The following is a 55,448-nucleotide window of genomic DNA, read 5'->3' on the forward strand; positions in this document are numbered from 1 at the left end:
ACGTCGTCGAGTGCCGCTTCGCCAAGCTCAAGCAATGGCGCGCACTGGCCTGCCGCTACGACAAGCTCGCCCTGACCTACCGCGCCGCCGTCGTCCTCCACGCAGTGATCGCCTGGACCCAACTTTTGTCAGACACGCCCTAGGGAAATACCACCCCCAGTGCGCATCTGCCTAGGGAAATGCGCCACCCCTTCCGCATCTGCCTAGGGAAATGCGCACCCCCTCCCGCACGTGCCGAGGCAGATGCGGAAGGGGGGTGGCGAGGTGGGGTGGGTCAGCTCGGCTGGTGTGGCGCGACGACGACCTCGATGCGCTGCAGCTCCTTGACCTCGGTGTAGCCGGTCGTGGCCATGGCCCGGCGCAGCGCACCGATGAGGTTGGTCGTGCCGTCGGCCACCTTGCTCGGGCCGAAGAGCACCTCCTGCAGCGGCGCGACAGAGCCGACTTCGACGCGCGCCCCACGAGGCAGCTCGGGGTGGTGCGCCTCGGCGCCCCAGTGGAAGCCGCGACCGGGTGCGTCGGCCGCGCGGGCCAGCGCCGCACCCAGCATCACGGCGTCGGCGCCGCAGGCCACCGCCTTGACGATGTCGCCACTCGTCCCGAGGCCACCGTCGGCGATGACGTGGACGTAGCGGCCACCGGACTCGTCGAGGTAGTCGCGGCGGGCGGCAGCGACGTCGGCCACGGCGCTGGCCATCGGCGCGTGGATCCCCAGCGCCTGGCGGGTCGTGTGGGCCGCTCCCCCGCCGAAGCCGACGAGGACACCCGCCGCACCGGTCCGCATGAGGTGCAGGGCGGCGGTGTAGCTCGCCGCGCCACCGACGATGACCGGCACGTCGAGCTCGTAGATGAATCGCTTGAGGTTGAGCGGCTCGGACCGGCTGCTCACGTGCTCGGCGGAGACCGTCGTGCCGCGGATGACGAAGAGGTCCACCCCCGCGTCGACGACGGTCTTCCAGTGCTGCTGCGTGTTTTGCGGGCTGAGCGCACCGGCGACCGTGACGCCGGCCGACCGCAGCTCGCGCAGCCGCTCGCTGATCAGGTCGGGCTGGATCGGGGCCGCGTAGATCTCCTGCATCCGCGCCGTCGCGAGGGCCGGGTCGAGCGAGGCGATCTCCGCGAGCAGCGGCTCGGGGTCGGAGTAGCGCGTCCACAGGCCCTCGAGGTCGAGGACCGGCAGACCGCCGGCCTCGCCGAAGGCGACGGCCGTCGCCGGCGACATCACCGAGTCCATCGGGGCCGCGATGACCGGCATCTCGAAGTGGTAGGCGTCGATCTGCCAGTCGAGCGACACCTCCTCGGGATCGCGCGTGCGTCGACTCGGCAGCACCGCGATGTCGTCGAAGGAGTAGGCCCTGCGGCCACGCTTGCCCCGGCCGATCTCAATCTCGTTCACCCGCCCAGCCTAAAGGGCTTGGCCCCTCGTGGGTGACGGCGCATACTTGCATGGCCGACGCACGTATCTCTCCCGCCGGCCAGGGTGGCGACGAGGCCGCCGCCTCCCCCCTTCGCACCCCTGACAGGAGACCCCTGTGTCTGCACCTGCGCACGATCCCACGCTGCCCACGGAGTATCCGGACAAGATCGACGCGGCCGTCCTCAAGATCGCCGGCGTCGTCGTCCTCGGCTCGATCATGTCGATCCTCGACATCACGGTCGTCAACGTCGCGCTCCCGCACTTCCAGACCGACCTGGCCACGGGCCCCGAGCCGCTGCACTACTCGACCGTCGCCTGGACCGTCACCGCCTACACGCTGGCCTTGGCCACCGTCATCCCGCTGACCGGCTGGGCCGCTGACCGCTTCGGCACCAAGCGGCTCTACCTCGCCGCGATCGCCTTCTTCGTCGCCGGCTCCGTCCTGTGCGCCTTCGCGTCCTCCATCGAGATGCTCATCGGCGCCCGCGTCGTCCAGGGCCTCGGCGGCGGCATGCTCATGCCGCTCGGCATGACGATCATGACGCGCGCGGCCGGCCCGGACCGCATCGGTCGCCTCATGGCGATCCTCGGCATCCCGATGCTCCTCGGCCCGATCGGTGGCCCGATCCTCGGTGGCTGGCTCATCGACAACGCCCACTGGCTGGGCCGCCCGAGCTGGACCTGGATCTTCCTCATCAACCTGCCCCTCGGCATCGTCGCCCTCGTCTACGCCGCGCTCGTCCTGCCCAAGGACCACACCGAGCCCACCGAGTCGCTCGACATCATCGGCCTGCTCCTCATGTCGCCCGGCCTGGCGCTCTTCCTCTACGGCGTCTCGTCGATCCCCGAGGAGGGCACGGTCAACTCGCCCAAGGTCTACGGCACCGCCCTGGCCGGGCTCGTCCTCATCCTCGCCTTCGGCTGGTGGTCGATGCGCCCGAAGCACCCGCTGCTCGACCTGCGTCTGCTCGGCAACCGGCAGTTCTCGATCGCCGCGCTGACGATGTTCCTCTTCGCCGCGGCCTTCTTCGGCGGCCTGCTCCTCATGCCGACCTACTTCCAGCAGGTGCGGGGCGAGACGACGACCATGGCGGGCGTCCTGATGATCCCGCAGGGCCTCGGCGCCCTGGTCACCATGCCGATCGCCGGCATGCTGGTCGACAAGTACCCCGTCGGCCGGATCGTCCCCGTCGGCATCGCCCTGATCACCGGCGGCATGTTCGCCTTCACCCAGCTCTCCGCGGACTCGAGCTACTGGGGCTTCGTCATCCCGGCGCTCTTCGTCATGGGTCTGGGCATGGGCGCAACGATGATGCCGCTCATGACGAGCTCGCTCAAGGCGCTCACCGCCCACCAGGTGGCCCGCGGCTCGACGCTGCTCAACATCACCCAGCAGGTCGCGAGCTCCTTCGGCGTGGCCATCGCATCGGTCGTCCTGACCCGTGGCTTCGAGGACCGTCCCCTCATCGGTCAGGCGCAGGCCTTCGGCGAGGAGAGCGCCGAGGTCACCGACCCGGGCGCGATGCAGCAGCTCCTCGCGAAGTTCCCCGAGGTCGCCCAGGTCATGGCGCAGTACGCGAGCGACCCGCAGGCCGGTGCCGCCGCGCTCGTGCACGCAGTGCGCGTCGACATGGCCGAGGCCTTCGCCGCGACCTACTGGGTCTCGGCCTTCATGTGCCTCGCGACCCTCGTCGTCGCGGCCTTCCTCCCGCGCAAGCACGAGGAGAGCCACATGCTCGACGAGGAGCCCGGCGAGGCCGCTCCGGTGCTCATGCACTGACTCCACCCGACCAAGGAGGGGGGCCACGCGCGGAATCCTGCGTGGTCCCCCTTCGTTGTCCGTGGCGAGTACATCCCCGACCGAAGGACCGCCCCATGGCCAAGTTCAAGAACGCCGCTGTCGTCCTGACCGCCACCGAGACCGCGCGCCAGTGGGCGCGCAACAACCCCGACAAGGCGGGCGACTACATCGACAAGGCGACCGGCTTCGTCGACCGGCGCACCAAGGGCAAGTACCACAAGCAGCTGAGCGGGCTCTCCCGGACGGTGAAGAAGAACGTCACCGGCGTGGACACCGTGCGCGGGTCGGCGGTGCACGACGCCCCGCCGGCGCCGAAGGGTGACACGCCCTTCCCCGACCTGCGGATGTGAGCCGGCGCCCGCCCCGCTAGACCTCCGTGGCCTCGAGGACCCGCAGCACGTTGCCGTGCGCGAGGGCCTCGAGGTCGCTGCGGCTCCAGCCCCGCTCCCCCAGCGCGCCGAGCAGCCGCGGGTAGCTCGCGACGTCCTCGAGCCCGACCGGCGTCTCGTCGACGCCGTCGTAGTCCGCGCCGATGCCGACGTGCTCGATGCCGACGACCTCACGCAGGTGCTCGAAGTGCGCGACGACGTGGTCGAGCGTCGCCACCGGGTCGGGCACGACGCAGGTGCGTCCGAGGACCTCGTCGGCCCGGGCCGGGTTGACGAACTTCGGCACGACGTTGGCCATGACGATCCCGCCGTTGCCCGGGATGCGCTCGAGGACGTCATCCGGGACATTGCGCGGGTGGTCGCACACCGCTCGCGCGCCGGAGTGGCTGAACATCACGGGTAGACGCGTCGCGTCGAGGGCGTCGTGCATCGTCTCCGCGCTCACGTGCGACAGGTCGACGACGACCCCGAGGTCGTTCATCCGGGCGACGACCTCACGACCGAAGTCGGTCAGTCCGCCGTGCACGCGCTCGTCGGTCGCCGAGTCGGCCCAGGGCGTGTTGTCGTTGTGCGTGAGCGTCATGTAGCGGGCACCCCGGTCGGCGAAGCCCTCGAGGGTCTCGAGCGACTCGTTGATGCTGTGGCCGCCCTCCATCCCGACGAGCGCGGCGTGCCGGCCCTGCGCCCACGCCGCGTGCACGTCGGCCGCGGTCCGCGCCGAGACCATCTCCTCGTAGCGGGCGCACATGGCCGCGACGAAGTCGATCTGCTCGTGCGTCGCGGCGACGGCCGCCTCGCCCTGGAGCTCGCAGGGCACCCACACCGACCACAGCTGGGCGGCCAGGCCCCCTGCGCGCATCCGCGGCAGGTCCGTGTGCAGGTGCGGCTGCGGCTGGGCGATGTCGCAGGCGTCGAGGTCGTAGCCGGCCACCTCGCGGTGGTGCCACGGCAGGTCGTTGTGGCCGTCGAGGACGCGGATCGGGTCGCTGCTCGTCGTCATCGCTCCAGTCAACCACCGACGCAGAGGGCTATCCCCACCCCTCCCGGGCGGCCGGCTCCGCGGGCATGCTGGTGCCATGCACCCCGGAGCGCACAACGCCATCACCGACGTCCCGGGCATCCGGGTCGGCCATGCCACCCGTGACGAGCCCGGCTGGCTCACCGGGACGAGCGTCGTCGTGCCGCCCGTCGGCACGACCGGTGGGGTGGACGTGCGCGGCGGCGGCCCCGGCACCCGCGAGACCGACCTGCTCGACCCCCTCAACCTCGTCGACGCCGTCGACGCCGTCGTCCTGTCGGGCGGCAGCGCCTACGGCCTGTCCGCCGCGGACGGCGTCGTCGCGGCGCTCGCCGACGAGGGGCGTGGCTGGCCGGCCGGCCCAGGAGCCGGTGAGGTCGTGCCGATCGTCCCGGCCGCGATCCTCTTCGACCTCGGGCGGGCCGGGTCGTGGCGTCACCACCCCGGCCCGGACGAGGGCCGGGCCGCCTACCTCGCGGCGAGCGACGGCCCGGTGGACGAAGGGGGTGTCGGCGCCGGGACCGGAGCCCGCGCCGGCGGGCTGCGCGGCGGCATCGGGTCGGCGAGCGCCGTGCTCCCTTCGGGGGTGACGGTGGGCGCCCTCGTCGCGGTCAACGCGGTCGGCTCGCCGCTCTCCCCCGACGGTCGGCTGCTCGCCGAGCGCCTGCTGGTACCGGGTGAGGTCGACGTGCCCGAGCCCGATCCCGTTGCGGTGCAGGCCCACTGGGAGCGTCAGGCCGCCGAGGCGCAGGCGCTGCGGGCCGGGACGGCGACGACCCTGGCCGTGGTGGCCACGGATGCCGCGCTCGACAAGGCGGGCTGCGCGAAGCTCGCGGGTGTCGCGCACGACGGCTTCGCCCGGGCGCTCTCGCCGGTGCACACCGGGTTCGACGGCGACACGGTCTTCGCCCTGTCGACACCCGGCGGGCCGGCCGTGGACCCCTTCGCCTTCGTGGAGCTGCAGACCGCTGCCGCCGACTGCGTCAGCCGCGCCATCGTCCGGGCGGTCCTCGCGGCCGAGTCGGTCGACCGTAGGGCCACCGGTGGGGCCGAGATGCGCTCGTACCGTGCGGCGGTCAGTCGAAGGGAGTGATGTCGACGGGGGTGTCGGAGCCGTCGCTGCTGCTCGTGCGATCGGGGACGTGGTGCCGCATCTCGCGCTTGGCCACCCAGCCGCACAGGACGGCGAGCGGGAAGCTGATGAGCGCGACACCGAGGAACTCGTCACGCATGATCAGGCCGGTCAGGGCGACGAGCACGAGCACGACGGCGAGGACGAAGGCCGTCATCCCGTGCAGGCCGGCCAGGTCGCTGCGGGTCTCGCGGGTGCGCAGCCACCGGTGCCGCAGCAGGTGGTGCACCCACAGCAGCACCCAGCCGATCGGCAGCAGCGCCATCGGCAGCAGCCCCCACTCCGAGGCGACGGAGTCCTGCAGCTCGGCGAAGACGATCACCGCGACGAGCAGCAGCGGCAGCCAGCCGACGAGGCAGACCATGCCGGCCAGCTCGAGCCAGCGAAGGGGGGCCGACCACCGGCCGTCGGGTCCCACCGACGGCCCCGCCGGCTCGACCGCGGCTGCGGTCTCCCGCGCGGCCTGCCGCTGCGGTCGCTCACGTGCCCGCTCTTGCGCGACGACCGGCTCGTCGGCCGCGGCCCGGTCGTCGGCATCGCGGTCGTCGGCATCTGTCTGCGGGGCGGCGACTCCCCGGTCGACGGCACCGACCAGCGCCGCGAAGCGCTCGCGCTCCTCGGCCGGCGACCACCGGTCGATGCGCAGCTCGTTGCCGGCCGCGTCGACGTGGACCTGCTCGGAGGCCAGCTCCTGCCAGGTCTGACGCAGCATCGGCACGAGGAGCGCTCCGGTGCACAGGAGCCACCAGACGCCGACCGTCGGCGGGTGGAGCGGCGGGTCGGTGCGGCCCTCGACGACCATCCGGGTGAGCATCGACAGCGCGGCGGCCAGCACGAGCATGAGCACGAGGCTCACGACGAGACCGGCCACCTGGGAGATCCACCACAGGAGACTGCCCGGCGGCCCACCGATGCCCTTCGCGCGCTTCGACTCCGGCCCGGCCACGGTCAGCGGACGCTGTAATTGGGTGCCTCGACGATCGCCTCGATGTCGTGCGGGTGGCTCTCCTTGAGGGAGGCGGAGGTGATCCGGACGAACTTCCCCTTCGCCTGCAGCTCGGGGATCGTGCCCGCGCCGACGTAGAACATCGACTGCCGCAGCCCGCCGACCATCTGGTGGGCGACCTGGGCGAGGGTGCCGCGGTAGGCGACGCGCCCTTCGATGCCCTCGGGGACGAGCTGGTCGTCACTCGTCACCTCGGCCTGGAAGTAGCGGTCCTTGCTGAAGGACTTCTTGCCGCGGCTGCTCATGGCGCCGAGGCTGCCCATGCCGCGGTAGGCCTTGAACTGCTTGCCGCTGACGAAGATCAGCTCGCCCGGGCTCTCCTCGCAGCCGGCGAGGAGCGAGCCGACCATGACGCTGTCGGCACCGGCGACGAGCGCCTTGGCGATGTCACCCGAGTGCTGCAGGCCGCCGTCGGCGATGACCGGGACGCCGGCCGGGCGCGCGGCGAGGGAGGCGTCGTGGACCGCGGTGATCTGCGGGGCACCGACCCCGGTGACGATGCGGGTCGTGCAGATCGAGCCCGGCCCGACGCCCACCTTGATCGCGTCGACGCCGGTGTCGATGAAGGCCTGCGCTCCCTCGCGGGTGGCGACGTTGCCGCCGATGATCTGGACGTGGCGGGTCGCCGGGTCCTTCTTGAGCCGTTCGCACATCTCGAGCAGCAGGCGGACGTGCCCGTGAGCCGTGTCGGCGACGAGGACGTCGACGCCGGCGTCGATGAGGGTCGTCGCCCGCTCCCAGGCGTCGCCGAAGTAGCCGATGGCCGCGCCGACGAGCAGGCGGCCCTGCGCGTCCTTGCTCGCATTGGGGAACTGCTCGCTCTTGACGAAGTCCTTGACCGTGATCAGCCCGGCCAGCTTGCCCGCGTCGTCGACGATCGGCAGCCGCTCGCGCTTGTGCTGGCGCAGCAGCAGGGTCGCGTCCTCGTGCGAGATGCCGACCGGGGCGGTGATGAGGGGCATCGGGGTCATCACGTCGCGCACGAGGGTCGTCGACCACTCGGCCACGGGCGTGAAGCGCAGGTCGCGGTTGGTGATGATGCCGATGAGCACGTTGTCACCGTCGACGACGGGCAGACCCGAGACGCGGTACTCGCCGCACCGCTGGTCGAGGTCGTCGAGGGTGGCCTCGGGGCCGATGACGACGGGGTTGGTGATCATGCCGGTCTGGGTCCGCTTGACGAGGTCGACCTGGTAGGCCTGGTCCTCGATGGAGAGGTTGCGGTGGAGCACCCCGATGCCACCCTGGCGCGCCATGGCGATGGCCATCCGCGACTCGGTCACGGTGTCCATGGCCGCCGAGATGAGGGGCGTGCGGATGGAGATCTCGCGCGTCAGGCGCGTCGTCGTGTCCAGGTCCCCGGGCGCCAACTCGCTGTAGCCGGGCAGCAGGAGGACGTCGTCGTAGGTCAGCCCCAGCTTGGCGAAGGGGTCCGGGACACCGGCCCCGGAGTCGTCACGGGTGGTCGGGTCACCGAAATCCATCTCTCTATCCTAAGCCACCTCGAGGGCGTCGCTGACCTGACCATTTCCTGACCAAAGGCCGCATTTCCGGGGGGAATCCATACCCTGCAGACGACCTGCGTTGGCCTCGATCTCCTTAGGTTGTCCCTCAGGAACGCGGAGGCGACGGGGTCCCTCCACACGGCTTCTCTGGAGGGACAGACATGGGACACGACGGCACCGCACCCGGACCGGTGGCAGACCTGTGGGAGTGGCAGTTCGAGGGAGCCTGCCGCGAGACCGGCAGCGAGTCCTTCTACCACCCCGACGGCGAGCGTGGCGCCGCCCGCCGTCTGCGTGACGCCGCCGCCAAGGAGATCTGCTCCTCCTGCCCCGTCATCGCCGCCTGCCGCGCGCACGCGCTGGCCATCCGCGAGCCCTTCGGGGTCTGGGGCGGCATGACCGAGGACGAGCGTCAGGTCGTCCTCGCCGGGCGGGACATCTCCCGCGCCGGCCTCGCGGGCTGAACGCTCCCCCTTCGCCGCCTAGTCTGGTGGCGTGAGCTCTCCCGCACCGGTCCACATCCGCGACGAGTCGATCCGCCTCGGCCAGCTGCTCAAGCTGGCCGGCCTGGTGGAGGACGGCGTCATGGCCCGTGAGGTCATCGCCGCCGGTCAGGTGAGCGTCGACGGCGCCCCCGAGACCCGCCGCGGCGCCCAGATCCGCGCCGGCAGCGTCGTCGAGCTGGGCGGTCAGCAGATCGAGGTCGTCACCGGCGAGGCGGAGATCGACGTCCCCTGGTGACCACGGTCCCTGCCCTTCGAGAAGCTCGCCCGCTGCGCGGACTCGCTCCTCAGGACCCGGAGGTCGCGCAGCGACCGTCTCCACCATCCACGGCCCCTGCCCTTCGAGACGCTCGCCCGCTGCGCGGACTCGCTCCTCAGGACCCGGAGGTCGCGCAGCCACCGTCTCCACCACCCACGGCCCCTGAGGAGGTCGCGCAGCGACCGTCTCGAAGGGTCAGCCCTCCGCGAGCATCCAGGTGAGCGCCTCGTCGACGTGCACGGCCGTGGTGTCGTGCAGCGGCACCGGGCAGTCGTCCTCCTCGAGCAGCAGCCCGAGCTCGGTGCCCGCGAGCACGACGCCCTCGGCGCCCCGATCGGCCATGCCCTGCATGATCCGCCGCAGCTCCTTGCGCGAGCTGTCCTTGATGATGCCGGGGACGAGCTCCTCGTAGATCATCCGGTCGACCTCCGGTCGGTCGGCCGGGTCCGGCAGGACGACGTCGATCCCGCGCCGCTCGAAGGGGGTCGTGTAGAAGTCGCCACCCATCGTCGTCGCCGTCGCGAGCAGACCGACCCGGCGCTGGTGGGCGCCGGCCACCCGCTCGGCCGTGGCCTCGGCGATGTGGAAGAAGGGGATGTCCAGGTCCGCCGAGATGCGGTCGGCGACCGCGTGCATCGTGTTGGCGGCCAGGAGGATGCCCTCGGCGCCACCAGCGCGCAGGCTCCGAGCGGCCTCGACGAGGATGTCGGCCATCGCGTCCCAGTCGCCGGACTCGTCGGCGTCGTCGACGGCCTGGAAGTCGACGCTGTGGATGAGCACCCGGGCGCTGTGCAGGCCCCCGAGCCGGGCCTCGACCCCTTCGTTGAGACGGCGGTAGTACTCCGCCGTTGCCGACCAGCCCATTCCACCGAGGACACCCAGGAGACGCATGACCACACCCTAGCCAGCGGCCCTGCGCCCGTGGGCCCGTGGTTCCGCATGGCGGGCGCGTGCGAGGTCACATCGGGGGCGGGCATACCCTGCCGGCGTGAAGGTTCTGCTGCTGGAAAACATCCACGAGGCCGCCCGTGAGGCGCTCACCGACGCCGGCTTCGAGGTCGAGACCCGCTCCGGTGCGCTCGACGAGACCGAGCTGATCGCCGCGCTCGAGGGTGTCGACATGGTCGGCATCCGCTCCAAGACCAAGGTCACCCGGGCGGTCATCGAGGCCCGGCCCGAGCTCAAGGCCATCGGCGCCTTCTGCATCGGCACCAACCAGATCGACCTCGACGCCGCCGCCCAGGCCGGCACGGTCGTCTTCAACGCCCCCTTTTCCAACACCCGCAGCGTCGTGGAGCTCGCGCTCGGCGAGATCATCTCGCTGGCCCGCCGCCTGACGGACAAGAACGCCGCGCTCCACGCCGGCGTCTGGGACAAGTCGGCGAAGGGCGCGCACGAGGTCCGCGGACGCACCCTCGGCATCATCGGCTACGGCAACATCGGCGCCCAGCTGTCGGTCGTCGCCGAGGCCTTCGGCATGCACGTGTCCTTCTACGACCTCGAGGACAAGCTCCCGCTCGGCAATGCCAAGAAGTGCGACACCCTCGACGAGCTGCTCGAGACCTGCGAGACGATCACCCTCCACGTCGACGGCCGCGCGGGCAATGCGGGCAACTTCGGCGCCCAGCAGTTCGCCAAGATGCGCCCGCGCAGCCTCTTCCTCAACCTCTCGCGCGGCTTCGTCGTCGACCTCGAGGCGCTGCGCGACAACCTCCTGTCGGGGCACATCGCCGGCGCGGCCGTCGACGTCTTCCCGAGCGAGCCCAAGAAGGCGGGCGACCCCTTCGACAACTGCCTGCAGGGCATCCCCAACGTCATCCTCACCCCTCACGTCGGCGGGTCCACCGAGGAGGCCCAGCTCGACATCGGGCGCTACGTCTCCGGCAAGCTGCGCGACTGGGCGAGCACCGGTGCGACGACCATGTCGGTCAACGTCCCGGCGGTCGCGGCACCCGTCGCCGACGGCGGCACCCGCATCCTCCACCTGCACAAGAACGTCCCCGGCGTCCTCGCCCGGGTCAACACGATCCTCTCCGAGGGCGACGTCAACATCGACAGCCAGCAGCTGAGCACCAAGGGCGAGTACGGCTACGCCGTCACCGACCTGGCGAGCGGTCTGCCCGCCGACACCGAGCAGCGCCTGCGCGACCTGCCCGAGACCGTCGAGGTCCGGGTCATCGTCACGGCCTGACCTCTCCACCTTCGCGCGCAGGGGGTCACTCCCGATCGCGGATCCGTCGAGCACCGGTGGCGCTGGGCAGCGCACGGCCCCCGACCCAGGAGGCCAGGCCGACCACGGCCAGCAGGGCCACCCAGGTCCCGGCGAGCCGAGCCCACTCGACCCGGCCCAGGAGTGCGGCATTGCCGGTGAGCGTCACCGAGAGCACCGGGACCGCCGCGCCGAGGAGCAGCGCCACAGTCGTCATGATGGCGGCTGGCGTGGCCGTCTCGACGACCAGTGCCGTGCGGATGACGCGACGTGGGACCCCCAGTGCCACCTGCCGGGCCAGGTCGGCGCCTCGCAGCGAGACCTGCTCGGCGACGGCGACGAGCAGACCGATCGCGGCGAGCCCGCCGGCCACCACGGCCAGCACCTGCGCGGCGACGACGGGCAGCGAGTAGTAGAGCAGGTCGAGCGTGGGCACGCCGTGGACGATGGACCCGCCATCGGTCCGCTGCGCCAGGTACTCGGACTCGATGACACCCTGCAGCGGGACGGCCAGTCCGGTGACGAAGCCGATGAGGACGAGGGAGACGGCCGACCGGGAGGCCAGACCCGGCTGCGCCTGCATCCGGCGCCCCGCGAGGAGCCCACGGCCCCACCCCGACGGACCAGGGCGGCTCGATCCCGAGGACTGACCCTCAGCGCCAGCCGACCTGCCGGGTGGCCCCTCCTGCAGTCGCGGTCCCGGGGGGATGACCCGAGGCCGCGCAAGGGGCACTCCATGGATAGGTGGCATGCGATCTGTGGCGCGTCAGCGCGACGGCTGCGATTCGCGGCAGCCTCGCTGGGGCCGTCTTTCACAGCGATCAGGGTCGGTCGGTGGCTCCTAGGTCGCATCTACACCACGGAGCATGACGAATGGGGTGGCGCACCAACCGGTGCGCCACCCCATTCGGGTCAGGACGTCAGTGCGAGTGGCCGTGGCCCTCGTCCTCGTCCTCCTTCTTGTCCACGACGAGCGTGTCGGTGGTGAGCACCATCGACGCGATCGAGGCGGCGTTGACGAGCGCGGAGCGGGTGACCTTGACCGGGTCGATGACGCCCTGGCCGATGAGGTCGCCGTACTCACCGGTCGCGGCGTTGAGGCCTTGGCCGGGGGTCAGCTCCTGCACCTTGGCGACGGCGACGTAGCCCTCGAGGCCCGCGTTCTCGGCGATCCAGCGCAGCGGCTCGACACCGGCGGTCCGCACGATGTTGGCGCCGACCTGCTCGTCACCCTCGAGGCCGAGGCCCTCGACGACGGAGACCGCGTGGGCGAGCGAGGAGCCACCGCCGGCGACGATGCCCTCCTCGATGGCCGCGCGGGTCGCGGAGATCGCGTCCTCGATGCGGTGCTTCTTCTCCTTGAGCTCGACCTCGGTGTGGGCGCCGACCTGGATGACGCAGACGCCACCGGCGAGCTTCGCGAGGCGCTCCTGGAGCTTTTCGCGGTCCCAGTCGGAGTCGGTCCGCTCGATCTCGGACTTGATCTGGTTGACCCGACCGGTGACGTCGTCGGCGGCACCCTGGCCGTCGATGATCGTCGTCGCGTCCTTGGTGACGACGACACGACGGGCCTGACCGAGGTCCTCGAGACCGACCTGGTCGAGCTTGAGGCCGACCTCCTCGGCGATGACCTGACCGCCGGTGAGAATGGCAATGTCCTGGAGCATCGCCTTGCGGCGGTCGCCGAAGCCCGGGGCCTTGACGGCCGCGACGTTGAAGACGCCCTTGAGCTTGTTGACGACGAGGGTGGAGAGGGCCTCGCCCTCGATGTCCTCGGCGATGATGAGCAGCGGCTTGCCGCTCTGGACGACCTTCTCCAGCACCGGGAGGATGTCCTGGATCGTGGAGATCTTGCCCTGGTTGATCAGGACGTAGGCGTCCTCGAGGACACCCTCCATGCGCTCCGGGTCGGTGACGAAGTAGGGGCTGATGTAACCCTTGTCGAACTGCATGCCCTCGGTGAAGTCGAGCGCGGTCTCGGCAGTCGAGGACTCCTCGACGGTGATGACGCCGTCCTTGCCGACCTTGTCGAAGGCGTCGGCGATGATGCCGCCGATGCCCTGGTCCTGGGCGGAGAGGGAGGCGACCTGCGCGATCTCCTCCTTGCCCTCGACCTCGCGGGCGATCTCGAGGAGGCGCGCGGAGACGGCCTCGACGGCCTTGTCGATGCCCCGCTTGAGGCCGGACGGAGCGGCGCCGGCGGCGACATTGCGCAGGCCCTCCTTGACCATGGCCTGGGCGAGGACGGTCGCGGTCGTCGTGCCGTCACCGGCGACGTCGTTGGTCTTGGTCGCGACCTCCTTGGCGAGCTGCGCACCGAGGTTTTCGTACGGGTCCTCGAGCTCGATCTCGCGGGCGATGGTCACGCCGTCGTTGGTGATCGTCGGGGCGCCCCACTGCTTGTCGATGACGACGTTGCGACCCTTGGGGCCGAGCGTCACCTTGACGGCGTTGGCGAGCTGGTCGACGCCGCGCTGGAGGGCGTCACGGGCGGAGTCGTTGAACTCCAGTTCCTTGGCCATGTTTGTCCTTAGGTTCTTGACGAAGGGAGATAAAGAGCGACGCCCCGGCAGGCCCGGGAGAGGGCCGCACCCGGGGCGTCAGCTGTGTGTCGTGCGCAGGCTCAGGCGAGGATCGCGAGCACGTCGCGGGCGGAGAGGATGAGGTACTCCTCGCCACCGTGCTTGATCTCGGTGCCGCCGTACTTGGAGTAGATGACGCGGTCGCCGACGGAGATGTCCATCGGGACGCGCTCGTCACCGTCGTCGTTGAAACGGCCGGGGCCGACGGCGACGACCTCGCCCTCCTGCGGCTTCTCCTTGGCGGTGTCCGGGATGACGAGGCCGGAGGCGGTGGTCTGCTGCGCCTCGATGCCCTTGACGACGATCCGGTCCTCGAGCGGCTTGATGGAAACCGACACGGTGACTCCTTCTGTGGGACGAATGTGAGTTCTGGGGCGAAGCCTGGCCGGGCGCCGTCGCGGGGGTCGTCCAACCGTGGCATCTGGCACTCGCCAGTGGTGAGTGCCAAGATCAATCTAGGACGCCATCTGGCACTCGGTCAACCCGAGTGCCAGCGAGGGTGGCGGCTGCGGATCGGGCGCCCACCATGGACAATGCGCCTGTGGACATCCAGACCGTGCGTTGGCTCGCCTCCCCCGAGGGGCATGCCCACCTGCACGGTCTCCCCGAGTACACGGAGGCGGAGGCCGTCACGGTCACCGCCCGCCTGCGCAGGGAGGGACTCACCGCCGAGCAGGCCGCCGGCCTGATGACGCAGAAGCGCCTCCAGGGCCGGGCCCGCGACAAGTTCGGCGAGTTCGCCGAGGGCATGCTCTTCACCCCCGACGGCCTCGAGCAAGCCAGCCGGCTCGAGGTCGCCGCCACCCACGCCGGCCGCTACGCCGCGGCGAGCCTCGCGACGGTCCACGACCTCGGCTGCGGCATCGGCTCGGACGCGATGGCGATGAGCGCTCTCGGCGTCACCGTCCACGGCGTCGACGCCGACCCGCTCACTGCCGCCATCGCCGACGTCAACCTGCGGCCGTGGCCCGACAGCCGGGCACGCACGGGCGTGGCCGAGGACTTCGAGGCGCCGCTGGACCCCCTTCGCTCCCGCGCCGGCGTGTGGCTCGACCCCGCCCGCCGCACCCCGGGGGTGGCCGACCGCTCCGGGCGCACCCGACGGGTCTTCCGGCTCGACGAGATCTCACCGTCGTGGGACTTCGTGCTCTCCGTCGCCCGCGATGTGCCCGCGACCGGGGCCAAGCTCTCCCCGTCGCTCCCCCACGACATCCCACCGCTCGGCACCGAGGCCCAGTGGACCTCGTGGCAGGGCACCGTCCTCGAGTGCACCGTCTGGTGGGGGCCGCTCGTCAAGGAGGCCGGCCGGTCCGCCCGCGTCCTGCGCAAGGGGGCCCCGCCCGTCGAGGTCGACCAGCGCAGCTGCGAGGAGGACCCCGGCGTCGCGCACTCCCTCGACGACACGGGCACCTGGCTCTACGAGGCCGACCGTGCGGTCACGCGTGCCGGGCTCATCGGCACGGTCACCGGCGCGGTCTCGGGCATCGAGCTCGAGGCCGGCCTGGGTTACGTCACGAGCGATCAGGCGCTCGACCTCGGCCACGCCCGCCGCTACGAGGTCCTCGAGGCGATGCCCTTCACCGTCAAGGGCCTGCGCGCCTGGCTGCGCGAGCGCGGCATCACCGGGCTGACGGTCAAGAAGCGCGGGATCCGGCTCGACGAGGACCAGCTGCGCAAGCAGCTGAAGATCGGCCGCGGCGCAGGGTCCGGCGAGAGCGCGACCATCGTGCTCACGCGCGTCGGCGGCGACCAAGTTGTCCTCGTCGTGCGCCCGGCTGCTCTCGCCGACGGCTAAGTCTGCCGCCCCGCGTCAGTGGCGTCGGCTCGGCCGCATCACGCTCCACCGCAGGGCGAGCAGCAGACCCAGACCGGCCGCACCGGCGAGGACCACGAGTGCGCCGCCTGACGCGGAGTCCATCGGCCCACCGTCGGTCTGGACGACGTCAGGTGTCTCCGGGCCACCGGAGACGGTCGCCGTCGGCCCCCCGGTCGTCGTCGAGGTCGGCTGGCTCGTGGTCGCCGTCGGGTCGCTCGTCGTCGTCGACGTCGGGGTGGAGCTGGTCGAGGTGGAGGTGGTGCTCGTCGACGTGCTGCTCGACGATGTCGTCGAGGTGGAGGTCGAGGTCGTTGAGGTGGCGGTCGTCGGGCTCGCTGCCGTGACGGTGACCGGGGCGGTGTCCTCGGCGGCGACGACGGTCACGCCCTCGCCCGTCGCACTGGCCGTGTTGGTGTACGTCCCTGCGACGTCGGAGACGGTGGCCCGGAAGCTCAACGACACCGAGCCCGGGGTGTCGCCCGTCGCTGCAGGTACCTCGATGTCATCCGTCCACGTCAGGTCGGTGGTGCCCGTCGGGTCGTTCGTCGTCGCGCCGGTCGTCGAGCCCGGCACGTAGGTGAACCCGGCGGGCAGCGAGTCAGTCACCGAGCTCACGACCTGGCTCGTCGCCCCGGGATTGGAGACCCGGATCGTGTAGGTGACCTCGGAGCCGGCCGACACCTCGGACTGGTCAACCGTCTTGCTCACGGTGAGCGGAGTCGTGCCGACGGGTGAGAAGAAGGTCAGGCTCGACAGCGTCACGGTGGCGCCCTGGCTGATCTCCCGAGTCCACGAGATCGCGATGCCGTTGTCGATCCGCTCGTCGCAGCGACAGGTGTTGGGCAGCATCTCGCCTCTGCCGATCGCCTCCCACACCTGGCTGTACCCGGCCTCGATGTAGGCGGCACCGCTGCTCAGTGGCCGCATGCCCTCGACCCGCTCGGGGTTGACGGAGTCAGGCTGCGCCTTGCAGACCGGGGAGTTGCCGTCGAGGACCTGCCCGAGCCCGAAGTCGCTGTCCTGGAGGTAGCAGTCGCCACCGCGGAAGACCACGGCATCACCGGTGGTCGCACCGCCGGTGATGCGGATGTCCGTCCGGTAGGCGGTCGCCCCGGCGACGTAGGTGTCGACCTGCGTTAGCGTCGCCCCGGTGTCACCCAGACCGACCGTCGTGGTGACGGTGTAGGGACTGGCACTCGTCCCGGCCCCGGTCGGCCCGCTCTGCGAGACCGCGGTGAAGGGCTCGTAGTTGTCGACCAGGGTGGCATCGCCACCCGCCGGGACCCTCTCGGGGCCGAAGAGCCGGTCGTCGAAGGCGACGAAGGTGCCGCAGGCGATGTCGTCGTACCACTCACCCATCACGTCGCCCTCGTAGCGCACGTCGCAGTTGAGCACCGGCGAGATGTCGATCGAGGTGAGCGGTCCCCCCGACTCGATCTCTGCGGCGGACGACGACGGCGCACCGGCCACGGCACCGAACATGGTCAGGACGGCGGCAAAGAACCACCGGGACATCGACGTACGTACACGCATCGCGCCTCCCCAGACGTGTGTCGTGGGACACGGTAGCGGCAACGGCGCGCCGCGTACAGGGGTCTGCGCGCCCGAGCCCGGGGCCCCCCTTCGCCCTCGCAGGTAGCGTGCATGCCATGTCGACCCGAGCCCGTCACCTGACCCGCGCCGCCGCAGGCCTCGCCGTCCTCGCCCTCGTCGGGTGCGGCGGCGGGACCGGAGAGGACCCGACCGGCTCGACGTCGTCTCCGGCGAGCTCCGGGTCGAGCACGTCGACCTCGACCTCCGCGTCGTCGTCGCCGACCTCCTCGAGCACCTCCTCACGGTCCTCGAGCTCGGCCTCCGCGACCGCGGACGGCCCGAAGGCCAGCGCCTGCGTCTCGCGGGTACGCGACGCCATGACGCCCACCCAGCAGGCCGGCCAGCTGATCATGGCCGCCATGCAGCCGGGCCCGGCGACCAGCCTCGACCAGGTCATCGGGGTGCAGGGCCTGGGCTCGATGCTCTACCTCGGCGGCTGGCAGGACCGCTCCACCGTGGCTGCCGCCAGTCAGCACCTGCAGGAGGTCGCCCCGACCGTCGACGGCACCAAGGTCGGCATGCTCGTCGCGGCCGACCAAGAGGGTGGCGAGGTCCAGCAGCTCACCGGCACGGGCTTCACCCCGATGCCCTCCGGCCTCGAGCAGGCCCAGGACGCCGACCTGCGGGCCTCGGCCCAGGCGTGGGGCAGCGAGCTCAAGCAGGCGGGTGTCAACGTCAACCTCGCCCCCGTCGCCGACACCGTCCCGGCGGACATCGGACGGGCCAACGAGCCGATCGGCAAGTGGGACCGGCAGTACGGCTCGACCCCGGTGGCCGCCGGCAAGGGCTCGCTCGCCTTCGCCCGCGGCATGCAGGACGCCGGCGTGGAGCCGACGGTCAAGCACTTCCCGGGCATCGGTCGGATCACCGGCAACACCGACCTGCAGGCCACCGGCATCACCGACTCCACGGCGACGACGAAGGACCCCTACCTCGCCCCCTTCGCCGAAACCATCGAGGGCGGGACCAAGATCGTCATGGTCGGCTCCGCCAGGTACTCGAAGATCGACGGCGAGACGCCCGCCCTGTTTTCGCAGAAGATCGTCACCGGCATGCTCCGCGAGGACATGGACTTCGACGGCGTCGTCATCACCGACGACGTCGGTGCGGCCAAGGCGGTCGCCGCGACCCCGGTGCCGGAGCGGGCCACGAAGTTCGTCGCCGCCGGTGGCGACATCGTGCTGACCGCCGACCCCAGCCAGGTCCCGACGATGGTCTCCGCGATCGAGACCAAGGCGAAGGGCGACACGGCCTTCGGCAAGCAGGTCACGGCCTCGGTGACCCGGGTGCTGACTCTCAAGGAGGACATGGGCCTGCTGCGCTGCGGCTGAGCCCACCTGCGCATTTCCCTAGGGAAATACGGCCCCACCTGCGCATTTCCCTAGGGAAATACGGCCCCACCTGCGCATTTCCCTAGGGAAATACGGCCCCACCTACGCATTTCCCTAGGGAAATACGGCCCCACCTACGCATTTCCCTAGGGAAATACGGCCCCACCTACGCATTTCCCTAGGGAAATACGGCCCCACCTACGCATTTCCCTAGGGAAATACACAGGCGAAGGGGGTCAGTGGGCGTGGTCGTGGTCGACGTGCACCGGCAGGCCGGTGCGCACGTCGGTCACCGGCAGCGAGCTGTCGGCGGGCAGCGAGAGGTCGCTCGCCGGCCTCCCCTTGAGCATCATCTGGGCGCCGAGGCTGGCGACCATCGCGCCGTTGTCGGTGCACAGCCCCGGCCGCGGGACGCGCAGCTGGATGCCTGCGTCGTCGCAGCGCTGCTGTGCCATGGCCCGCAACCGCGAGTTGGCCGCCACCCCACCACCGACCTGCAGGGCAGCGACGTCGTGCTCGGTGCACGCGAGCACCGCCTTGCGGGTGAGCACGTCGACGACCGCCTCCTGGAAGGACGCGGCGACGTCGGCCACCGGCACCTCCCGACCAGCGGCGCGCTCGGCCTCGATCCACCGGGTGACGGCGGTCTTGAGGCCGGAGAAGGAGAAGTCGAAGCGGTGGCGCTCCATGTCCTTGCGATTGGACAGCCCCCGAGGGAAGTCGATGGTGATCTGCCCGTCGCTCGCCGCCCGGTCGATGTGCGGACCACCCGGGAAGGGCAGCCCGAGCACCCGCGCCACCTTGTCGAAGGCTTCCCCGGCGGCGTCGTCAATCGTCGACCCGAGGCTGCGGATGTCATGCGTGACATCGGGGACGAGCAGCAGCGAGGAGTGCCCGCCGCTCACGAGCATCGCCATCGTCGGCTCCGGCAGCGGCCCGTGCTCGACGATGTCGACGGCCACGTGGCTCGCGAGGTGGTTGACCCCGTAGATCGGCAGGCCGAGAGCGACGGCCAAGGCCTTGGCCGAGGCGACGCCGACCATGAGCGGACCGGCGAGCCCCGGGCCAGCGGTCACGGCGATGCCGTCGAGGTCGGTCAGGGCCACGCCGGCCTCACGGCAGGCCCGCTCGATGGTCGGGACCATCGCCTCGAGGTGCGCCCGGGAGGCGACCTCGGGCACGACGCCTCCGAAGCGGGCATGCTCCTCGACGCTCGAGGCGACGGCGTCGACGAGCAGCTCGGTGCCGTGGACGATGCCGACGCCGGTCTCGTCGCACGAGGTCTCGATGCCGAGGACGAGTGGTGCATCCGTCATGCCTGCGTCTCCTGCGTCAGGTCGAGGGCGAGGACGAGCGCGTCGACCCCACCCGGGTAGTAGCCGCGTCGGGTCTGCAGCAGCCCGAACCCGGCAGAGTCGTAGAGCCCGCGCGCCGCGACGTTGTCGGCCCGGACCTCGAGCACGAGCCGCTCGGCCCCGGCGGCCCGGGCCCGGTCGACGAGCTCGGCGAGCAGCCGGCGGCCCAGGCCGGTGCCGCGCGCCCGGGGCAGCGTCGCGATGGTCATGACGTCGCTGGTGTCACCCGCGTGGTCGAGCCCACCGTAGCCGGCGATGCCGTCGGCGTCCTCCGCGACGACGTACTCGCGCCGCGGCCGTCCGGCGAGCTCGCCCCACCACGAGGCGAGGCTCCAGGCCTCGGCCCCGAAGAGCTCCCGCTCGTGGTCGGCGAGCACCGCGAGGTCCTGCCACCGCGCCTCCCGCAGGCGAAGGGGGGTCACCGTCGCCGTCGTCACCGGGTCCCCCCGGCCGCGCCGGCTCCGCCGGCAGCACCGGCAGCAGCGGGCGCCACGGCGTCGGGTCGGCGCAGGTAGAGCGGCTCGACGGGCATGTCCGCGCCGGCGGCGATGCGAGTGGCGGCGAGGGCCGCGAGCGCACCGGCGTCGACGTCGAGCAGGTCGACCCCCGGCAGGGTCAGGGCCGCGGGGAGCAGCTCGGGGTAGACCACGGGCCCACGGCCGATGGTCGGCAGGGCGCGCACGGGCTCGGGCAGGTCGGCCGGCTTGGTGACGGCGGGCCCCTCCTGGAGGACGACCTCCCCTGCGGTGCAGTCGTAGCGGGCCCAGTACACCTCCTTGCGACGGGCATCGGTGGCGACGAGCAGCTCGCCCTCGTGCCCGTGGGCGGCGGCGGCTGCCGCGAGCGCGTCGAGGGAGCAGACGCCGTGGACGGTGATGCCACGGGCGTGGGCGAAGGTCTGCGCGGTGACGAGCCCGACGCGCAGCCCGGTGAAGGGCCCCGGCCCGGTGCCGACGGCGACGTGCGTGACCTCGGTGACGTCGGTGCCGGCCGCGGCGAGGGCGTCGACGATCATCGGCGCGAGCAGCTCGGTGTGGCGTCGCGCGTCAACGGTGGTGCGGGTGGCGAGCACCTGCTCGCCGTCGTGGACGGCGACGGTGATCGCGGAGGTGGCGGTGTCCAGTGCGAGCAGCCTCATCGGTCGCTCCCTTCGTCACGCAGGTGGGCCTCGACGTCGACACCGGCCCAGCGGTCCCCGACGCCGACGACCTCGAGGGTGCGGGCCTCGGTGGCGGGGTCGGCGGTCAGGGTGATCTCGAGTCGGTCGTCGGCCAGGCCCTCGACGAGCCCTGCCCCCCACTCGACGACGGTCACCGCCTCGTCGAGCTCGGAGTCGAGGTCGAGGTCGTCGAGCTCGGCGGCCCCGCCGAGCCGGTAGGCGTCGACGTGCACGAGCTCGGGCCCCCCGACGAGCGAGGGGTGGACCCGGGCGATGACGAAGGTCGGTGAGGTCACCGCTCCCCGGACCCCGAGGCCCGCGCCGAGACCACGGGTGAGCGTGGTCTTGCCCGCGCCGAGGCCTCCGGTGAGCACGACGAGGTCACCGGCGCGCAGCAGCGTCGCCAGGCGCCGCCCGAGGGCCGTCGTCGCGTCGGTGTCCGGCAGGAGCAGGCTCATGCGGTCTGCCCCGTGACCGCCTCGCCGGCCCGCTCCGCGTCCTCCTGGGGGTCGATGCCGCGCGGCCGCTCGAGCAGCCCGAGGATCGCGTCGGTGACCGCCGCGGGACGCTCGAGCTGGAGCAGGTGACCGACACCGGGGATGACGACGTGCTCGGCGGCGGGCAGGGCCTCGGCGAGCCGCTCGCTGTGCGCGGGCGGGGTGAGCACGTCCTTGGAGCCGGCGACGATGAGCACGGGGGTCTCGACGAGCCCCGCCAGGGCCTCGCGCACGTCGAGCTCGTCGAGCTCCGGCAGGAAGGCCCCGATCGTGTCCAGGCGCGTCCCGAAGACCATGGTGGCGACATTGCGCAGCATCTCGCGCGGCATCGCCCCGCCGAAGGCATAGCGCTGCACGGTGCGGTCCTCGACCGCGCGGCCGGCGGCCCGCAGGACCCCCCAGACGCCCTCGCGCGCACCGAGCCCGCCGAGGAAGCCGGGCCCGAGGCGGGCGATGATCCGGTCGAAGGTCCGCCCCAGCCCGAGCTGGACCAGACTGCCCCCGCCGGCACTCGTCGCGATGAGCGCCGCTCCGCTCACCCGGGCTCGGGTGAAGTCGGGGTAACGACCGGCGAAGCTCATGATCGTCATGCCGCCCATCGAGTGCCCGACGAGGACGAGCTCGCCCTCGTTCGTCGTCGCGTCGATGACTGCGCGCAGGTCCCTGCCGAGCTGGTCGATGGTGCAGTGCTCGAGGTCGCCGACCTCGGAGACACCGTGGTTGCGCTGGTCGTAGCTGACGACGCGATAGCCCTCGGCGACGAGCGCGCGCCGCTGGTGGACCCACGAGCTGAGGTTGAGCACGAACCCGTGGATGAGCACGACGGTGGGTCCCGCGGCGGGCGTCCACCCCTCCGGCTCGTCGATCTCGACGTGCAGCACCAGTCCGTCGCTCGCCGGCACCGCGAGCACCTTGTCCGCGACGAAGGGGAAGACGTGCACCCGGTCGTGGGCGGTCACGGCGTGGGCTCGCGAGCGCCGCACCGCCGATCGGCCGGCCCACCCGGCGCCGGCGATGACGACGCCCCCGGCCGCGGCGGCGGCCAGCCCGAGGCCGGTGGCGGCTGCTGCGCCGAGGCCCTTGTCGCCGGTCGTGCCGCCGTCAGTGTGCTGCGGGTCCATCACGCGCCCTCCAGGTAGCGGCGCGGGACACGGGGTCCGAGCCGGGTGACGATCTCGTAGTTGATGGTGTCGATGGCCGCCGCCCAGTCCTGCGCGGTCGGCTCGCCGTCGGCCTCGCGGCCGATGAGCACGACCTCGTCGCCGGCCTGCGCCGTGCTCTCGGGTCCGAGATCGAGGACGACCTGATCCATGCACACCCGACCGGCGACCGTGTACCGCTGCCCACCGACCTGCATCGGCCCGACGCCGGAGGCGTGCCGCGGTATGCCGTCGGCGTACCCCAGGGGGACGAGGCCGAGGCGGGTGTCCCCCGTCGTCGTGTAGAGGTGGGCATAGGAGACGCCCTGGTCGGCGGGGCAGTCCTTGACGTTGATGAGCCGGGCCACGACGCGCATGGCCTCGCGCAGGCCGAAGTGGGTCGGGCCGCCGATGTGCGGCACCGGGCTCAGCCCGTAGAGCGCGACGCCCGGGCGCACCATGTCGAAGTGCGACGACGGGTTGGTCAGCGTCGCCGCGGAGTTGGCCAGGTGGCGGATGCGTGGTCGCAGCCCCGCCCGCTCGGCGTCGGCGAGGATCGCGACGAAGGTCTCCTGCTGCGCCCGCACCGTCGGGTGGTCCGGCGCGTCGGCGTAGGCGAAGTGGCTGAAGATGCCCTCGACGTCGAGCACGCCCTCGGCCTCGAGCCGGGCGGACTCGACGAGCATGCCGGCGAGGTCGTCGCGCCAGGCACCGCCACGACCCAGGCCGGTGTCGACCTTGAGGTGCACGCGGGCGGTGCGGTCCGTCGCGCGGGCTGCGGCCGCGATCTCGGCGAGCGCCCACGGGGCGCCGGCCGAGAGGGTGAGGTCGGCGCGTACGGCGGCGGCGAGGTCGGCGCCGGGCGGGAAGAGCCAGGTGAGGATCGGCGCCGTGACCCCCGCGGCCCGGGCGGCGAGCGCCTCGCCGAGCTGGGCGATCGCAAGGTGCGTGGCGCCGCCGGCGAGCGCGGCCTCGGCAACCGGGACGAGGCCGTGGCCGTAGGCGTCACCCTTGACGACCGCCATGACGGCGGCATCGCCCGCGAGCTCGTCGAGGCGGGCCACGTTGTCGCGGATCGCACCGAGGTCGATGTCCGCCCACGCCGAGAGGCCGACCGTGGACGCATCGCTCGGCAGGACCGAGGGGGTCGCGACGGACGGGAGGGCGGTGTGCGGGGTCGAGGTGTCCATGGGCACCCAAGGAGTCTAGGACGGCGAAGGGAGGCAGACTGGCAGGCATGACCTACCGCACCGACGACTACCAGGCCGACCGCACCCGCTACGACGCCACGGACTACCGCCGGTGCGGGCGCTCGGGGCTGCTGCTCCCCCCGATCTCGCTCGGGATGTGGCACAACTTCGGGGACGCGGAGCCGCTCGCGACCCAGCGCGCCGTGCTGCGGCGCGCCTTCGACCGGGGCGTCACCCACATCGACCTGGCCAACAACTACGGCCCGCCCTACGGCGCCGCGGAGCGCAACTTCGGCACGATCTTCGCGCAGGACTTCCGCCCCTACCGCGACGAGCTGATCCTCTCGACCAAGGCGGGGTGGGACATGTGGCCCGGCCCCTACGGTCGGGGTGGCGGCTCGCGCAAGTACCTCCTCGCCTCGCTCGACCAGTCGCTGGAGCGGATGGGCGTCGACTACGTCGACATCTTCTACAGCCACCGCTTCGACCCCGACACCCCGCTCGAGGAGACGATGGGTGCGCTCGATGCCGCGGTCCGCGCCGGCAAGGCGCTCTACGTCGGCATCTCCTCCTACGGCCCCGAGCGCACCCGCGAGGCGCACGCGATCCTGCGCGAGATGGGGACTCCGCTGCTCATCCACCAGCCGTCGTACTCGATGATCAACCGCTGGATCGAAGACGAGCTGCTCGACACCCTCGACGAGCTGGGTGTCGGGACCATCGCCTTCACCCCACTCGCCCAAGGCCTGCTGACCGACAAGTACCTCCGCGGCATCCCCGAGGACTCGCGCGCCGCGCGCGAGGGCACCGGTATCGCCGACCAGCTGACCGACGACAACCTCACGCGCATCCGCGCGCTCGACGCCATCGCCCGGGAGCGGGGCCAGACCCTCGCCCAGATGTCGCTGGCCTGGGCGCTGCGCGACGAGCGGGTCACCTCACTGCTCGTCGGCGCCCGCACCGTGGAGCAGCTCGACAACAGCCTGGACGCGCTGGAGCGGCGCGACTTCACCGACGCCGAGCTCGACCGCATCGACGACCACGCCGTCGACGGCGGGGTCAACTGGTGGGCGGAGTCGGCCGAGGGCTGACGGCTCAGGCCGTGAGCAGCCGCGCGACGGTCGCGCCGAGGGCGTGCGCGACGTCGAGCGCGCGCACCGGGCCCCCGGGGTTGGCGTCGTGCGCCGCCCGACCGTGGACGAGCGCGGCGAGCGACGCGGCCTCGGCGGGGTCGAGCCCGCCGGCGAGCAGCACCCCGGCGAGTCCGGCGAGGACGTCGCCCGACCCGGCCGTCGCCAGCCACGCCGGGGCGTCGTCCTGCACGTGTACCGGGCCGTCCGGGGCGACGACGAGCGTCGTCGCCCCCTTGAGCAGCACGGTCGCGCCGGTCAGGCCGGCGAGCATCCGCGCGTGCTCGAGCGGCGAGCCCTCGACCTCCTCGCGGGTGAGCTCGGTCGAGCGCCCGCGCAGCCGGGTGATCAGCCGCGCGCACTCCCCCGCGTGCGGCGTGAGGAGGGTGGGCGCCGCGCGCGGCCCGGTCACGAGGTCGAGGCCGCCGGCGTCGACGAGCACCGGCAGGTCGGAGGCCAGCGCCGCCCGGGCCACGTCGAGCTGCGCGCGGGCCGCGTCGTCGCTCGCCGTCGTCTCGAGACCGGGGCCGACGACCCAGGCCTGGACCCTCCCTTCGCCGACGACGGCCTCGGGGACCGCTGCGCGCACGAGAGCGGTGGGTGTCGGGGTCCCGACGTAGCGGACCATGCCAGCACCGGCGGTGACGGCCGCGGTCGTCGTGAGCACCGCTGCGCCGGTGTACTGCTCACCGCCTGCGACGACGCCGAGCACGCCGCGCGAGTACTTGTCGTCGTCAGGTCCGGGGGTCGGCCACAGCAGGGGCACGTCGTCGGGGGTGACCCGCACGACCGCAGGTGTCGCGTCGGTGAGGTCGAGCCCGATGTCGATGACCGTGAGCACCCCGCAGGCCGCCTCGGTCGGCGGCAGCAGGTGCACCGGCTTGGGCGCACCGAAGGTCACCGTCTCGTCGGCGAAGACCGCATCGGCGAGCGCGTCCCCGCCCTCGACGGGCTGACCGCTCGGGGTGTCGACGGAGATCACCCAGGTCCGGTCGCGGATCGCGTCCACCCACGGGCGGGCGAAGGGCGGCAGCCCCGGCCGTCCGCCGATGCCGGTGATGCCGTCGAGGACGACCTCGGCCCGGGAGATCGCGGTGAGCGCCTCGGGTCCGCCGTCGAACAGCCGGACGCCGCGGGCGCGGGCGAGGTCGGCCGCCTCGGTCTGCACCTGCGAGGCGCTCGTGTCGACGCACACGGCCGCGGTCTCGAAGCCGCGCTTGGCCAGGCGGGCGATGGCGAAGAGGGTGTCGGCGCCGTTGTTGCCCGGCCCGACGAGGGCACACACCCGTCGGGCACCGCGCTCGCGCATCCGCCCGGCGGCGATGCGCGCGACGCCCCGCGCCGCGCGCTGCATGAGCTCACCGCTCTCGAGCAGCTCGGGCAGGGCCGCCTCGGCGGCACGGACGGTCTCGACGGAGTACCCGGTGATCACGCTCGCGACGGTACCCTCCCGCCCTTCGCCCGGCTGTGGCCGGTCCGACGAAGGGAGGTCAGGCCGACTCGGCGACGACCATCGCCGTGGCGATGCCCCCGTCGTGGCTCAGCGACAGGTGCATCCGGGCGACGCCGAGCAGCTCGGCACGCTCGGCGACGGCACCGCTGATGGCCAGCACCGGCTCGCCGTGCTCGCCGTTGGTCACCTCGACGCCCTGCCAGGGCAGGTCGCCGGGGGTGCGCAGCGCCTTGCCGACAGCCTCCTTCGCGGCAAACCGGGCCGCGAGGGAGTGCAGCGGCAGCCCCTGCTCGCTCGGCGTGAAGACGCGACCGCGCAGAGCCGGGGTGCGGTCGAGCCGCTCCCCCAGCCGGGCGATGTCGACGACGTCGACGCCCACCCCGACGATCATCGGGTCACTCGACGGTGACGGACTTGGCCAGGTTGCGCGGCTGGTCGACGTCCAGACCCTTGGCGGTCGAGAGGTGCAGGGCGAAGATCTGCAGCGGGACGACGGTGAGCAGCGGCTGCAGCAGCGGCGAGGTGTGCGGGACGCGGATGACCTCGTCGGCGAAGGGCAGGACCTCCTCGTCGCCCTCCTGGGCGATGACGAGGGTGCGGGCACCCCGAGCGCGGATCTCCTGGATGTTGGAGACGACCTTCTTGTGCAGCTCGTTGGGCGTGTCGGGGCCCGGGACGACGATGAAGACCGGCTGGCCGGGCTCGATGAGCGCGATCGGGCCGTGCTTGAGCTCGCCCGCCGCGAAGCCCTCGGCGTGGATGTAGGCGAGCTCCTTGAGCTTGAGTGCGCCCTCCATGGCGATCGGGTAGCCGACGTTGCGACCGAGGAAGAGGACCGAGCGGGTGTCGGCCATGAAGCGGGCGATCTCCTTGACCCGGTCCATCTCGGTGAGCAGCGAGGCGATCTTGTCCGGTACCTCGTGCAGCTCGGCCATGACCGCCCGGGCGTCGTCGGCGAAGGTGCCGCCGCGCAGCTGGGCGAGGTAGAGACCGAGGACGTAGCAGGCGGTGATCTGGGCGAGGAAGGCCTTGGTTGAGGCGACGGCGATCTCCGGGCCGGCGTGCGTGTAGAGGACCGCGTCGGACTCGCGCGGGATCGTCGCCCCGTGGGTGTTGCAGACCGAGACGGTGAGCGCGCCGAGGGAGCGGGCATGGCGCACGGCCATCGCCGTGTCGGCGGTCTCTCCGGACTGGCTGATCGAGACGACGAGGGTGCGGTCGGAGACGATCGGGTCGCAGTAGCGGAACTCGTGCGCGAGGGAGACCTCGACGGGGATGCGGGTCCAGTGCTCGATGGCGTACTTGGCGACCATGCCCGCGTAGGCGGCGGTGCCGCACGCGACGATGGTGATCCGGTCGATGTCCTTGAGCTTGCCCTCGTCGATGCGCAGCTCGTCGAGGACGAGCTTGCCGTCGGCATCGGTGCGGCCGAGGAGGGTGTCGCCGACCGCGTGGGGCTGGTCGTTGATCTCCTTCTCCATGAAGGTGTCGTAGCCGCTCTTCTCGGCAGCTGCGGCGTCCCAGGTGACCTCGTAGGGCTTGCCCTCGGCGGGCGTGCCGTCGAAGTTCATCACCGTGTGCGACGTCGGCGTGATCGTGACGATCTGGTCCTGGTCGAGCTCGACGGCCTGCTTCGTGTAGCCGATGAAGGCCGCCACGTCGGAGCCGAGGAAGTTCTCCCCTTCGCCCAGACCGACGACGAGCGGGCTGTTGCGGCGGGCCGCGACGACCGTGTCCGGGGCGTCGGCGTGCACGGCGAGGAGGGTGAAGGCGCCCTCGAGACGGTTGACGACCGAGCGCATCGCCTCGGTGAGGTCGCCCGACTCGGCGAAGGCCGCGGCGAGCAGCTGCGCGGCGACCTCGGTGTCGGTCTCCGACGTGAAGGTGACGCCCTGGGCCAGCAGCTCCTGCTTGAGCTGGTGGAAGTTTTCGACGATGCCGTTGTGGACGACGGCGAGCTTGCCGTCCGCCCCACCGCGGTGGGGGTGCGCGTTTTCGTCCGTCGGGCCGCCGTGGGTGGCCCAGCGGGTGTGCCCGATCGCGGTCGCGGCGGAGGGCACCGTGTCGCCCTCGAGGGCCTCGCGGAGGTTCGCCAGCTTGCCGGCGCGCTTCTGCGTGTAGACCTCGTCACCGGCGACGAGCGCGACGCCCGCGGAGTCGTACCCGCGGTACTCGAGGCGCGCGAGGCCCTCCATGACGACGTCCAGGGGGCGGGCTCCCGTGTCGGGGCCGACGTATCCAACGATTCCGCACATGCGGGACAGGCTATCCGTCGGATCGCTCTGCGCAGAAAAGGTGGGACACAATGGGCGCGTGTCCACCGCCGCCACCTCGACCCTGCCCTCCCCCTTCGTCGAGCTCGACCGGCAGGCATGGGCCCACCTGCGCGAAAACCACCCGCTCAACCTCGACGAGGGCGACCTCTCCCGGCTGCGCGGCCTGAGCGACCCGATCGACCTCGAGGAGGTGCAGGAGGTCTACCTGCCGCTGTCGCGGCTGCTGACCTTCTACGTCTCGGCGACCACCCGCCTGCACCGCATCACCTCGACCTTCCTCGGCGAACGCCCGCCCAAGGCCCCCTTCGTCATCGGGGTCGCCGGGTCGGTGGCGGTCGGCAAGTCGACGACCGCCCGCATCCTGCGCGAGCTCATGCAGCGTTGGCCGGACACGCCCAAGGTCGACCTCGTGACGACCGACGGCTTCCTCCTGCCCAATGCCGAGCTCGAGCGACGAGGCCTGCTCCAGCGCAAGGGCTTCCCGGAGGCCTACGACCGGCGGGCGCTGCTGCGCTTCATCTCGGCGGTCAAGGCCGGCCAGCCGGAGGTCTCCGCGCCGGTCTACTCCCACCTGACCTACGACATCGTCCCGGACGAGCGCATCGTGGTGCGCCAGCCCGACGTGCTCATCGTCGAGGGGCTCAACGTGCTCCAGCCGCCGGGGGTGCGCAGCGACGGGCGCACCGGCCTCGCCGTCAGCGACTTCTTCGACTTCTCCGTGTACGTCGACGCCAACCTCACCGACATCAAGCGCTGGTACGTCGACCGCTTCCTGCGGCTGCGCCAGACCGCCTTCGCCGACCCCGCCTCCTACTTCCACCGCTACGCGGACCTGACCGACGAGCAGGCCGAGGCCCGCGCGCTGCACATCTTCGAGACGATCAACCAGCCCAACCTCGTCGACAACGTCCTCCCGACGCGTGGCCGCGCCACCCTCGTCCTGACGAAGGGGGCCGACCACCAGGTCCGCCGCATCCGCCTGCGCAAGCTCTAGCGCCTCCGCGCCTCCGCGCCTCCGAGCCCGCGTGGCCGAGTCCCCTCTTCCGTGCCGGCGGGGTGTTGGTGACGTCGGCGCCGACAGCGACGGACGAAAGATGGTGTCGGCGCACATCAGGCCGAAGTCAGTCACGACAACCGCCGGCCATCGATGAACGCAGGACTTCGGCGGGCGCCGACATCTTCTTTCGTCCAGCGGCCAACCAGCCAACGACGCAGCCCCCGCGACCTCGTGGTCGCGGGGGCTGCGTCGGGGGCGGCTCAGTACCAGTGCGGGTTGTTGCTGTCCCAGAAGGCCTTGGCCTGGCAGGGGCTGCCGTAGGAGGCCTTGATGTAGTCCATGCCCCAGATCATCTGGGTGACCGGGTTGGTCTTCCAGTCCGGGCCGGCGGTGGCCATCTTGTCGGCCGGCAGCGACTGCGGGATGCCATAGGCGCCCGACGAGGAGTTGGTCGCGTCCCAGGTCCAGTTGCTCTCGCCGTTCCACAGGCTGATCAGGCAGGACCACTCACCCTCGCCCCAGCCGTACTCGCCGAGCAGCTGCTTGGCGTAGGGCTGCGGGTCGCGCTGGATGATCTTGATCTCGGCGTCGGTGAAGTCGCGCTCGGAGATCGGCTTGGCCTTCTCCTCGGCGCGCTTCTTCTCCTCGGCCTTCTTCTTGGCGGCGGCCTTGCGCTCGGCAGCCGCCTTCTTCTTCGCGGCGGCCCGCTTCTTGGCCTCGGCGGCCGAGAGGCGGTCCTGCTCGCGGGAGGCGCTGCGGGAGACGTTGGTGGCGCGGCGGCTCTCGGCCAGCCGCGCGGTGTCGACGGTCTCGGAGTCCGCGGCGGGGCTGGCCGACTGCTCGGGGGAGGTCAGGGTGGTGGCCGTCCCACCGGTGTCGTGCGAGGGGTCGCCGATGGCGACGGTGGCGCCGACCGAGCCGAGCATCGCGACGGCGATGGCACCGCCGACGACGGGGCGACGGACGGCCGACAGGCCGGTGCGCTTGCGCGCGTGACGCGCCGCGCCGTGTCTGGGCGTGTAGCTGTCCGAGCGCACGTCACCAGCTCCTTCCATGGGACAGCCACCCGCGAGGAGTGGCTGTGGTGTGCCGGGCGCTTCAGGGGTGCGTGACCGGCCGTTATGCTTTTGAGACCCTAACCCACCGCCCGCGGCCGAGCAAAGGGCCGTCCACAACCCCAGCACGAAGGGGAGGCCCCGCCCGATCGCCGGGCGGGGCCTCCCCCTTCGTCCCGGCGTCAGACGTCCAGGCCCTCGAGCAGGTCCGTGACGAGTGCGGCGATCGGGCTGCGTTCGCTGCGCGTCAGGGTGACGTGGGCGAAGAGGGGGTGCCCCTTGAGCGTCTCGATGACGGCGGCGACGCCGTCGTGGCGCCCGACCCGCAGGTTGTCGCGCTGGGCGACGTCGTGGGTGAGCACGATCTTGGAGTTCTGCCCGATGCGCGACATCACCGTGAGCAGCACATTGCGCTCGAGGCTCTGCGCCTCGTCGACGATGACGAAGGCGTCGTGCAGGCTCCGGCCGCGGATGTGGGTCAGCGGCAGCACCTCGAGCATCTCGCGGTCGATGATCTCGTCGACGACCTCCTTGGAGACGAGCGCCCCGAGGGTGTCGTGCACCGCCTGGGCCCACGGCCCCATCTTTTCCTGCTCGCTGCCGGGCAGGTAGCCCAGCTCCTGCCCGCCGACGGCGTAGAGGGGGCGGAAGACGACGACCTTGCGGTGCTGGCGGCGCTCCATGACCGCCTCGAGCCCCGCGCACATCGCGAGCGCGCTCTTGCCGGTGCCGGCCCGTCCGCCGAGGCTGACGATGCCCACGTCGGGGTCGAGGAGCAGGTCGAGGGCGATCCGCTGCTCCGCCGACCGGCCGTGCAGGCCGAAGGCGTCGCGGTCACCGCGCACGAGGCGCACCTGCTTGTCGGCACCGACCCGGCCCAGGGCGCTGCCCTTGGGCGAGAGGATCTTCAGCCCCGTGTGGCAGGGCAGCTCGGCGGCCGCGAGGTGCTCGACCCGACCGGTCTCGTAGAGGGTGTCGACCTCCTCGGCGGTCATGTCGAGCTCGCTCATGCCGGTCCAGCCGGAGTCCGACGGTCGCTGCTCGTGGCGGTACTCCTGGGCATCGATGCCGACGGCGGAGGCCTTGACCCGCATCGGCAGGTCCTTGGAGACGATCGTCACCGAGGCGCCCTCGAGGGAGAGGTTCTTGGCGACGGCCAGGATGCGGGTGTCGTTGTCCCCGAGGCGAAACCCGCTCGGCAGGGACGTGGGGTCGGTGTGGTTGAGCTCGACCCGCAGGGTCCCGCCGTCCTCCCCCACCGGCACCGGGGCATCGAGCCGGCCCGCGGAGACGCGCAGGTCGTCGAGGAGGCGCAGCGCGGTCCGGGCGAAGTACCCGAGCTCCGGGTGGTGCCGCTTGGCCTCGAGCTCGGTGACGACGACGACCGGCAGGACGACCTCGTGCTCCTTGAAGCGCAGCATCGCCCGCGGGTCCGACAGGAGCACCGAGGTGTCGATGACGTACGTGCACGGGCCCTCTTCCTCGGGCGGGAGGTCCACCGGGTCGGGCGCGCCGTCGGGCTGCGCGAGCGAGGGGGTGACGGTCTGGGTCATCAGGTCGTCCACGTCGATCTCCTCCACGGGCGCCGCGCCGGCAGGCGCGCACGCGCCTACTCTCGGTGCTGGTGCCGGGACCGGGCCCTCGGCTGGAGCCGAGGCCGGGTCCGGCCTCTCCTGCTGTGCAGCAGCTCCATCGATGAGGCCTCCCGAACGCCCTGCCGTGTGCAGGTCGTCGTCATCAACGTACGACCGGCGCACGGTGGCACGCGCCACGTCGGCGGCGTGTCGGAGCGGGCTTCGCGATGTTCACCCCGTCGTCGCCTCAGGAGTCACACGGGCCACTCCAGGAGCACGCCGGCGGGACCGGAGGGAACGTCAGGCACCGTACCGACGGTGCCGGTCCGCGTAGGCCCGCAGGGCTCGCAGGAAGTCGACGCGGCGAAACTCCGGCCAGTAGACCTCGCAGAAGTAGTACTCGCTGTGCGCCGACTGCCACAGGAGGAACCCGGAGAGCCGCTGCTCCCCCGAGGTGCGGATGACGAGGTCGGGGTCGGGCTGGCCCTTGGTGTAGAGGTGTCCGCTGATGTCCTCGACGGTGAGCTCGCTGGCCACCTCCTCGAGGGTCGCACCCTCGGCCGCCCGGGTGCGCAGCAGCGAGCGCACCGCGTCGGCGATCTCCTGGCGGCCGCCGTAGCCGACCGCGACGTTGACGATGAGCCCCTCGACGTCGGCGGTCTCGTCCTCGGCCCGACGCAGCGCGGCCGCGGTCTGGACCGGGAGCATGTCGAGGGCGCCGGCCGCGTGCAGCTGCCACCGCTGGGCGGTCGCGAGGTCGGCCACCAGGCCCTCGATGATGCGCAGCAGCTTGTCCAGCTCCTGCGGCGGACGGGTGAGATTGTCGGTCGAGAGCAGCCACAGGGTGACGACCTCGACGCCGGCCTCCTCGCACCACTCGAGGAAGCTGCCGACATTGGCGGCACCCGCCTGGTGCCCATCGGCAGCATTGCCCCCGCGCGCCTTGGCGAAGCGGCGGTTGCCGTCGACGATCATCCCGACGTGCCGCGGCACGCTGGCCTGGTCGAGCTGCCCGACGAGGCGTCGTTCGTAGGCGGTGTAGAGCGGGTTGCGCACTCGCGGGTCCCTTCAGGCGAGGTCAGTGTCCCCAACCTATCGTCGGGCCGTGGCACCCCTCACAAAGGCGCTCCGGAGCCCGTCCGGGCATGGCCGACCTACGGGTGCGTAGGTTACCGTCGATCCATGGACTCCCCCCGCGCCGAGATCAAGGAGATCGCGCACGACGTCGGCGAGCAGGTCGATGCCTTCGTCGATGCCGTCAAGCCGCACCTGCGCGGCTGGCTCCATCTCGTCATGGCGCCGCTGGCCCTCGTCGGCGGTCTGGTCCTCACCTCGACGGCGCCGACCCAGGGGGGGCGCATCGCGGCCATGGTCTTCACCATCACCGCCGGGCTGCTCTTCGGCACGTCCGCCGTCTACCACCGCGGCAAGTGGGGCGGCCGGATGGCCGGCGCCCTGCGCCGCTGGGACCACGCCAACATCTTCCTCATCATCGCGGGGAGCTACACCCCCTTCGCGCTGATGCTGCCGCGCACGCAGGCGATCACGCTGCTCGTCATCGTCTGGAGCGGCGCCATCATCGGTGTGCTCTTCCGTGTGCTGTGGGTCGGCGCACCGCGCTGGCTCTACGTGCCCGTCTACGTGGCCCTGGGCTGGGTCGCGGTCTTCTACATCAAGCCGCTGCTGACGCACGGCGGGTGGACGATCCTCGCCTTCGTCATCGCCGGCGGCGCCCTGTACACCGCCGGGGCCGTCGTCTACGGCCTCAAGCGACCCAACCCGTCACCGCGGTGGTTCGGCTTCCACGAGATCTTCCACGCGCTGACGATCCTCGCCTTCATCTCACACTTCGTCGCCGCGACGCTCGCCCTCTTCGGGCCCATCGCCCAGTCCGGCTGACCCCTGCTCCCGGCCCGAGGCGACGTCGCTCTCGCGGCTGCGCTCGGCGGACTCCTCACGCGCCCGCTCCTGCTCGGCCCGCTGCCGCTGCGCGTCCCGCTCGGCGAGGTTCATCCGGCGCAGCCGGGTGAACATGTTGCGCATGAGCAGCCACAGCGCCAGCGCGAGGACGAAGAAGACGATGAAGGCCCAGATCCCCGGGCTGACCTCGGTGCTCGGGGAGTTCACTTCCACTCCCTGACGGTCGACGCGGTCCGTCGGTCGAGGACCGGCTCACGCCTCGGACGAAGGGAGAGCGCGTCCGCCTCCGCGAGCGTCGCCGGGATCCCCGCGAAGAGGTCGTCCTCGCGCTCCGTCGTCTCCACGTGGCTGACCGCGAGCTCGTACTCCTCGGTGGGCCACAGGTCCGCCTGGACGTCGTTGGGCACGGCGAAGAAGAACCCGTCGGGGTCGATCTGCGTCGCGTGCGAGCGCAGGGCGTGGTCGCGAGCATCGAAGAAGTCCGCGCACGGCACCCACGTGGTCAGCGTGCGCTGCGGGCGGCCCTCGATGCGCTTCATCCACTCGTCGAAGGGGGACTCCTTGCCCTGAGCGAGGATCGCCTCGTGGAAGGTGCGGATCCGCTCGCTGCTGAACCCGCCGATGTAGTAGAGCTTCAGCGGCTGCCAGGGCTCCCCGGCGTGCGGGAAGGCCTCGGGGTCGCCGGCCGCGGCGAAGGCCGCCTCGGAGACGCGGTGGGTCATCACGTGGTCCGGGTGCGGGTAGCCGCCGTTCTCGTCGTACGTCGTGATGACGTGCGGCCGGAACCGCCGGATCTCGCGCACGAGAGCCTCCGTCGACACCTCGAGCGGCTCCAGGTAGAAGCAGCCCGCCGGCAGGTCCGGGAGGGGGTCGCCCTCCGGGAGGCCGGAGTCGACGAAGCCGAGCCAGGTGTGCTGCACCCCGAGGTGGGCGGCGGCACTGGCCATCTCCTCGCGGCGCACCTGCACGATGTCGCGCAGGATGTGCGGGTCGTCCTTGAGCTTGGGGTTGAGCACGTCGCCACGCTCACCGCCGGTGCACGTCACGACGAGCACCTCGGCACCCTCGTGGACGTAACGTGCGGTCGTCGCCGCGCCCTTGCTCGACTCGTCGTCGGGGTGGGCGTGGACCGCCATGAGCCTGAGTGCTTCCACTGCTGGGTTCCTCCCGGGGAGGGTGCGCCGCACGGCCCGGTGTGCCGTCGCGGACTGGTGTCACGGACAATGGCTCCATCCTCTCACCGCTCGCCGACCGCTTCGACGGGGCCGGTGACACCCCCCTTCGTCCCGCAGGAGCAGTCATGACGCCCGACGCCTCGCCGACCGAGCCCGGCTGGGACCCGGAGCGCGAGGAGGCCGAGGCCGAGGCCAACCCCGACCGGGGCAGCCGACGCTGGTGGCTCATCGGCGGTGTCGCGGTGGTCGCGGCCGTGGCGATGTCGATCTGGTACGGGCTGTCGATGACGTCGGGCGCGATCACGACGACCGACGTGGGCTTCGAGCGCAACGGCGAGCGGGAGATCGTCATGGTCTTCGACGTGACCCGCCCGACCGGCACCGCCCTGTCGTGCACCGTCACCGCGATGGACAGCACCTACGGGCGGGTCGGCACCAAGGAGCAGGCGGTGCCCGCGAGCGACGACGAGACGACCCGGGTCCGGGCCGCCGTCCGCACGACGACGACCGCCGTGACGGCCACGGTTGCGGGCTGCTCGGTCCTCGACTGACACCTGCATCCCGGGGGAGATCGCGGTACACTGATCCCTTACACGTAACCGTGGGTCTGGACCGATGGGTCCAGACCTTTGTGCATCGTCCCCCACCCGGGAGAGCAGCGGTTCACCGTCTGTGGGGGCCCGACCCCGGTTCCCCACGACCTGAGGCAAGGAGTGTCCCGTGACCCAGACGTCCAACGCGTCGTACCTGACCCAGGAGGCCTACGAGCGTCTCCAGGCCGAGCTGCGCGAGCTCTCGGGCCCGGGTCGCGTCGAGATCGCCAAGCGCATCGAGGCCGCCCGCGAGGAGGGCGACCTCAAGGAAAACGGCGGGTACCACGCCGCCAAGGAGGAGCAGGGCAAGATGGAGGCCCGCATCCGCCAGCTCAAGCAGATCCTCGACACGGCGACGGTCGGCGAGGCCCCGCCGGACGACGGTGTCGTCGAGCCCGGCATGGTCGTCACCGTCGAGATGTTCGGCGACGAGGAGACCTTCCTCCTCGGCTCCCGCGAGATCGCCGACGGCAGCGACAGCATCGACGTCTACTCCGAGCAGTCGCCCCTCGGCGCCGGCATCAACGGCCACAAGGTCGGCGAGACGGTCACCTACGAGGCGCCCAACGGCAAGTCCATCGAGGTCACGATCATCTCGGCGAAGCCGTACTCGGCCTGAGCCCACCCGCACCGAAGGGCGTCACGACCAGTGGTCGTGACGCCCTTCGTCGTCGGTGCTTGCGGTGCGGTGGTCAGCGGTTCCAGGGCTGCAGGTCGAGATCGTCGATGCCGAGCCACCCGCCCATCTGGGAGCCGTCCACCCCGCTGCCGCCCGACAGCACGTCGAGGAAGGGGTTGAAGGCGACGCTGCGCTGCCCGGCCGAGTCGCTCGCGGTCGTCACGTGGGCGCCCTCGTCCGTCGCCAGCTGGGCTGGCACGGCCGTCTCTCCGGACGTCGTCGGGGCGCTGGCGGCACCCCCGTCCGCTGGCGCCGGGGCCGCGCTCGTCTCCGGCTGGGCCGGGGCGGGGTCGACCTGGGTGGAGGCCGCCGGCGCACCCGAGGTGGTCGCCGGCTCCGGGACGGCCTGCGCCGCGTCGGACCGCTCGAAGGCCCCGTAAGGGTGCTCGGCCGGGCCGTCGACCCGCTCGAAGGCCGTGCCCTCCGGCGGGCCCGTCGTCAGGTCGAGCCGCTCGAAGGCGGGGGGCTCCAGGTCCGCGAGCTCGAGGGACTCCCCTTCGTCGGTCGGGAGATAGGGCACGAGGTCGCAGCCGACGAGGGGCAGGTCCGGGGGTGAGATCCGGATCGGCTCGCCGTGCACCTCGAGCTGGACCTCGGAGTTGCCGTCGGCCCGCGGGCACACGACGAAGTGGTGCCGGTCCGAGAGACTGGTCCCCGTCGGGAAGAAGGCCATCGGGCCCTGACCGTCGTCGCGCCGGCGGGCTCCGCCGGACCCGTCGTCGCCCACGGCCCCGCCACCACCGCCGCCCGATCCGCCCGAGCCGCCGGAACCACCGCCCGACGGGACGCCGGAGGCACCGCGCTGAGCGTCGGACTCCTCCGCGAGCAGGCGGGAGGCGCCGCGCAGGGAACCCTCGGCAGCGTCGATGGCCCGGTGGGCCGAGCGCCACGAGCGGGCGAACTCCTCGAAGTCGGGGCCCTCCCACTTCGCACGGAGCACCTCGAGCAGCACGGCGCCACGACCGCCGACCTCGCTCAGGCGCTCGCTCTGACGCCGCAGTCCCACGGCGATGTCGTCGAGTTGTTCGACGTCTGCACCGTGGCTGATGTGCCTGGCCATCGACCTGCCTCCCGGAAGTTCTTGCCCTCAGACTAGAGAGCCGACCGGCGGCCGGACGATGGGGAGCACTCCCCCACACGAGCGGCTGCGACAATGGAGACATGTTCGGACGCCAGATCCCGCCCATGCCGACCGCCGAGTCCGCCCTGCCGGGGCGCGCGGAGCGGCCCTTCGACGTCCCGCAGCGTCACGAGGTGCTCGGGACACCGCTCGAGGGCCCGTGGCCCGAGGGCACCGAGGTCATCTACGTCGCCATGGGCTGCTTCTGGGGCGCCGAGCGGATCTTCTGGCAGCAGGCGGGCGTCGTCACGACGGCAGCCGGCTACATGGGCGGGCACACCCCAAACCCCACGTACGAGGAGACGTGCACCGGGCTCACCGGCCACACCGAGAGCGTCCTCGTCGCCTACGACCCCGAGCAGACGCGACCGGAGCTGCTGCTCAAGGCCTTCTGGGAAAACCACGACCCGACGACGCCCGACCGGCAGGGCAACGACGTCGGCACGCAGTACCGCTCGGCGATCTACTGGACGACCCCGGGGCAGCAGGCCGCGGTCGAGGCGACCGCCGCGGCCTTCGGCGAGGAGCTGCGCCGCCACAACCTGCCGCCGGTCGTCACCGAGATGCGGCCGGCGAACGAGGCCGGCACCTTCTGGTACGCCGAGGACTACCACCAGCAGTACCTCCACAAGAACCCCGGCGGCTACTGCAACCACGGCCCCAACGGCCTCACCTGCCAGGTCGGGATCCTCCGCCAGGACGAGGTGCCGAGCCAGGAGTCGGTGCTGCGTCAGGAGGGCTGAGCGGGCTCACTGCCCCCGGGCCGAGATGACGACGACGTCGCGGTCTGCCGCGACCCAGGCATCGACCTGCCACGTGTCGGGTCCGGCGAGCGCCACCTCGTCGAAGGTCCCGTCGCCGAGCTCGTCGCCCACCGCGTCGACGAGGTGCATGGGGCGGTCGCCGTCCGGGGAGGGCTGCGCGCGAAGGGAGTCCGCCACCTCTGGCTCGACGGTGACAGCGGCGTCGATCCAGTAGGTCGACGGGCCGGGTGCCGTGCGGGAGTCCCCCAGCGTGCCGGACTGCCACGTCGCCGACACGGGGTCACCGAGGTCGGGGAAACGCTGCGTCAGCGGCGCGACGTCGGAGCGGGTGCCGCGCTCGTCGACCTGCTTGTCCGCGACGTGCCTCTCGTCGTCGCTCGAGGCACCGCACGCGGACCCCAGCACGACGAAGAGGCCCAGCACGAGCAGCAGCCCGATGCGGCGGATCGCCGTGCTCATCGCACCGTGAGCATCCCGGTGGCGGTCGACCCCGACACCGTCGCATCGCGGGAGAAGGCCTGGCCCGTGGCGTCGTTGGCCAGGGCCGGGGTCCGCAGACGCACCACCCTGACGTCATCGCCCTCGACGACGACGAGCAGCGCCGGCGACGCCGTCCACCGGTCCGAGATCGCCTCGCTGGCGACGACGGAGTTGACCCGCTCAGCGGTGACCCCCTCGTGGAAGAACGCCGCGCGGTCCCAGTGCCCCTCGACGACCTCGCCGAGGGGGGCCGAGGTGCCGTCGCGGACGAGCTCGGCCAGACGTGCGTCGACGGCCTCCCCGGACTCGGGCTCGGGAGTGCTCGAGCAGCCGGTCACGGTCGTCATCGTCACCAGCGCCATCATGCCGATGCACAGCCTCACGGTCATCGCCATGTCTGTCGTCCCCTCGTCCGTCTCGGCATCCCCGTCACGAGGAACCTAGGCCCAGTCGGCCCTCACGGCGATGGGGACGACTCCCCTCACAGGCTCGCGGCCAGCTCCGTGCCCTGCCGGATCGCCCGCTTGGCGTCGAGCTCGGCGGCGACGTCGGCGCCACCGATGACGTGGACGGTCACTCCCTTCGCCTGCAGCGGCTCGACGAGGTCACGCACGGACTCCTGCCCGGTGCAGACGACGACGTTGTCGACCGCGAGGGTGCGGGGCTTGCCGTCGACCGTGATGTGCAGGCCCTCGTCGTCGATGCGCTCGTAGGCGGCGCCAATGATCTGGTGGACCCCCTTCGCCTTGATCGCCGCGCGGTGGACCCAGCCGGAGGTCTTGCCCAGCCCGGCACCGATCTTGGTCTCCTTGCGCTGCACGAGGTAGACGGTGCGGGGTGAGGGCGCGGGGTGTGCGTCCTTGAGGCCACCACGCTCCGGCGAGAAGGGGTCGACGCCCCACTCGTCCTGCCACTCCTTGAGGTCGAGCGTCGGCGAGGCGCCCGTGGTGAGCAGCTCGGTGACGTCGACGCCGATGCCTCCGGCGCCGATGACCGCCACCCGCTCACCGATCTCCCGCGTGCCGAGCACGGCCTCCGGGTAGGTGACGACCATCGGGTGGTCGATCCCCGTGATCTCGGGGACGCGAGGCGTCACCCCGGTCGCGAGGACGACCTCGTCGAATCCGGTGAGGTCATCGACGCCGACGCGACGGCCGAGGTGCAGGGCCACCTGTCGACGCTCGAGCTCGCCGCGGTAGTAGCGGATCGTCTCGGCGAACTCCTCCTTGCCCGGTATGCGCATGGCGAGCGCGAACTGGCCACCGATGTCGTCGCCGGCCTCGAAGAGCTCGACGGCGTGGCCCCGCTCTGCGGCCGACACCGCGGCCGCCAGGCCCGCCGGCCCGCCACCGACCACGGCGACCCGCTTGCGGCGCGTCGTCGGCGAGAGCACGAGCTGCGTCTCGTGGGCCGCCCGCGGGTTGACGAGGCAGGAGGCGACCTTGCGCTGGAAGGTGTGGTCGAGGCAGGCCTGGTTGCAGGCGATGCAGGTGTTGATCGTCTCGGCTCGGCCCGACTCCGCCTTCGTCGCCCACTGCGGGTCGGCGAGCCAGGGCCGCGCCATCTGGACGAGGTCGGCCTGACCGGCGGCGAGCGCCTGCTCGGCCTGATCGGGCATGTTGATCCGGTTGCTCGTGACGACCGGCAGGTCGACGTGCGGCCGCAGCCGCTCGGCGACTTCGGTGAAGGCCATACGCGGCACCGAGGTGACGATCGTCGGCACCCGGGCCTCGTGCCACCCGATGCCGGTCGAGAGGATCGTCGCGCCGGCCGCCTCGATCTCCTGGCCGAGGGCGACGATCTCCTCCCAGGTCTGCCCGCCCTCGACGAGGTCGAGCACGGAGAGGCGGTAGACGATGATGAAGTCGTCGCCGACGGCCGCCCGCACCGCCCGGACGATCTCGGTCGCGATCCGGCGCCGGTTGGGCGGAGTACCGCCCCACCCGTCCTCGCGCTTGTTGGTGCGCGGCGCGAGGAACTGGTTGATGAAGTAGCCCTCGGAACCCATGATCTCGACGCCGTCGTAGCCGGCGGAGCGGGCCAGCTCGGCGGCCCGGGCGAAGCCCCGGATCTGCCGACGGACGCCCTTTTCGCTCAGGGCGCGCGCGCCGAAGGGGGTGATGGGCGACTTCGTCGCCGACGCCGAGACCGAGAAGGGGTGGTAGGCGTAGCGGCCGGCGTGGAGGATCTGCAGCGCGATCTTGCCGCCCTCGCGGTGCACCGCGTCGGTGACCTGCTCGTGGTGGCGCGCCTCCCGCCGCGTGGTCAGCTTCGAGGCGAAGGGGTAGAAGCTGCCCTCGATGTTGGGCGCGAAGCCCCCAGTGACGATGAGGCCGGCACCTCCCTTCGCCCGCTCGGCGTAGAAGGCGGCGAGCCGCTCGAAGTTGCTGGCGCGGTCCTCCAGACCGGTGTGCATCGACCCCATGATCGTGCGGTTGCGCAGGCTGGTGAACCCCAGGTCGAGGGGCTCGAAGAGGTGCGGGTACTCGGTCATCGTCGTCCTCGCTCGTGCATCGGCAGTCGGCTGCGACGCTACCCAACGCCACGACGCCGGGCGCACCGCTCGTTGGCATTGTCACGCAGGGATGACAAGGTTGGGCGCACATGGGACCGATCGGAGGACAGGCATGGCTGAGCTGGGACGTGTGGCGGCCCGTGCGGCGCTGGGTGCCGTCGGGACCGCGGCCGCGAGCGCGACTCTCGCCGGTCTGGGCTACGGCCTCATCCAGGCTGAGGCCAAGATCACCCGCAAGATCGTCGGCAACCCCTTCGACGGCGCACCCGACGACGACGGGGTCTACGGGGCCGCGCCCGGCGAGCCGGTCCAGCTGCTCGTCCTCGGCGACTCCACCGCTGCCGGGATGGGCGCGGACACCCGCTACCAGACGATCGGCGCGATCCTCGCGACCGGCCTCGCCGCGATCATGGGGCGCCCGGTCGAGCTGACCAACGAGGCGGTCGTCGGCGCCGAGTCCTCCGACCTCAGCTCGCAGCTGTCCAAGGCCCTGGCCCGGGTCGACCAGCCCGACGTCGCGGTGATCCTCATCGGAGCCAACGACGTCACTCACCGCATCGACCGCTCGGTCTCCGTGCAGCACCTGCAGCGGACCGTGCGCTACCTGCGCACCCTCGACGTGCCCGTCGTCGTCGGCACCTGCCCCGACCTCGGGACGGTGGAGCCGGTGCCCTTCCCCCTCAACAAGCTGCTGCGCCAGTGGAGCCGCGAGCTGGCCGCCGCCCAGACCGTCGCCGCCGTCGAGGCCGGTGCCCGCACCGTCTCGATGGGCGACCTGCTCGGCCCGGAGTTCGCCGCGAGCCCGGCCGTGATGTTCAGCCAAGACCGCTTCCACCCCTCGGCCGCCGGGTACGCGCGGGTCGCCTCGGCCCTGCTCCCTTCGGTCGCAGCCGAGGTGGACGCCTGGCCCGAGGGCGCCACCCACGACTCCGAGCCCGAGGCGAGCCTCGGCGAAGGCATCGGCGCGCTCGACGACGCCGCCGAGCGCGCGGCCTCGACGCCGGGCACGGAGGTCGGGCCGGCCGAGCTGCGCGGTCGTCGCACCGGCCCCCGCGGCCCGTGGGCGATGCTCCGACGACGCGGCGAGCACGAGGTCACCGACCTCTGACCGTCTTTCCCTAGGGAAATACGGCCCCACCTGCGCATTTCCCTAGGGAAATACGACCCCACCTGCGCATTTGCCTAGGGAAATACGGCTTCCGTGCGGTACAGGTCAGGCCCACCCCAGGCGAAGGGAGGCCAGCTGCTCCGCGAGGTGCGGAGGTCCCCCTTCGACGCGGCAGGCATCGAAGACGACCACTCTCAGCTGGTCCATGACCACGGCCGGGCCGAGGTCCGGCAGCGGCTCCCCCGCGAGCTGGGCCATGAGCTCGTGCACGCCGACAACGCGCTCGGCCGCGCGGTCCAGCGGCAGCTGCTGCCACCTGCGGACCGCGCGGCCGAGCTCGGTCGCGACGTCGTCGGGGATCAATCCGAGCGGAGCCGGGCCAGCAGGCGCAGCAGCTCGAGGTAGAGCCAGACGACGGTGATGACCAGGCCGAGCGCCAGGGTCCAGCCGTAGTTGACCGGAGCCTGGGTGCGGATCGCGAGCGAGATGTTGTCGAAGTCGATCGCGAGGTTGACGGCGGCCAGGCCGGTGGCGAAGAGCGAGATGCCGATGCCGAGGAGCCCGGAGCCGCCGATGCCGAAGGGCGCCCCGCCGAAGAAGAGCGCGTAGCCGAGGTTGATGAGCGCGAAGACGAAGTAGCCGAGCGTCATCATGCCGACGATGGCGCGGAACTTCTGCGTCACCTTGATGATGCCGGTCGAGTACAGCAGGAGCATCGCGCCGAAGACGCACAGCGTCGCGAGGACGGCCTGGACGACGATCGACTCGAAGATCGGGGTGCCCGGCGGGTCGAAGGCCGCGCCGTAGCTCTGGCTGATCGCGCCGACGAAGAGCCCCTCGAAGGCGGCGTAGACGACGGCCAGCACGACGCCCACCGGCTTGCGCCGGAAGGCGAGGAAGATCCCCATGCCGAGCGTGGCGACCAGGCCGACCAGCAGCGCGAGCCCGCCGAGGGCGGGGCTGATGGCGCTGGCGGTCCAGGCGCCCGCGGCGACGACGAGCAGCACTCCGAAGAGGGCGCCCGTGCGCATGAGGACGTCGTCCAGGGTCAGCGATCGACCGCCACCCCCGTCCCCGCCGAAGCCGCCGACCGGACCGGGCTGGCCGAAGCCGGGCTGCGGCTGGCCGTAGCCCTGCTGGCCATAGCCCTGCTGGCCGTAGCCCTGCGGGTGGCCGGGGTGCTGGTATCCCTGCGGGGCCTGGCCGTAGCCGGGCTGGTAGCCCTGCTGCGGGGCCGCGCTCGAGTCCCGGAAGCCCGCGTATCCGCTCTGGGCGTCCTTCTCGACCCGGCCGAGGATCGGGTTGCTCATGTCTTGCTCCTCAAGAGGGGCGCGGCCATCTTGCCGCTGACTGTCACCAGACTAAGCGGTCGGCAGGCCGCGGATGTTCCCGCTGTCCACATGTGCGAGGTCAGCCGATGCCGTCGAGCGCCTGCTCGAGGTCGGCGAGGAGGTCGGCGACGTCCTCGATGCCGACGGACAAGCGCACCAGGTCGTCGGGCACCTCGAGCATGGACCCCGCGGTGGACGCGTGCGTCATCGCCCCCGGGTGCTCGATGAGCGACTCGATGCCACCGAGCGACTCGGCGAGGGTGAAGATCTCGGTCCGCGCGCACAGCTGCTGCGCGGCCTCGCGCCCACCGGCCATGCGCACCGAGATCATCCCGCCGAAGCGGGACATCTGCCGGGCCGCCACCTCGTGGCCGGGGTGTTCGGGCAGCCCCGGGTAGAGGATCGAGGTGATCTCCGAGCGGGTCGAGAGCAGGTCGACGACCGCCTCGGCGTTGTCGCAGTGCCGGTCCATGCGCACCCCGAGCGTCTTGATGCCGCGCATCGTCAGGTAGGCGTCGAAGGGACCGGGCACCCCACCGGAGCCGTTTTGCAGGAAGGCGACGTCGGCGTCGATCTGCTCGTCGTCGGTGACGAGCAGGCCCCCGACGACGTCGCTGTGGCCGCCGAGGTACTTGGTGCTCGAGTGGAGCACCACGTCGGCGCCCCGCGTGAGCGGCTGCTGCAGGTAGGGGCTGGCGAAGGTGTTGTCGACGACGAGCCGCGCGCCACCGGCGTGGGCGGCCTCGGCGACGGCCTCGATGTCGCCGATGTTGAGCAGCGGGTTGGTCGGCGTCTCGAGCCACACGAGCTTGGTCGCCGGCCGCATCGCCGCGCGGATCGCGTCGACGTCACCGACGGGCGCGGGCGTGTGCTCGATGCCCCACTGGGAGAAGACCTTGTCGATGAGCCGGAAGGTGCCGCCGTAGGCGTCGTCGGGGATGACGAGGTGGTCCCCGGGACGAAGGGAGGCCCGCAGGATCGCGTCGGTCGCCGCCATGCCGGAGGCGAAGGCACGACCGAAGGTGCCCGACTCGATGGACGCGGCATTGGCCTCGAGAGCCTGCCGGGTCGGGTTGCCGGTGCGGGCGTACTCGAAGCCGCCGCGCATGCCGCCGACGCCGTCCTGGGCGAAGGTCGAGCTGGCGTAGATCGGGACGTTGACCGCCCCCGTCATCGGGTCGGGCTCGTAGCCCGCGTGGATCGCCCGGGTGGCGAACCCCTGGGTCGCGTGCGCGTCGGCCGCGCTCTTGCGCTCGGACATCGTCAGCCCTTCGCTCGGTGGGACAGGTGGCCCAGCAGGTCCTGCCGGGTGATGACGCCGGCGGGCTTGCCGCCCTCGACGACGAGCAGGGCATCGGCCTGCTCGAGCGCCTCGGTGGCCGCCGAGACGGGCTCGGCGGCACCGATCTGCGGCAGCTTGGCGCCCATGTGCGCGCTCACCGGGTCGGCGAGCGAGGCGTGCCCCTCGAAGACTGCGGTGAGCAGCTCACGCTCGGTGACCGCACCGGCGACCTCGCCGATGACGACCGGCGGCTCGGCACCGACGACGGGCATCTGCGAGACGCCGTACTCCCGCAGGATGTCGATGGCCTCGCGGATCGTCTCGTTGGGGTGGGTGTGCACGAGCTCGGGCAGCTCGCCACCCTTGCCGCGGAGCACGTCGCCGACGGTGGCATCGCTCCCTTCGTCACCGGGAAGGAAGCCGTAGCTGGCCATCCAGTCGTCGTCGAAGATCTTGGCCAGGTAGCCGCGACCGCCGTCGGGCATCAGGACGACGATCTTGGCGTCGGGGCCCTCACGCTCGGCAACGCGCAGCGCCGCGACGACGGCCATGCCGCTGGAGCCGCCGACGAGCAGGCCCTCCTCGCGGGCCAGGCGCCGGGTCATGGCGAAGGCCTCGGCGTCGTCGACCGCGATGACCTCGTCGGGCACCTCGGGGTCGTAGGCCCCCGGCCACATGTCCTCGCCGACGCCCTCGACGAGGTAGGGGCGGCCGGTGCCACCGGAGTAGACCGAGCCCTCGGGGTCGGCCCCGATGATCTTGACCCGACCCTCGCTGATCTCCTTGAGGTAGCGACCCGTGCCGGTGATCGTGCCGCCCGTGCCGATGCCCGCGACGAGGTGGGTGACCTCACCGCCGGTCTGCTCCCAGATCTCCGGGCCGGTGCTCTCGTAGTGGGCCTGCGGACCGTTGAGGTTGAAGAACTGGTTGGGCTTCCACGCCCCGTCGATCTCCTCGGTCAGCCGGTCGCTCACCGAGTAATAGCTGTCCGGGTGGTCCGGCGCGACGGAGGTCGGGACGATCTGGACCTCGGCGCCGTAGGCCCGTAGCACGTCGATCTTGTCCTTGCCCACCTTGTCGGGGCAGACGAAGATGCATCGGTAGCCGCGCTCCTGGGCGACGAGCGCCAGGCCGACGCCGGTGTTGCCGGAGGTGGGCTCGACGATGGTGCCGCCGGGCCGCAGCTCGCCGGAGGCCTCGGCCGCGTCGATGAGCTTGCGGGCGATGCGGTCCTTGATGCTGCCGCCGGGGTTGAGGTACTCGACCTTGGCGGCGACGAGGGCGCCCTCGGCCGGTGCGACGGAGGAGAGCCTGACCAGCGGGGTGTTGCCGATCAGGTCGGTGATGTGGTCTGCGATCTGCATGTCCGCATCGTGGCACGGATCACCCGAGGCCGACACCGCGCCCCCGGGCACTAGTCGATCTGCCCGATCGGGGTGCGCTTCTCGGCCTGGAAGGCGTCCTCGGTGCGCCCCCGCGCCCAGTAGCCCGAGATCGAGATCGCCTCGCGCGGCACCCCGCGCGCCTTGAGCACCCGGCGGACCGCCTTGATCGACTCGCGCTCCCCGTGGGCGAAGACCTGCACGGCCTCGCGCCAGTCGACCGCGTCGACGGCCCGGGCAAGGAAGGCCGCGTCGGCGCCCGGGTTGGTCAGCCACCGCACCTCGACCCCCTCGGGAGAGCGAAGGGGGATGACGTCGCCCTCGCTCTCGACCTCCAGCAGGGCCACCCCCTGCGCCTGCGCGGGCATGGCCTCGAGGGCGGCGGCGATGGCCGGCAGGGCCGACAGGTCGCCGGCGAGCAGGTGCCAGGCGGCCTGCGGGTCGGGGGCGTAGCCGCTGCCCGGGCCGGTGGCGACGATGCGGTCTCCTCCCTTCGCCTGCTGGGCCCAGGGGCCGGCATGACCGACGTCGCCGTGCGTCACGAAGTCGATCGTCAGCCGGCGGGCGGCCCGATCGATCGATCGCACCGTGTAGGTGCGGGTGAGCGGGGCACCCTCGGCGTCGGTGAACTGCAGCTTGACGTAGGCGTCAGTGTGCTCGGCTGCGCCGAAGTCGGCGAGGGAGTCGCCGGTGAGGACGACCCGCACGAGATGGGGACCGACCTGCTCGATCGAGACGACCGTCAGCTCGTGCTGGGGGCGGGGCGGACGGACGGGTCGATCGGGAGAAGCCATGAGATAAGGCTAACCTCACCCTCCGGCGGGATGGCCACCTCCCCTCGGCCCGACGGGCCGGCACCGCTCACGTACCCCCGGCGGGACTCGAACCCGCACCGATCGCCATTTTAAGTGGCGCGCCTCTGCCAGTTGGGCCACGGGGGCCAGACGCCCGGATGCTACGCGCTCGCCGCCTCGTCGTCGGCGACGACCGGACGCACGACGGACCGGGCGATGCCGTCGAGGATGTCGCGCTCGGAGACGGTGACGACGAGGTCCGGGCCGTTGGCGCCGCGGGCCCGCTCGAGGATCTCCCACCAGATGAGCGCGCCCGCCCCGATGACGTCGACCCGGCCGGGGTGCATGAAGGGCTGGGCGGCGCGCTCGGCGCGCGTGCTGAGGATGAGTCGCTCGCAGGCGACCATCATGTCGTCGATGGGGATGCGGGCGAGGTGGATCGCTGCGGGGTCGTAGGAGGTCAGCTCCAGCGCCAGCGCCGCGACGGTCGTCACGGACCCGGCGAGCCCGACGACGGTGGCCACTCCCCCGAGGCCGACCTCGGCCTCGGCCACGTCGAGCGCCTCGGCGATGTCGAAGCGGGCGGCGTCGACGACCTCCTGCGTCGGCGGGTCGGTGCGGTGGTGGCGCTCGGTGAGTCGGACGGAGCCGATGTCGAGTGAGGTGCCGGCGACGACCTCGTGGATGCCCCGCACGATCTCCGTCGATCCGCCGCCGATGTCGGCGACGAGGTAGGGCCCCTCGAAGCCGGCCTCCGCGAGACCGGCGGTCGCCCCGTCGAAGCTGAGGGCGGCTTCCTCCGCGCCGGCGATGACCTCGGGGGTGACGTCCAGGTCACCGAAGGCGGCCCGGACACCGGCAACGAACTCGTCGGCATTGCTCGCATCGCGCGAGGCGGAGGTGGCGACGAAGCGGATGTTGCCTGCGGTCACCCCGTGCTCCCGGCAGACCGCGGCGTAGTCGTCGCACATCGCCAGGGTCCGCGCGAGCGCCTCGGGCGCGAGCCGGCCGGTCGTGTCGACACCCTGCCCCAGGCGCACGACCTCCGAGCGGCGCAGGACGTCGACGAGCACGCCGGGCGCGGCTTCGTCGACCTCGGCGACGAGCAGACGGATCGAGTTGGTCCCACAGTCGATGGCGGCGACTCTCATCGCTCGCTCCCTTCGTCCGTGCCGACACACGGGCTGGTGTGCCACCACTCCGGCAGCAGGTCGAGCGCCTCGTCCCCGAGGGGGTTGACCCCGGGGCCGGCGGCGAGTGAGTGCGCGACGAGCACGTGCAGGCACTTGACGCGGGTCGGCATGCCGCCGGCCGAGATACCGTCGATCTCGGGCACGTCACCGAGCTCCGCGCGCCGGGCGAGGTAGTCCTCGTGGGCCGCCCGGTAGCGCGCAGCGAGGTCCTCGTCCTCGAGCAGCCGCTGCGACATCTCCGCCATGAGCCCGCTCGACTCGAGCGTCGAGATCGGGCCGGTGAGACGCGGGCACGTCGCGTAGTAGCTCGTCGGGAAGGGGGTGCCGCCGGGCAGCCGCGGGGCGGTCCGCAGCACCGTCGGGCCCCCGCACGGGCAGCGGTGGGCGACGTCGACCGTCGCGCGGGCCGGCCGCCCGAGCTGCTGGTGGACGGTCTCGAGGTCCTTCGGGTCGACCCGGTCCAGGTCGTTGCCCCGTTCGTCGGCCCTCATCGCGGCGAGTTGGGGTCGTCAGCCGCAGCGACGGACGAGCTGATCTGTTCGTACCACGGCTGGGTGGAGGGGGCCGTGACCGCACCCGTCTCCGGGTCGACCTCCGGCGCGTCCGCGGACGGGTCGATGACCGTGTAGGTCCGCTCCCCCGGCTTGACGAACTTCAGCCGCTTGCGGGCCTGGGCCTCGACGTACTCGTCGGTCTGCCACAGGTCACGCTGCCGCTGCAGGTCCTCGACATTGGCCTCCTGGGCGGTGACCTGCTGGTCGAGGGCCTCGAGGCGCTGGCGCTGGTCGTACCAGGACTTGCCGGTCGGCAGCAGCATGACGGCGAGCAGGAGCAGCAGCGAGCCGAGGACCACCCAGCGCCGGGTCGTCATCGCCGCCCGGCGCTTCTGGGCCTCGCGCGCCGCTGCACCGGTGCGAGGACGGGGCGTCCGCGCACCGGGCGTGCGCCCGGCTGGCCGGGTCGTGCCGGGTCGCCGCGTCGCCCCCGACGCACCAGGGCGTGCGGGGCGACGGCGCGGCGTACCGACCATGACCGACCTCAGCCCTTGAAGCGCGGGAAGGCGCCCGCGCCGGCGTAGACCGCGGCGTCGTCGAGCTCCTCCTCGATGCGCAGGAGCTGGTTGTACTTGGCGACGCGCTCGGAGCGGGCCGGTGCGCCGGTCTTGATCTGGCCGCAGTTGGTCGCCACGGCGAGGTCGGCGATGGTGACGTCCTCGGTCTCGCCGGAGCGGTGGCTCATCATCGACGTGTAGCCGCTGCGGGTGGCCAGGGCGACGGCGTCCATCGTCTCGGTGAGCGAGCCGATCTGGTTGACCTTGACCAGCAGCGCGTTGGCCGCGCCGTCCTGGATGCCCCGGGCGAGGCGCTCCGGATTGGTGACGAAGAGGTCGTCACCGACGAGCTGGACCTTGTCACCCAGCTGCGTCGTGAGCTCCTGCCAGCCAGCCCAGTCGTCCTCGTCGAGCGGGTCCTCGATGGACACGAGCGGGTAGGCGTCGACGAGCTCGCCGTAGTAGGCGGCCATGTCCGCGGCGGTCTTCTGCTGGCCCTCGAAGGTGTAGGTGCCGTTGTCGCAGAACTCGCTGGCCGCGACGTCGAGCGCGAGCGCGATCTGCGTGCCGGGCTCGTAGCCCGCCTTGCGGATGGCGTCGAGGATGAGGTCGAGCGCCTCGCGGTTGCTGTCGAGGTTGGGCGCGAAGCCGCCCTCGTCACCGAGGCCGGTCGACAGGCCCTTGTCCTTGAGCACCGACTTGAGCGAGTGGTAGACCTCCGTGCCCCAGCGCAGCGCCTCGCGGAAGGAGGGCGCGCCGATCGGAGCGATCATGAACTCCTGGATGTCGACGTTGGAGTCCGCATGGGAGCCACCGTTGAGGATGTTCATCATCGGCACGGGCAGGACGTGCGCGTTGGGGCCGCCGACGTAGCGGAAGAGCGGCAGGCCGGCCGACTCGGCCGCGGCCTTGGCGACGGCGAGCGAGACGCCGAGGATCGCGTTGGCACCGATCGAGCCCTTGTTGTCGGTGCCGTCGATGGCGAGCATCTCGCCGTCGACGAGGCGCTGCTCGCTGGCGTCGAAGCCGACGAGGCGCGGGGTCAGGTCGTCCTCGATCGCGCGGACGGCGTCCTCGACACCCTTGCCCAGGTAGCGGTTCTTGTCGCCGTCTCGGCGCTCGACGGCCTCGAAGGCGCCGGTCGACGCACCGCTCGGCACCGCGGCGCGGGCGATGGTGCCGTCGTCGAGGGCGACTTCGACCTCGACGGTCGGGTTGCCGCGGGAGTCGAGGATCTCGCGGGCGCCAATTGCTTCGATGCTGGCCACTACCGGCTCCTTGGTGGTGCTCGATACACGGGGAAGGTCGCCACGAGCGTAACGGCTCGGCCACGGGGCTTCGTGCTGCGACCCGCCCCTCGGGCGCGGGCGAAGGGAGGTCACCCCGCCGCGAGCAGGTCGGCCAGTCGTCGTTGCTGGACGCCGTCGACGAAGTTGGCCGGCTCCAGCCACGTGTCGTGCGCGGCCCGCACCCGCGGCCAGTCGTCGACGGTCATGGCGAACCACGCGGTGTCGCGGGACCTCCCCTTCGTCACGACGTGCCGGCGGAAGGTGCCCTCGTGGGCGAAGCCGAGCCGCCCGGCAGCCCGGCGGGAGGGGGCGTTGAGGCTGTCGCACTTCCACTCCAGGCGCCGGTAGCCGAGGTCGAAGACGTGCCGCGCGAGCAGCGACATCGCCTCGGTCGCGGCGGTCGTGCGCTGCAGCCGCGGGCCGAACACGACGTTGCCGATCTCGACGACGCCGTGGGCCCGGTCGATGCGCATGAGGCTCACGAGACCGCAGGCGATCCCTTCACCGTCGCGGACGAGCACCTCGACGGTGTCGCCGGCGAGCCGGCCGGCGACGTAGGCGTCGACGTCGAGGGGCCGCTCCACGGGCAGGTAGGTCCACAGGGCGTCGTGGTCCGGGCTGGCGACCTCGGGCGCCAGCTCGACGGCGTGGGCGGGCGCGAGCGGCTCCATCGTGCAGTGCCGACCCGCGGTCGCCGTGACCTCGGGCCGCGGCGGCGGGGTCCACCCGTCGACGGCCGGTCCGATCGGCTGGTCGGAGGGGGTCAGCCGCACCTCGTCGCGGGACGCGGGCGGCAGCACAGTCTGCCCGATGGGCCCGGGGTTGACCGCGATCTCCCAGCGAAACCCGTCGGGGTCGGCGAAATAGCCCGTGTACCCACCCCAGTCACGCTGCTGGGCCGTCGAGATCTCCGGCGAGCCCGCGCTGCGCGCTAGGGCGAGGATCTCGTCGACCTCCTCGGGTCGGGCGACGTTGTGCGCCAAGGTGATCGGCGCCAGGCCCTCCCCACGACGAAGGGGGCCGACCTCCCCTTCGAACTCGGCGGCGTCCCACAGCGAGAGGATCAGCCGCTCCCCCGCGCGGATCATGAGGACCTCGTCCGGCACGTCGAGCTCCGCCCGCCAGCCGAGGCCGTCGAGGTAGAAGCGGCGGCTCGCCGCGAGGTCGCCGACGGCGAGGGTGACGAGGCTGATCCGCTGGTCCATGCCCCCGACCCTAGGGACCCGTCCCGGACCTGCGCATTTCCCTAGTCAGTCCTGTGCCTTCTCCTGCGCCTTGATCGCCTGCCACTGCGCCTCGATCTCCTCGAGCGTCTCGGCCGTGGCGTCGCCGAAGACGTGGGGGTTGCGCCGCACGAGCTTGTCCACGAGGGCCGCGGCGGCGTCGTCGACGGTGAAGGGCGCCGACGGGTGGTCGGCGGCGACCCGGGCGTGGAAGAGCACCTGGAAGAGCAGGTCGCCGAGCTCGTCGACGAGCTCGCCGCGCAGCCGCACGTCGTCGGGGTCGGCGACGACCGCCTCAAGCGCCTCGGTCACCTCGTGCGCCTCCTCCAGGACGAAGGGGACCAGGCTCGCGTGGTCCTGCGCCGCCACCCAGGCGCACCCGCCCGGCGAGCGCAGCCGGTCCATGACGGCGACGGCGTCGAGCAGGCGCCCGCCCTCGACGTCCCAGGACCCGACGAGCACCTCGACCTCGGGCGCGTCGTCGAGCCGGGAGACCTCGGCGGCGAGGGCGTCGCTCAGGCCCGGGTCCCCGTCCGGCGAGCCGACCCAGACGACCACACCTGCCGTCGTCGCGTCGACGAGCGCGCGGGCCCGCTCGTCGGGCGAGTTGGCCTCGATGCGCTCGACCGTGACGCCGTCGTCGACGAGCGCGACCGGCAGGGCATCATCGGGGTCGGCCACCAGCACTCGGTCGGCGGACTCGAGGGCCCGCCACGCGTCGCGGCTGAGGAGCCCGGGCGAGACCCGCGGGCTCGTCGCGAGCAGGACGACCCGCCCGGCGGTCAGGGCGTCTCCAGCGGGGTCTGCTGCTCGACGGGGGCCTTGATCCAGTCGGGCGTCTCATCGCGGGCGGCGGCATAGCGCGGGCTGACGGAGACCCGCTGGCTCTCGATGTGCTCGACCAGCTCGGTGCGCTCGGTCTCGTCGAGCTGCGCGCTCACGGCATTGGCGCGCAAGAAGTCGATGGTCACGTCGGAGGCACTCGGCAGGACCTGCTCGAGGCTCTTGCGGACCGAGCCCGCCGAGGGGACGCTCTTGCCCTGCTCCTGCGCGTAGTCGAGCACCCCGGGCGTCTGCACGAGCAGCGTGACGACGCCGTCGGTGTCGAGCTGCTGCGGCTGCTGGCCCGAGCTGGCGGCCTGCGCCTCGAGGAAGGTCCGCAGCTCACGAGTCGTGCGCTGCACATCACCGACGGTGATCTCCTGACCGTCGACGGTGGCGGCGACGGCACTGCTGCCCTCGGCCGGCGGACCGCCGTCGTCGCTCCCCCCGCACGCGGTGAGCACCAGGGTCGCGCCGGCCGCGAGGGCGGCGAGCCGGGCAGGCCGACGGATGGGGAGTCGAGCGGGCACGGGTGGTCCTTTCGTCCGATCCTCAGCGCGAGCGCGAGGTGTCTCGGGGCGCCGTCGCCCCGCTGTCCACGATGACATCATCGAGCATGACCTGACGGATGAGGTCGGTGGCCCAGGAGAGCACCGCCGTGTCGCGAAGGGGGGAGCCCCCGATGCGTGCCGTCGTGGGCTTCGGGACGAGCACCGTCTGGGTGCCCTCCTTGTAGCTCGACTTCGGGTAGAGGCGGGCCAGACGCAACTGCTGGCTCTCGCGCAGCTGCACCGGCGCGAAGCGCACGTTGTTGCCCACCGCGACGACATCGGTGAGGCCGGCGGACCGCACGACGATGCGCAGCCGCGCGACCTCGACGAGGTTGCGCACCGGCTCCGGCAGCTCGCCGTAGCGGTCGGTGAGCTCCTCCGCGATCTCGGCGAGGTCGGCCTCGGAGTCGGCGGACGCCAGCTTTTTGTACGCCTCGAGGCGCAGCCGTTCCCCCGGGACGTACTCGTGCGGCAGGTGCGCGTCGACGGGCAGCTCGATCTTCACCTCGGCGGGGGCGGACTCCCCTTCGCCCTTGAAGTCGGCGACCGCCTCGCCGACCATCCGGACGTAGAGGTCGAAGCCGACGCCGGCGATGTGGCCGGACTGCTCGCCGCCGAGCAGGTTGCCGGCGCCGCGGATCTCGAGGTCCTTCATCGCGACCTGCATGCCGGCACCGAGGTCGGTGTTGCTCGCGATCGTCTGCAGCCGGTCGTGCGCCGTCTCGGTCAGAGGCTTGTCCGGCGGGTAGAGGAAGTAGGCATAGGCCCGCTCCCGACCTCGACCGACGCGCCCGCGCAGCTGGTGCAGCTGGCTCAGGCCGAAGCGGTCGGCCCGGTCGAGGATCAGCGTGTTGGCATTGGAGATGTCCAGGCCGGTCTCGACGATCGTCGTGCACACGAGGACGTCGAAGCGTCGCTCCCAGAAGTCGAGGACGACCTGCTCGAGCCGGTGCTCGCCCATCTTGCCGTGGGCGGTCTCGACCCGGGCGTCGGGGACGAGCTCGCGGATGCGGGCCGCTGCCTTTTCGATCGTCCCGACGTTGTTGTGGACGTAGAAGACCTGCCCCTCGCGCATGAGCTCGCGGTGGATCGCGGCAGCCACCTGCTTTTCCTCGTACCCGCCGACGAAGGTGAGCACCGGGTGCCGCTCCTCGGGCGGGGTTGCGAGCGTCGACATCTCCCGGATGCCGGTCACCGCCATCTCGAGGGTCCGCGGGATCGGGGTGGCCGACATCGCGAGCACGTCGACGTTGGTGCGCAGGGCCTTGAGCTGCTCCTTGTGCTCGACGCCGAAGCGCTGCTCCTCGTCGATGATGACCAGGCCGAGATCCTTGAACTTCACCTCGTTGCCGAGGATGCGGTGGGTGCCGATGACGAGGTCGACGGCACCGCTGGCCATCCCCTCGAGCACCTCCTTGGCCTGCTTGTCGGTCTGGAAGCGGCTGAGCGCCTTGACCGTCACGGGGAAGCCGGCGTAGCGCTCGGAAAAGGTGTTGAGGTGCTGCTGGACGAGCAGCGTCGTCGGCACGAGCACCGCGACCTGCTTGCCGTCCTGGATCGCCTTGAAGGCGGCCCGGACGGCGATCTCGGTCTTGCCGTAGCCGACGTCACCGCAGATGAGACGGTCCATCGGGACCGTCTTTTCCATGTCCGCCTTGACCTCGTCGATGGTGCTCAGCTGGTCGGGCGTCTCGATGTGCGCGAAGGCGTCCTCGAGCTCGCGCTGCCACGGGGTGTCCGGCCCGAAGGCGTGACCGGGGGTCGCCATGCGCGCGCTGTAGAGCCGGATG

General features: G+C 71.8%; 56 protein-coding genes, 1 tRNA gene and 1 pseudogene (1 of these 58 running past the window's edge). 16 read left to right on the plus strand and 42 right to left on the minus strand.

Features of this window, described 5'->3' with window-relative positions; translation table 11 throughout:
* A pseudogene (locus AB4Y78_RS13185) lies at positions 1-143 on the plus strand (IS5/IS1182 family transposase); the annotation flags it as partial.
* Positions 144-274: 131 nt separating this feature from the next.
* Here AB4Y78_RS13185 and AB4Y78_RS13190 read toward each other — a convergent pair.
* Entirely contained in the window at positions 275-1,396 is a 1,122-nt protein-coding gene (locus AB4Y78_RS13190) for a GuaB3 family IMP dehydrogenase-related protein (protein WP_007924359.1), read from the minus strand.
* A gap of 136 nt (positions 1,397-1,532) precedes the next feature.
* On the opposite strand from AB4Y78_RS13190, the gene AB4Y78_RS13195 reads away from it, so the two are divergent.
* Both AB4Y78_RS13195 and AB4Y78_RS13200 read left to right on the plus strand, forming a co-directional pair.
* Positions 1,533-3,197 (plus strand): DHA2 family efflux MFS transporter permease subunit, encoded by a 1,665-nt coding sequence (locus tag AB4Y78_RS13195; protein WP_441714432.1) that lies wholly within the window; start codon positions 1,533-1,535, stop codon positions 3,195-3,197.
* Positions 3,198-3,292: 95 nt separating this feature from the next.
* Positions 3,293-3,568 (plus strand): antitoxin, encoded by a 276-nt coding sequence (locus AB4Y78_RS13200; RefSeq protein ID WP_007924356.1) that lies wholly within the window; start codon positions 3,293-3,295, stop codon positions 3,566-3,568.
* Positions 3,569-3,584: 16 nt separating this feature from the next.
* Here AB4Y78_RS13200 and AB4Y78_RS13205 read toward each other — a convergent pair whose 3' ends face one another.
* Positions 3,585-4,607, minus strand: coding sequence for a dipeptidase (locus AB4Y78_RS13205; protein WP_007924355.1), 1,023 nt, complete (start codon positions 4,605-4,607; stop codon positions 3,585-3,587).
* A 76-nt stretch (positions 4,608-4,683) separates the two neighbouring features.
* Here AB4Y78_RS13205 and AB4Y78_RS13210 point away from each other — a divergent pair, with 76 nt between their 5' ends.
* Positions 4,684-5,718 (plus strand): P1 family peptidase, encoded by a 1,035-nt coding sequence (locus AB4Y78_RS13210; RefSeq protein WP_007924354.1) that lies wholly within the window; start codon positions 4,684-4,686, stop codon positions 5,716-5,718.
* Here AB4Y78_RS13210 and AB4Y78_RS13215 read toward each other — a convergent pair.
* Together AB4Y78_RS13215 and guaB are read right to left on the minus strand one after the other, a co-directional pair.
* The gene (locus tag AB4Y78_RS13215; protein ID WP_441714435.1) at positions 5,702-6,703 is read right to left on the minus strand and encodes a hypothetical protein; all 1,002 of its coding nucleotides are present in this window, start codon (positions 6,701-6,703) and stop codon (positions 5,702-5,704) included. The genes AB4Y78_RS13210 and AB4Y78_RS13215 overlap by 17 nt on opposite strands.
* 2 nt (positions 6,704-6,705) lie before the next feature.
* The gene (gene guaB, locus AB4Y78_RS13220; RefSeq protein ID WP_282071052.1) at positions 6,706-8,247 is read right to left on the minus strand and encodes an IMP dehydrogenase; all 1,542 of its coding nucleotides are present in this window, start codon (positions 8,245-8,247) and stop codon (positions 6,706-6,708) included.
* A 182-nt stretch (positions 8,248-8,429) separates the two neighbouring features.
* Here guaB and AB4Y78_RS13225 point away from each other — a divergent pair, with 182 nt between their 5' ends.
* Together AB4Y78_RS13225 and AB4Y78_RS13230 are read left to right on the plus strand one after the other, a co-directional pair.
* Positions 8,430-8,732: a WhiB family transcriptional regulator gene (locus tag AB4Y78_RS13225; RefSeq protein ID WP_007924349.1), complete on the plus strand. Its 303-nt coding sequence runs from the start codon at positions 8,430-8,432 to the stop codon at positions 8,730-8,732.
* A 31-nt stretch (positions 8,733-8,763) separates the two neighbouring features.
* The gene (locus tag AB4Y78_RS13230) at positions 8,764-9,009 is read left to right on the plus strand and encodes an RNA-binding S4 domain-containing protein (RefSeq protein ID WP_282071049.1); all 246 of its coding nucleotides are present in this window, start codon (positions 8,764-8,766) and stop codon (positions 9,007-9,009) included.
* A 216-nt stretch (positions 9,010-9,225) separates the two neighbouring features.
* Here the strand turns inward: AB4Y78_RS13230 and AB4Y78_RS13235 are convergent, their stop codons facing one another.
* Positions 9,226-9,921, minus strand: coding sequence for an aspartate/glutamate racemase family protein (locus AB4Y78_RS13235; protein ID WP_040880531.1), 696 nt, complete (start codon positions 9,919-9,921; stop codon positions 9,226-9,228).
* Positions 9,922-10,018: 97 nt separating this feature from the next.
* On the opposite strand from AB4Y78_RS13235, the gene serA reads away from it, so the two are divergent.
* Positions 10,019-11,221 carry a phosphoglycerate dehydrogenase gene (gene serA, locus AB4Y78_RS13240; protein ID WP_441714439.1) on the plus strand — a complete coding sequence of 401 codons (1,203 nt, stop codon included), beginning with the start codon at positions 10,019-10,021 and terminating at the stop codon, positions 11,219-11,221.
* 25 nt (positions 11,222-11,246) lie between these two features.
* Here serA and AB4Y78_RS13245 read toward each other — a convergent pair whose 3' ends face one another.
* From AB4Y78_RS13245 to groES, 3 genes are all read right to left on the minus strand, one after another.
* Positions 11,247-11,822, minus strand: coding sequence for a hypothetical protein (locus tag AB4Y78_RS13245; protein WP_441714441.1), 576 nt, complete (start codon positions 11,820-11,822; stop codon positions 11,247-11,249).
* Positions 11,823-12,159: 337 nt separating this feature from the next.
* Entirely contained in the window at positions 12,160-13,761 is a 1,602-nt protein-coding gene (groL, locus tag AB4Y78_RS13250) for a chaperonin GroEL (protein WP_259911925.1), read from the minus strand.
* Between the two features lie 101 nt (positions 13,762-13,862).
* Positions 13,863-14,159: a co-chaperone GroES gene (gene groES, locus AB4Y78_RS13255; RefSeq protein WP_007924339.1), complete on the minus strand. Its 297-nt coding sequence runs from the start codon at positions 14,157-14,159 to the stop codon at positions 13,863-13,865.
* A 203-nt stretch (positions 14,160-14,362) separates the two neighbouring features.
* Between groES and AB4Y78_RS13260 the strand changes: the two genes are divergently transcribed.
* Positions 14,363-15,616 (plus strand): THUMP-like domain-containing protein, encoded by a 1,254-nt coding sequence (locus AB4Y78_RS13260; RefSeq protein ID WP_441714444.1) that lies wholly within the window; start codon positions 14,363-14,365, stop codon positions 15,614-15,616.
* 15 nt (positions 15,617-15,631) lie between these two features.
* On the opposite strand, the gene AB4Y78_RS13265 is transcribed toward AB4Y78_RS13260, so the two are convergent.
* Together AB4Y78_RS13265 and AB4Y78_RS13270 are read right to left on the minus strand one after the other, a co-directional pair.
* Positions 15,632-17,170 (minus strand): DUF11 domain-containing protein, encoded by a 1,539-nt coding sequence (locus AB4Y78_RS13265; protein WP_259911920.1) that lies wholly within the window; start codon positions 17,168-17,170, stop codon positions 15,632-15,634.
* A 133-nt stretch (positions 17,171-17,303) separates the two neighbouring features.
* Positions 17,304-17,549: a hypothetical protein gene (locus AB4Y78_RS13270; protein WP_007924336.1), complete on the minus strand. Its 246-nt coding sequence runs from the start codon at positions 17,547-17,549 to the stop codon at positions 17,304-17,306.
* Here AB4Y78_RS13270 and AB4Y78_RS13275 point away from each other — a divergent pair.
* Complete coding sequence (locus AB4Y78_RS13275; protein ID WP_441714447.1) at positions 17,548-18,561, plus strand: glycoside hydrolase family 3 N-terminal domain-containing protein; 1,014 nt, start codon at positions 17,548-17,550, stop codon at positions 18,559-18,561. The genes AB4Y78_RS13270 and AB4Y78_RS13275 overlap by 2 nt on opposite strands.
* Before the next feature lie 236 nt (positions 18,562-18,797).
* Here AB4Y78_RS13275 and tsaD read toward each other — a convergent pair whose 3' ends face one another.
* Genes tsaD through alr form a run of 6 tightly spaced genes read right to left on the minus strand, consistent with a single transcriptional unit; the run spans position 18,798 to position 23,901 of the window.
* Positions 18,798-19,877: a tRNA (adenosine(37)-N6)-threonylcarbamoyltransferase complex transferase subunit TsaD gene (gene tsaD / locus AB4Y78_RS13280; RefSeq protein ID WP_441737207.1), complete on the minus strand. Its 1,080-nt coding sequence runs from the start codon at positions 19,875-19,877 to the stop codon at positions 18,798-18,800.
* Entirely contained in the window at positions 19,874-20,353 is a 480-nt protein-coding gene (gene rimI / locus AB4Y78_RS13285; RefSeq protein ID WP_306513331.1) for a ribosomal protein S18-alanine N-acetyltransferase, read from the minus strand. Before rimI ends, tsaD begins: the two co-directional genes overlap by 4 nt.
* Positions 20,350-21,054: a tRNA (adenosine(37)-N6)-threonylcarbamoyltransferase complex dimerization subunit type 1 TsaB gene (gene tsaB, locus AB4Y78_RS13290; protein WP_441714451.1), complete on the minus strand. Its 705-nt coding sequence runs from the start codon at positions 21,052-21,054 to the stop codon at positions 20,350-20,352. The genes rimI and tsaB overlap by 4 nt, the downstream gene beginning before the upstream one ends.
* Positions 21,051-21,533 (minus strand): tRNA (adenosine(37)-N6)-threonylcarbamoyltransferase complex ATPase subunit type 1 TsaE, encoded by a 483-nt coding sequence (tsaE, locus tag AB4Y78_RS13295; protein WP_441714453.1) that lies wholly within the window; start codon positions 21,531-21,533, stop codon positions 21,051-21,053. The genes tsaB and tsaE overlap by 4 nt, the downstream gene beginning before the upstream one ends.
* Positions 21,530-22,693, minus strand: coding sequence for an alpha/beta fold hydrolase (locus AB4Y78_RS13300; RefSeq protein WP_128276923.1), 1,164 nt, complete (start codon positions 22,691-22,693; stop codon positions 21,530-21,532). Before AB4Y78_RS13300 ends, tsaE begins: the two co-directional genes overlap by 4 nt.
* Entirely contained in the window at positions 22,693-23,901 is a 1,209-nt protein-coding gene (gene alr / locus AB4Y78_RS13305) for an alanine racemase (RefSeq protein ID WP_128276959.1), read from the minus strand. The genes AB4Y78_RS13300 and alr overlap by 1 nt, the downstream gene beginning before the upstream one ends.
* 47 nt (positions 23,902-23,948) lie before the next feature.
* Here alr and mgrA point away from each other — a divergent pair, with 47 nt between their 5' ends.
* Positions 23,949-24,992: an L-glyceraldehyde 3-phosphate reductase gene (gene mgrA / locus AB4Y78_RS13310; RefSeq protein ID WP_007924312.1), complete on the plus strand. Its 1,044-nt coding sequence runs from the start codon at positions 23,949-23,951 to the stop codon at positions 24,990-24,992.
* Between the two features lie 4 nt (positions 24,993-24,996).
* On the opposite strand, the gene AB4Y78_RS13315 is transcribed toward mgrA, so the two are convergent.
* The 3 genes from AB4Y78_RS13315 to glmS are packed head-to-tail and all read right to left on the minus strand — an operon-like array spanning position 24,997 to position 28,739.
* Positions 24,997-26,463, minus strand: a complete 1,467-nt coding sequence (locus AB4Y78_RS13315) for a bifunctional ADP-dependent NAD(P)H-hydrate dehydratase/NAD(P)H-hydrate epimerase (RefSeq protein ID WP_441714458.1) — start codon at positions 26,461-26,463, stop codon at positions 24,997-24,999.
* A gap of 58 nt (positions 26,464-26,521) precedes the next feature.
* Positions 26,522-26,875, minus strand: a complete 354-nt coding sequence (locus AB4Y78_RS13320) for a holo-ACP synthase (RefSeq protein WP_007923909.1) — start codon at positions 26,873-26,875, stop codon at positions 26,522-26,524.
* A gap of 4 nt (positions 26,876-26,879) precedes the next feature.
* Complete coding sequence (gene glmS / locus AB4Y78_RS13325) at positions 26,880-28,739, minus strand: glutamine--fructose-6-phosphate transaminase (isomerizing) (protein ID WP_441714460.1); 1,860 nt, start codon at positions 28,737-28,739, stop codon at positions 26,880-26,882.
* A 58-nt stretch (positions 28,740-28,797) separates the two neighbouring features.
* On the opposite strand from glmS, the gene coaA reads away from it, so the two are divergent.
* Positions 28,798-29,754, plus strand: coding sequence for a type I pantothenate kinase (coaA, locus tag AB4Y78_RS13330; RefSeq protein WP_007923913.1), 957 nt, complete (start codon positions 28,798-28,800; stop codon positions 29,752-29,754).
* 263 nt (positions 29,755-30,017) lie between these two features.
* Here coaA and AB4Y78_RS13335 read toward each other — a convergent pair whose 3' ends face one another.
* The 3 genes from AB4Y78_RS13335 to AB4Y78_RS13345 all read right to left on the minus strand — a co-directional run bounded on the left by AB4Y78_RS13335 (position 30,018) and on the right by AB4Y78_RS13345 (position 33,442).
* Entirely contained in the window at positions 30,018-30,794 is a 777-nt protein-coding gene (locus AB4Y78_RS13335; protein WP_265229967.1) for a hypothetical protein, read from the minus strand.
* Positions 30,795-30,994: 200 nt separating this feature from the next.
* On the minus strand, positions 30,995-32,365 hold the full coding sequence (locus tag AB4Y78_RS13340; RefSeq protein WP_371417924.1) for a PhoH family protein: 1,371 nt from the start codon (positions 32,363-32,365) through the stop codon (positions 30,995-30,997).
* 321 nt (positions 32,366-32,686) lie between these two features.
* Positions 32,687-33,442, minus strand: coding sequence for an isoprenyl transferase (locus tag AB4Y78_RS13345; RefSeq protein WP_007923919.1), 756 nt, complete (start codon positions 33,440-33,442; stop codon positions 32,687-32,689).
* Positions 33,443-33,568: 126 nt separating this feature from the next.
* Between AB4Y78_RS13345 and trhA the strand changes: the two genes are divergently transcribed.
* On the plus strand, positions 33,569-34,285 hold the full coding sequence (gene trhA, locus AB4Y78_RS13350; protein WP_441714464.1) for a PAQR family membrane homeostasis protein TrhA: 717 nt from the start codon (positions 33,569-33,571) through the stop codon (positions 34,283-34,285).
* Here the strand turns inward: trhA and AB4Y78_RS13355 are convergent.
* Entirely contained in the window at positions 34,229-34,513 is a 285-nt protein-coding gene (locus AB4Y78_RS13355) for a hypothetical protein (protein ID WP_007923930.1), read from the minus strand. The genes trhA and AB4Y78_RS13355 overlap by 57 nt on opposite strands.
* Positions 34,510-35,442 (minus strand): mycothiol conjugate amidase Mca, encoded by a 933-nt coding sequence (gene mca, locus AB4Y78_RS13360; protein WP_259912301.1) that lies wholly within the window; start codon positions 35,440-35,442, stop codon positions 34,510-34,512. Before mca ends, AB4Y78_RS13355 begins: the two co-directional genes overlap by 4 nt.
* 164 nt (positions 35,443-35,606) lie before the next feature.
* Between mca and AB4Y78_RS13365 the strand changes: the two genes are divergently transcribed.
* Complete coding sequence (locus AB4Y78_RS13365) at positions 35,607-36,032, plus strand: DUF4307 domain-containing protein (RefSeq protein ID WP_259912299.1); 426 nt, start codon at positions 35,607-35,609, stop codon at positions 36,030-36,032.
* 169 nt (positions 36,033-36,201) lie between these two features.
* Positions 36,202-36,693, plus strand: a complete 492-nt coding sequence (greA, locus tag AB4Y78_RS13370) for a transcription elongation factor GreA (RefSeq protein WP_007923937.1) — start codon at positions 36,202-36,204, stop codon at positions 36,691-36,693.
* A 73-nt stretch (positions 36,694-36,766) separates the two neighbouring features.
* Here the strand turns inward: greA and AB4Y78_RS13375 are convergent, their stop codons facing one another.
* Complete coding sequence (locus tag AB4Y78_RS13375; protein WP_441714467.1) at positions 36,767-37,813, minus strand: WXG100 family type VII secretion target; 1,047 nt, start codon at positions 37,811-37,813, stop codon at positions 36,767-36,769.
* A 101-nt stretch (positions 37,814-37,914) separates the two neighbouring features.
* Between AB4Y78_RS13375 and msrA the strand changes: the two genes are divergently transcribed.
* The gene (msrA, locus tag AB4Y78_RS13380; RefSeq protein WP_007923948.1) at positions 37,915-38,616 is read left to right on the plus strand and encodes a peptide-methionine (S)-S-oxide reductase MsrA; all 702 of its coding nucleotides are present in this window, start codon (positions 37,915-37,917) and stop codon (positions 38,614-38,616) included.
* A 6-nt stretch (positions 38,617-38,622) separates the two neighbouring features.
* Here msrA and AB4Y78_RS13385 read toward each other — a convergent pair whose 3' ends face one another.
* The 3 genes from AB4Y78_RS13385 to AB4Y78_RS13395 form a co-directional block, all read right to left on the minus strand.
* Positions 38,623-39,096, minus strand: coding sequence for a hypothetical protein (locus AB4Y78_RS13385; RefSeq protein WP_282071034.1), 474 nt, complete (start codon positions 39,094-39,096; stop codon positions 38,623-38,625).
* The gene (locus AB4Y78_RS13390; RefSeq protein WP_282071032.1) at positions 39,093-39,512 is read right to left on the minus strand and encodes a hypothetical protein; all 420 of its coding nucleotides are present in this window, start codon (positions 39,510-39,512) and stop codon (positions 39,093-39,095) included. The genes AB4Y78_RS13385 and AB4Y78_RS13390 overlap by 4 nt, the downstream gene beginning before the upstream one ends.
* 86 nt (positions 39,513-39,598) lie before the next feature.
* Positions 39,599-41,611, minus strand: coding sequence for an oxidoreductase (locus AB4Y78_RS13395; RefSeq protein WP_441714470.1), 2,013 nt, complete (start codon positions 41,609-41,611; stop codon positions 39,599-39,601).
* A 133-nt stretch (positions 41,612-41,744) separates the two neighbouring features.
* Here AB4Y78_RS13395 and AB4Y78_RS13400 point away from each other — a divergent pair, with 133 nt between their 5' ends.
* Positions 41,745-42,740 carry an SGNH/GDSL hydrolase family protein gene (locus AB4Y78_RS13400; RefSeq protein WP_007923961.1) on the plus strand — a complete coding sequence of 332 codons (996 nt, stop codon included), beginning with the start codon at positions 41,745-41,747 and terminating at the stop codon, positions 42,738-42,740.
* A 105-nt stretch (positions 42,741-42,845) separates the two neighbouring features.
* On the opposite strand, the gene AB4Y78_RS13405 is transcribed toward AB4Y78_RS13400, so the two are convergent.
* From AB4Y78_RS13405 to mfd, 14 genes are all read right to left on the minus strand, one after another.
* Positions 42,846-43,103, minus strand: coding sequence for a hypothetical protein (locus AB4Y78_RS13405; protein ID WP_007923963.1), 258 nt, complete (start codon positions 43,101-43,103; stop codon positions 42,846-42,848).
* A complete protein-coding gene (locus AB4Y78_RS13410; protein ID WP_441714475.1) occupies positions 43,100-44,050 on the minus strand; it encodes a Bax inhibitor-1/YccA family protein in 951 nt (316 codons plus the stop codon). Before AB4Y78_RS13410 ends, AB4Y78_RS13405 begins: the two co-directional genes overlap by 4 nt.
* Positions 44,051-44,150: 100 nt before the next feature.
* Positions 44,151-45,332: a cystathionine gamma-synthase gene (locus AB4Y78_RS13415; RefSeq protein ID WP_441737212.1), complete on the minus strand. Its 1,182-nt coding sequence runs from the start codon at positions 45,330-45,332 to the stop codon at positions 44,151-44,153.
* Positions 45,333-45,334: 2 nt separating this feature from the next.
* A complete protein-coding gene (locus AB4Y78_RS13420; protein ID WP_441714479.1) occupies positions 45,335-46,717 on the minus strand; it encodes a cystathionine beta-synthase in 1,383 nt (460 codons plus the stop codon).
* Positions 46,718-46,767: 50 nt separating this feature from the next.
* On the minus strand, positions 46,768-47,529 hold the full coding sequence (locus AB4Y78_RS13425; protein ID WP_441714481.1) for a siderophore-interacting protein: 762 nt from the start codon (positions 47,527-47,529) through the stop codon (positions 46,768-46,770).
* 72 nt (positions 47,530-47,601) lie between these two features.
* A tRNA-Leu gene (locus AB4Y78_RS13430) sits at positions 47,602-47,676 on the minus strand.
* Between the two features lie 14 nt (positions 47,677-47,690).
* Positions 47,691-48,680, minus strand: coding sequence for a Ppx/GppA phosphatase family protein (locus tag AB4Y78_RS13435; protein ID WP_007923976.1), 990 nt, complete (start codon positions 48,678-48,680; stop codon positions 47,691-47,693).
* Positions 48,677-49,213, minus strand: coding sequence for a DUF501 domain-containing protein (locus AB4Y78_RS13440; protein WP_007923977.1), 537 nt, complete (start codon positions 49,211-49,213; stop codon positions 48,677-48,679). The genes AB4Y78_RS13435 and AB4Y78_RS13440 overlap by 4 nt, the downstream gene beginning before the upstream one ends.
* A complete protein-coding gene (locus AB4Y78_RS13445; RefSeq protein ID WP_441714485.1) occupies positions 49,210-49,593 on the minus strand; it encodes an FtsB family cell division protein in 384 nt (127 codons plus the stop codon). The genes AB4Y78_RS13440 and AB4Y78_RS13445 overlap by 4 nt, the downstream gene beginning before the upstream one ends.
* 167 nt (positions 49,594-49,760) lie before the next feature.
* Positions 49,761-51,041: a phosphopyruvate hydratase gene (gene eno, locus AB4Y78_RS13450; RefSeq protein ID WP_259909716.1), complete on the minus strand. Its 1,281-nt coding sequence runs from the start codon at positions 51,039-51,041 to the stop codon at positions 49,761-49,763.
* A 110-nt stretch (positions 51,042-51,151) separates the two neighbouring features.
* A complete protein-coding gene (locus tag AB4Y78_RS13455) occupies positions 51,152-52,267 on the minus strand; it encodes a GNAT family N-acetyltransferase (protein WP_441737216.1) in 1,116 nt (371 codons plus the stop codon).
* A 45-nt stretch (positions 52,268-52,312) separates the two neighbouring features.
* On the minus strand, positions 52,313-53,116 hold the full coding sequence (locus AB4Y78_RS13460) for a MazG nucleotide pyrophosphohydrolase domain-containing protein (protein WP_321160698.1): 804 nt from the start codon (positions 53,114-53,116) through the stop codon (positions 52,313-52,315).
* The gene (locus tag AB4Y78_RS13465) at positions 53,068-53,637 is read right to left on the minus strand and encodes a hypothetical protein (RefSeq protein WP_128276929.1); all 570 of its coding nucleotides are present in this window, start codon (positions 53,635-53,637) and stop codon (positions 53,068-53,070) included. Before AB4Y78_RS13465 ends, AB4Y78_RS13460 begins: the two co-directional genes overlap by 49 nt.
* A gap of 22 nt (positions 53,638-53,659) precedes the next feature.
* Positions 53,660-55,448, minus strand: partial view of a transcription-repair coupling factor gene (mfd, locus tag AB4Y78_RS13470; RefSeq protein ID WP_441714490.1) — the 3' end only. 1,850 nt of this gene lie beyond the right edge of the window; the window shows 1,789 of its 3,639 coding nt (coding positions 1,851-3,639); its start codon lies beyond the right edge, outside the window — the gene reads right to left on this strand; its stop codon occupies positions 53,660-53,662.

The organism is Janibacter sp. RAF52, assembly GCF_052114035.1.
Taxonomy (GTDB): Bacteria; Actinomycetota; Actinomycetes; order Actinomycetales; family Dermatophilaceae; genus Janibacter; species Janibacter hoylei.

Coding starts and splice junctions, on each gene's coding strand:
- AB4Y78_RS13200 (WP_007924356.1), top strand. CDS start 3,293: ATGGCCAAGTTCAAGAACGCCGCTGTCGTCCTGACCGCCACCGAGACC.
- AB4Y78_RS13205 (WP_007924355.1), bottom strand. CDS start 4,607: ATGACGACGAGCAGCGACCCGATCCGCGTCCTCGACGGCCACAACGAC.
- AB4Y78_RS13210 (WP_007924354.1), top strand. CDS start 4,684: ATGCACCCCGGAGCGCACAACGCCATCACCGACGTCCCGGGCATCCGG.
- guaB (WP_282071052.1), bottom strand. CDS start 8,247: ATGGATTTCGGTGACCCGACCACCCGTGACGACTCCGGGGCCGGTGTC.
- AB4Y78_RS13225 (WP_007924349.1), top strand. CDS start 8,430: ATGGGACACGACGGCACCGCACCCGGACCGGTGGCAGACCTGTGGGAG.
- AB4Y78_RS13235 (WP_040880531.1), bottom strand. CDS start 9,921: ATGCGTCTCCTGGGTGTCCTCGGTGGAATGGGCTGGTCGGCAACGGCG.
- AB4Y78_RS13245 (WP_441714441.1), bottom strand. CDS start 11,822: ATGCAGGCGCAGCCGGGTCTGGCCTCCCGGTCGGCCGTCTCCCTCGTC.
- groL (WP_259911925.1), bottom strand. CDS start 13,761: ATGGCCAAGGAACTGGAGTTCAACGACTCCGCCCGTGACGCCCTCCAG.
- AB4Y78_RS13265 (WP_259911920.1), bottom strand. CDS start 17,170: ATGCGTGTACGTACGTCGATGTCCCGGTGGTTCTTTGCCGCCGTCCTG.
- AB4Y78_RS13275 (WP_441714447.1), top strand. CDS start 17,548: ATGACGCCCACCCAGCAGGCCGGCCAGCTGATCATGGCCGCCATGCAG.
- AB4Y78_RS13270 (WP_007924336.1), bottom strand. CDS start 17,549: ATGGCGTCGCGTACCCGCGAGACGCAGGCGCTGGCCTTCGGGCCGTCC.
- tsaD (WP_441737207.1), bottom strand. CDS start 19,877: ATGACGGATGCACCACTCGTCCTCGGCATCGAGACCTCGTGCGACGAG.
- tsaB (WP_441714451.1), bottom strand. CDS start 21,054: ATGAGGCTGCTCGCACTGGACACCGCCACCTCCGCGATCACCGTCGCC.
- tsaE (WP_441714453.1), bottom strand. CDS start 21,533: ATGAGCCTGCTCCTGCCGGACACCGACGCGACGACGGCCCTCGGGCGG.
- AB4Y78_RS13300 (WP_128276923.1), bottom strand. CDS start 22,693: ATGGACCCGCAGCACACTGACGGCGGCACGACCGGCGACAAGGGCCTC.
- alr (WP_128276959.1), bottom strand. CDS start 23,901: ATGGACACCTCGACCCCGCACACCGCCCTCCCGTCCGTCGCGACCCCC.
- mgrA (WP_007924312.1), top strand. CDS start 23,949: ATGACCTACCGCACCGACGACTACCAGGCCGACCGCACCCGCTACGAC.
- AB4Y78_RS13320 (WP_007923909.1), bottom strand. CDS start 26,875: ATGATCGTCGGGGTGGGCGTCGACGTCGTCGACATCGCCCGGCTGGGG.
- glmS (WP_441714460.1), bottom strand. CDS start 28,739: ATGTGCGGAATCGTTGGATACGTCGGCCCCGACACGGGAGCCCGCCCC.
- AB4Y78_RS13340 (WP_371417924.1), bottom strand. CDS start 32,365: ATGACCCAGACCGTCACCCCCTCGCTCGCGCAGCCCGACGGCGCGCCC.
- trhA (WP_441714464.1), top strand. CDS start 33,569: ATGGACTCCCCCCGCGCCGAGATCAAGGAGATCGCGCACGACGTCGGC.
- mca (WP_259912301.1), bottom strand. CDS start 35,442: ATGGCGGTCCACGCCCACCCCGACGACGAGTCGAGCAAGGGCGCGGCG.
- AB4Y78_RS13365 (WP_259912299.1), top strand. CDS start 35,607: ATGACGCCCGACGCCTCGCCGACCGAGCCCGGCTGGGACCCGGAGCGC.
- AB4Y78_RS13375 (WP_441714467.1), bottom strand. CDS start 37,813: ATGGCCAGGCACATCAGCCACGGTGCAGACGTCGAACAACTCGACGAC.
- msrA (WP_007923948.1), top strand. CDS start 37,915: ATGTTCGGACGCCAGATCCCGCCCATGCCGACCGCCGAGTCCGCCCTG.
- AB4Y78_RS13385 (WP_282071034.1), bottom strand. CDS start 39,096: ATGAGCACGGCGATCCGCCGCATCGGGCTGCTGCTCGTGCTGGGCCTC.
- AB4Y78_RS13390 (WP_282071032.1), bottom strand. CDS start 39,512: ATGGCGATGACCGTGAGGCTGTGCATCGGCATGATGGCGCTGGTGACG.
- AB4Y78_RS13395 (WP_441714470.1), bottom strand. CDS start 41,611: ATGACCGAGTACCCGCACCTCTTCGAGCCCCTCGACCTGGGGTTCACC.
- AB4Y78_RS13400 (WP_007923961.1), top strand. CDS start 41,745: ATGGCTGAGCTGGGACGTGTGGCGGCCCGTGCGGCGCTGGGTGCCGTC.
- AB4Y78_RS13410 (WP_441714475.1), bottom strand. CDS start 44,050: ATGAGCAACCCGATCCTCGGCCGGGTCGAGAAGGACGCCCAGAGCGGA.
- AB4Y78_RS13415 (WP_441737212.1), bottom strand. CDS start 45,332: ATGTCCGAGCGCAAGAGCGCGGCCGACGCGCACGCGACCCAGGGGTTC.
- AB4Y78_RS13420 (WP_441714479.1), bottom strand. CDS start 46,717: ATGCAGATCGCAGACCACATCACCGACCTGATCGGCAACACCCCGCTG.
- AB4Y78_RS13425 (WP_441714481.1), bottom strand. CDS start 47,529: ATGGCTTCTCCCGATCGACCCGTCCGTCCGCCCCGCCCCCAGCACGAG.
- AB4Y78_RS13435 (WP_007923976.1), bottom strand. CDS start 48,680: ATGAGAGTCGCCGCCATCGACTGTGGGACCAACTCGATCCGTCTGCTC.
- AB4Y78_RS13440 (WP_007923977.1), bottom strand. CDS start 49,213: ATGAGGGCCGACGAACGGGGCAACGACCTGGACCGGGTCGACCCGAAG.
- AB4Y78_RS13445 (WP_441714485.1), bottom strand. CDS start 49,593: ATGACGACCCGGCGCTGGGTGGTCCTCGGCTCGCTGCTGCTCCTGCTC.
- AB4Y78_RS13455 (WP_441737216.1), bottom strand. CDS start 52,267: ATGGACCAGCGGATCAGCCTCGTCACCCTCGCCGTCGGCGACCTCGCG.